This window comes from Pontibacter roseus DSM 17521, assembly GCF_000373265.1.
Lineage (GTDB): Bacteria > Bacteroidota > Bacteroidia > Cytophagales > Hymenobacteraceae > Pontibacter > Pontibacter roseus.
The window spans coordinates 402,844-460,514 of sequence record NZ_KB890761.1 but is presented as its reverse complement, the minus strand read 5'-3'; the positions used below and the strand labels follow the sequence as shown (position 1 = coordinate 460,514).

The following is a 57,671-nucleotide window of genomic DNA, read 5'->3' as shown; positions in this document are numbered from 1 at the left end:
ATCTTCTCCTGCCCGAACATATCCCAAGGATGCACAAAGATAGCTGCGCCCAATTCCTCTGCCGCCTGAAAAATGGGAAACAGTTCCGGGGCATCCAGGTTGCAGTCGTTGATGTGCGAGCCAATCTGTACACCTGCCATACCCAGTTCCTTCATGCAGCGCTCCAGTTCCTTGATGGCTAGCGTCGCGTCCTGCATGGGCAGCGTACCCAGCCCCACGAAACGGTCCGGGTAATCGGCTACTATACCTGCTATGTGATCGTTGAGCATCTTGGACAAGTCGTAGGTATGCTCGGGCTTGGCCCAGTAGTTGAACATGACCGGCACCGTGCTCAGCACCTGCACGCCCACCTGGTGTTGGCTGCACTCGTGCATGCGCACTTTAGGGTCCCAGCAGTTGTCCTGTACTTCGCGGAAGAACTTGTCATCCATGAGCATGCGGGCGCAGCAGGGCTTGTGGTGCTCCAGCCGGATGAAGCCGCCATACCCGTAGCGCTCCCGCAAATCAGGCCAGGTAGCCGGCAGGATGTGCGTGTGGATGTCAATCTTGAAGAGATTGTCAGTAGTGAGTATAGTGGATGTGGGCTTTGGGTCTTGCATGCTGGTAAACGGGCAAAAAGGCTGCTATACGGTGTACGGCTGAGTCGGGCAATCCAACAATATAAGCATTTTATAGGTTTTACGCGCCTTTCAGCGGGAAAGCCTAGCCTGAATCTCCGCTTTTTCCTGCCTGTCCCTTTTCAGGATGCTGTAGTAAATCAGGTCGATGAACCGACCGTTCTTCATTTCCCGCTCGCGCAGGCGCCCTTCGCAGGTGAAGCCCAGCTTCTGCAGCACTTTCTCCGAGGCTCCGTTGCCTCCCTCCACAATGGCCTCTATGCAGTTGAGGCGCATCTGGCTGAAGGCATAGTCTAGCACGGCTTGGGCCGCCTCCGGGGTATAGCCCTTGCCCCAGTGCTCGGGCAGCAGCCAGAAACCAATTTCGGCCTTCTGGTGCTCCTCCTCCAGGCTGCTCAGACCGCAGGCACCCATAAGCTCCCCCTCTCCTTTCAGAGAAAAAGCCCACCAGGCGCCGGTACCGTTTTGGACTAGGTCATCGCTGAACTTCATCTGCTCCTGCACGGCCTCCGGCGTGTCGTAGTGCACGGCGTAGTACTCCGTCACGTGTCTGTCGGATAGCCCCTGCAGGATGAACGCCGCATCCTCTGGCCGGACAAGCCGCAGTTCCAGCCGCTCCGTAATCAGATTGGGGTGTTGCATAAAAGCCTGAACAGATTACTTGGCTGCCTCTGCCGGCTTTACCGGTGGTTGCAGTACGTCGCCGCAGTTCTTGCAGGTACGCAGGTCTTCGTTGTCCCAGAAGTTGCCCATGATGACGGGCAGTTGCTTCACAATATCGGTCACCTCGGTGAAGTCCTCGTGCAGCTTGTTGCCGCAGTTCTCGCAGAACCACATGAAGCCGTCCTTCTCGCCTTCTTTGCGGTAGCGCTCTATCACCAGGCCTACCGTGTTGGCCGGGCGCTGTGGGGAGTGCGGCACCTTGGGCGGCAGCAGGAATATCTCGCCTTCCTTGATGGGAATATCCACCGGGTTGCCGTCCTCTATGATTTTCAGTACGATGTCGCCTTCTATCTGATAAAAGAACTCCTCACCCTCGTCATAATGGTAGTCTTTGCGGGCATTGGGACCGCCCACCACCATCACAATAAAGTCGTCGTTGCCTTTGTATACCTGCTGGTTGCCCACCGGCGGCTTGAGCAGGTGGCGGTGCTCGTCTATCCACTGCTTAAAATTGAAAGCGCGTTGTATGGCCATAGTTTTATCGGATTAGGTTGCTAAAATGAAGATACGGAAAAGGAATGAAAAATGGCAAACCGGGTGAATCAGGCCCTGGGGCGGCTGTGCCAATTTGAAGCCTTTTGCGTACATTTAATTTATGAACTTAGACCTGAACGATAAAAGAGCCATCGTGTGCGGCAGCACGCAAGGTATAGGCAAAGCCATCGCTGTAGAATTGGCGCAGTTGGGCGCCAGCGTGACATTGGTGGCGCGAAACGTGGCAAGCCTGAAAGAGGTAGCCGATGAACTGGACAACAGCAAAGGCCAGCAGCACGACTACCTCGTGGCCGATTTCAGCAAGCCTGAAGAACTGGTGGAGCAACTACAGGTATATCTGCAGCAACACGAACACGTGCACATTCTCGTCAACAACACCGGCGGCCCGGCTGGCGGACCAATCGTGAATGCCAAACCAGAAGAGTTTCTCAGCGCTTTCAACATGCACCTGATTAACAACCACAATCTGGCACAAGCAGTGATTCCATTGATGAAAAAGGCAGGTTACGGCCGTATTATCAACATCATCAGCACTTCTGTTAAACAGCCTTTGCAGGGTTTGGGTGTGTCGAACACCATCCGCGGTGCCGTAGCCAGTTGGGCCAAGACAATGGCCAACGAGTTAGGTTCGTTTGGCATTACGGTGAACAATGTGTTGCCTGGCGCCACCCGCACCGGCCGTCTGGAGTCCATCATCGAAAACAAAGCGAAAAAAACCGACAGCGCCGTAGACAAGGTAGAAGAAGAAATGATGTCCGAAATCCCGGCCCGCCGCTTCGCCGAGCCCGAAGAGGTCGCCGCAGCCGCAGCATTTCTGGCTACGCCAGCGGCGGCGTATATTAATGGCATCAATGTGCCAGTTGATGGGGGTAGAACGGGGAGTTTGTAAAGTTGATTGCTAATTGTTAATTATTGTTCTCTCACATTACTATTCTCTCGTGCAGCACATACATAACTACATCGACGGCCAGTTGGTAATGCCTGTGGCGGGGCAGTACATCGACAACTACAACCCAGCTCTGGGCCAAGTATACTCGCTTATACCTGACTCCGATGAACAGGACGTGGAGCAGGCGGTGCAGGCAGCTTTGAAGGCTTTCCCAGCCTGGTCTAAGACGCCTGCAGAGAAGCGGGGGCAGATTTTGATGCGTATCGCTGACCTGATTGACCAGAACATGGACAAGCTGGCTGAGGCCGAATCGATAGACAATGGCAAACCGCTGAAGCTGGCGAAGTCGGTGGATATACCTCGGGCGAGTAGCAACATGCGCTTTTATGGTACGGCTATTCAGCATTTCGCTTCGGAAGCGCATTACATGGAGGGCACCGATGCCATTAACTATACCGTGCGCCATCCGCATGGCGTGGTTGGCTGCATTTCGCCCTGGAACCTGCCGCTATACTTGTTCACCTGGAAGATTGCTCCTGCTCTGGCCGCTGGCAATTGTGTGGTGGCGAAGCCCTCGGAAGTGACGCCGATGACGGCTTACATGTTGTCCGAAATCTGCATCGAAGCGGGCTTGCCGGCGGGTGTGCTCAACATCGTGCACGGCTACGGCCACAAAGTAGGCGCGGCTATGACGGCCCATCCAAAAGTACCCGTTATCTCTTTCACAGGCGGCACTGCTACCGGGCGCACCATCGCAGCTACGGCTGCTCCAATGTTCAAGAAGCTGTCGCTGGAGCTGGGCGGAAAAAACCCGAACATCATCTTCGCGGATTGCGACTTCAACAACGCGCTCCATACCTCCATTCATTCTTCTTTCGCCAACCAGGGACAAATTTGCCTGTGTGGCTCCCGCATCTTCATTGAGCGTCCGCTTTACGAGAAATTTCGCGATGCTTTTGTGGAGAAAGTGAAGGCCATGCAAGTAGGCGACCCGATGGAAGAGGGCTCGAAAATGGGGGCTGTGGTATCGGCGCAACACATGCAAAAGGTGCTCTCCTACATCGAACTAGCCAAGGAAGAAGGCGGCACCATCCTCACGGGCGGACACCAGATTCAGATAGAAGGTCGTTGCGAAAAGGGTTGGTTCATTGCCCCGACCATCATTGAAGGACTGCCTTACAACTGCCGCACCAACACGGAGGAAATCTTTGGCCCGGTTGTCACGCTCACCCCTTTCGACACCGAAGAAGAAGTCATCCAATACGCTAACTGCACCGATTACGGCCTCTCTGCCACCATTTGGACGCAGAATCTGCAGCGCGCCCACCGCGTCGCGCACCAGGTACATGCGGGCATCATCTGGGTCAACACCTGGCTCCTGCGCGACCTGCGCACACCTTTCGGTGGTATGAAAAACTCTGGTGTGGGACGTGAAGGTGGTTTTGAGGCACTCAGATTCTTCACCGAGCCGCAGAATGTTTGTGTGAAGTTGTAGGTATACCTACCACTATTGTCATATCGAGCATGGCGAGAAATCTGGAGGCTTCCATGGTCCATGCAGTCTTCCAGATTTCTCTCAACTACGCTTGCTCTCTTCGGCTTGCGGCTCAAGAATATTTAAAATGACAGGTCTTGTAGGCACCTGCCTCTTTTCATGCCTTTCAAACCTCCCTTACCTCCACCTGATTTTCTCCGTACTTTTGCAGGATGGACTTTAAAAGAAGAAGACTGGCTGTTACGTTACGGAACCAGATTAACTATCCTTTACAGTTTAACCCATTTGTATTCAGCAAGATTTTCCTGCTGTGGGTAGCTATTGGTATCATGGGGGGCGTGATAGCAGGACTTTACTGGATGGTGCTGGAGGGCTTTCTGCATTTTCTTGCGCCGGTGCAGGGACTCTGGGTTATCCCTCTGATGGCTTCAGCTGGCCTCTTGGCGGGTCTCATTATCCACTACCTCGGCGACCCCGGCGAGATGGACCTCATTGTGAACAACATCCGTTTCAAAGGCGGGCATCTGGAGCCTAAGAACAACCCCGCCATGATTCTGTCGTCGTGGTTGTGTATTGCGAGTGGAGGCAGCGCCGGCCCTGAGGCACCGCTGGTACAGGTAGTGGGCTCTACCGGCACCTGGATTGCCAAAAAACTCAAAATCCGGGGCGAAGACCTGCGCTCGCTCACTATTGCAGGTATGGCCTCCGCTTTTACCGCGCTTTTCGGCGCTCCGCTTGGCGGCACCTTGTTTGCCCTCGAAATCCTGCACCACAAGCATGTGGTGGAGTATTACCAGGCACTTATACCTGCGTTTGTAGCCAGTTGCTCCAGCTACGTCATATTTATATTGATTACCCATATTGGCATCGGCCCCACCTGGAACTTCCCGGTCTACTCCACTCCTGAACTGAATGACTTTTTCTACGCCATGCTGTACGCATTGGCAGGTACGGCAGCAGGTTGGCTGTTTATATTCACGGTGCGCCAATGCAGGAATATGTTCAAAAGATTCAGCGTGCCGATTTATGTGAAGATGGCTGTGGGTGGTCTGTTGATTGGCACCATCGCCTACTATGTGCCCCTCTCCCGCTACTTCAGCCACGATGAGTTGAACATACTGCTGGAAGAGCAATTCTCGCTTCAATTCCTGCTCGTTTTGCTGGGTGCCAAGATTCTGGCTATCGCTTTTACGGTTACTTCCGGCTGGCGCGGGGGCTTCATTATTCCGCTGTTTTTTGTGGGTGCTACGGTGGGCATGATTGTGAATGCGGCTTTCCCTGGTCAGAACCTACCTCTGATTATGGTAAGCTGCATGGCGGCTATCAATGCCTGTGTTACCCGCACGCCCATCAGCACCATCATCCTGCTGTCTACCCTGACTGGTTTCCATCATTTCATCCCTATTATGTTTGCCAGCCTGACCGGTTTTTTCCTGGCGCCTAAAACACCGCTCATCAATGCGCAACTGGGCCTGAAAGAATAGAACTTATACCTGTTAAGCTGTGCCATTATCACTTTCAAGCGTAAAACTAGCTACACGATGGCCTAAAACCGCTTGAGCATGTCTATCCCTTGTGCCACACTTCCCTATATACTCACTGCCTTGGAAACGAAGCAGGAGGATTTGCGTGCGCAAGGGATAGACCCGCATTCGCTGGTAGCCATCTACAATGACTTTCTGACCCGGAAAGTTGAGCTAAATGCCATCTCCAAAATAACAGCCGACACCTTGCTGCAGGCCCCTGGTGCACATGCCATCAGGTATAGAATAAAAGACCCGCTCCACCTGCTCCGCAAAGTCATCCGCAAAAAAGCCGAGTATCCGGAACGGGTTATTGACCACCACAGCTACCTGGACTGGATAAATGACCTGGCAGGTATACGGGTGCTATACCTGTACAAAGAATCGTGGCGCAGCCTGGGGCAGTACATACAGGAGGTATGGCCACTGAAACGCCCGCCGGTCGCTTACATCCATGAGGGCGATACAGGCATGCTTGTGGAAGAACTGGAGAAGGAAGGATGTATTCTCCGGCGGCATCCTCTGGGCTACAGGGCAGTCCACTATGTCATCAGTACACAGCCGCATCGCCAGCGTTATTTTGTGGAGATACAATTGCGCACACTTTTCGAGGAGGGTTGGAGCGAAATTGACCACTCCATCCGCTACCCTGACCACGCCTGCAACGGTTTCGCCAGGGATTTGCTGACCGTGCTGAACCGGCTCACCGCCGATGCAGATGACGTGGCTACTTTCATCAAGTCATTTTTCGATAAGGCACAGGCAAAGGCTTTCAATAAGTCAGCCGCTGCCTGGAAAAGCGAAGAGCGGCAGGAACTGGGGGGCCAGATAGAGCGTCTCCCAGTGACGCCCGAAGAGAAACAGCAACTGCTCCAGCACATCCGGCAAATGCTGGGAGATGGCAACGCTGCGGAGTAAGGTTCTGCTACTGCTTTTTGTCCGGCACCAGGTTGTGCGCCACCAATTGCCACTGCCCGTCCAGCACTTTCCATACCTTCAGGTAATGCCCAGTCTCACCTTTCCCGTTGTCCTTGCGGGTATAGCTGCCGTAGGTATAGGCCATGTCTTGTGCCGGGGAAATGTCGTGCCCGAGGGTGGTATAGGTTATAGAGGCAGCCGGCTCAACACTGGCTTCTGTATATCTGTAGGGATATTTTCCGGCACGGTAAACTAGTGTTTCTTCATGATAAGGCTGCACCTTTTGTACGTCCTTTTGCAGCAGGTCCTGTAGGTCGCCTTTCCCTTGCTTTCCAGAAGATTCCGCCGCCAGGTATGCTTCCTCTTTCAGCAGGTCCGGCGAGAACGAGTTGCCCATGTCTACGGCCACCTGCCATGTTCCGTCCTGCTGCTTCTTCCACACCGATAGGTAAAAGCCTGCGCCGGTGACCTTTCCATCGTCGGGATTAGCCAGCAATTGGTAAGGTCCGGTGGTGTAGCCCCAATCAAGGGAGCTGGAAATGTCGGCGTAGACTGGATACCACGTTAGCAGGGCTTTGCTAGCAGGAGCTGCTGCGTGCAGCTTCCTGCCATTGACGGGACCTGGGGCAAACACAAGCCCATCGGGAGCCATGTTCTCCACGAAAGCCTGGTGTAGGCCTTTCGCCTTAGAGGCAGCCGAGAAATGGCGTTCCGCCTCCGCCAGGCTCTCTAGTGCCTTGTCGCGCGGTGTGTTGGTGCCTTGAAAGGCGCAGAGCAAAAGTGACAGGAATAGCATACAGTACTTTTTCATAGGCTGAGGCAAAGGCATTGCAAATGTACTATACTTCCTCATGGTCACTGTAGCCATTCCCTCATTTTTGGTAAGTCTTCGCTCATTACTGCTGCCAAACGAAGAGGCCCGCCTAATATTGGCGGGCCTCTTCGTTCTCAATCAGGTATAGCTTACAGCGTGTCCTTCTTTTCCGTCGGGTTAATCAGGTTGCGCTCCAGGAAGTCGGTCATCATGGTGAAGCGGTGCAGGCTGGTTATACCTCCGCCCACGCCGTGGTTGCGGTTCGGGTAGTAGAAGCTCTCGAACTGCTTGTTGGCGCTGATGAGGGCGTCCTGCATGGCCACTGCGTTCTGGAAGTGCACGTTGTCGTCGCCGGTGCCGTGAATCAACAGCAGGTCGCCTTGCAGCTTGTCAGCGAAGAACAGCGGAGAGTTGTCGTCGTAGCCGGAGGCGTTCTCCTGTGGCGTTTTCAAATAACGTTCAGTATAGATGGAGTCGTAGTAGCGCCAGTTAGTCACCGGGGCCACCGAGATTCCGGCTGCAAACACGCCATTGCCTTTGGTCAGGCCCAGCAGCGTCATATAGCCCCCGAAGCTGTGCCCCCAGATGCCGATGCGGTCCTTGTCCACATACGGTTGGTTGCCCAGCCATTTCGCGGCCTCTATCTGGTCCTCAATCTCATACTTGCCGAGGTTGGCGTAAGTCGTCTTCTTGAACTCAGCGCCACGGGCACCGGTGCCGCGGTTGTCCACGCTCACCACAATCATGCCTTTGTTGGCTAGCACCTGATACCACATGTAGTTGGCGCCACCCCAGCTGTTGTTCACCGTCTGAGAGCCTGGGCCACCGTATACGAACATCAGTACCGGGTATTTCTTCTTCGGGTCGAAGTCGGTTGGCTTTATCATCCAGCCGTTCAACTGCGTGCCGTCTGCGGTCTTCATGTTGAAGAACTCCTGCTTAGCGATGTCGTACTGGGCCAGCGTGCTGCGCAGCTTCTGGTTATCTTCCAGCACCTTCACCAGTTTGCCGTCTTTGGCGGTATGCAGGCTCACGGTCAGAGGGGTGTTGGCGGCAGTGTGGTAAGCGAGGTAGTATTTGTAGTCCTTGCTCATGTTCACGCTGTAGGTACCGGCCTCGGTGGTCAGGCGCTTCTTGTTCTTGCCTTTGCTGCTGATGCTGTAGAGGTGGCGCTCCAGCGGCGACACTTCCGTGGACATGTAGTACAGCACGTCGGCTTTCTCATCGAAGCCGATGAAGTTGCTCACTTCCCAGTTGCCCTTCGTAATCTGGCGCACCAGCTTGCCCTTCATGCTGTACAGGTATAGGTGGTTGAACCCGTCTTTCTCCGAAGAGTGGATGAAGTTCTTGCCGTCCTTCAGGTAGGTCAGGTCATCAGTTACGTCAATGTAGGCTTTGTCCGTTTCCTTCAGCACCACGTCGGCTTTGCCGGTGGTGGCGTTGGCGTGCAGAATCTCCAGCGTGTTCTGCAGGCGGTTCATCTTCTGGATGGAAAGCAGGTTGCTGTCGTTTGTCCACTTGATGCGCGGAATGTAGATGTCAGTCTCGTTGCCGGTGTCCATCTTCACGGTCTGGCCGTTGCCCAGGTTGTACACCGACACGGCCACGGTAGAGTTGGCCTCACCGGCCTTCGGGTATTTGAACTTGTAGTCCTGCGGGTATAGCTCACCCCACATCTGCATGTTGAACTCCGGCACCTTGGTCTCGTCAAAGGTATAGAAGGCGATTTTGGAGCCGTCTGGTGACCAATGGAAGCCCTGCGCGAAGCTGAATTCCTCTTCGTATACCCAATCGGCGTAGCCGTTGATGATGGAGTTGAACTTGCCGGTGTTGGTGATTTGTGTCTCCTTCATGTTGCTCAGGTCCACGAAGAACATGTTACCCTCACGGGCAAAAGCCACGCGCTTGGCATCTGGCGAGAAGGTCGCGTACAGCTGCTTGCCGCCGTTGCTCAGCTTGGTCAGTTTCTTGGAGGCGATGTCATACACATAGAAATCAGCCTTAGAGGAGCGGCGGTAAATCTGCTCCCGCTCTGTAGCGAAAAGCACCTTCTTCTCATCGGAACTGAAGGTATAGCCATCAAATTTAATAGGAGCGCTTCCGCCCTCGGGCTTCAGGTCCTCTCCTTCTATGATGGTGTTCACAGGCTGGCCCGTGGTCACGTCATAGCGCACGATGTCAGTCACGCCATTCTTCTCGTCGGCTACCTGGGAGCTGTAGTAGCGGCCGTCGTTCATCCAGTTCACGCCGTACACCGACTTGGCCGAGAAGGTGCCCTTGCGGTAGATGTCCTCCAGGGTGACCTCTTTCTTCTGCTGTGCCTGCGCCACGAACGCGAAGCAAAGCAAGAAAGCAGCCAGAAGGTTTGTTTTAAGGTTGATATGCATGTGTAAGGGGTTGTTTTAGTTCAGATTGCTAATTTATCAGAATTCTGTGGTATTGCCATACCTTGTCGCCAAAACCGTACCGGACGCGCAGCCAGTGGTCAAAGGCAAGGTATAGCTCATAAAAAAGCGGCAGCCCTTTCCAGAACCGCCGCCTTCCTTATCACAGGTATAGTCTTTTATTAAAAGTTGTAGCCTACCGTCAGCATCACCGTGTTCTGCTTGTCCTCTACGTCCACCAGGGGCACCACGGCCGCCGGGTCGCTGAAGGTATAGGGGGCGTACAGGCTGTTTGCCGTTGAGCTGGCGAAGGCGATGTCCGCGTAGTACTTGTTCAGGCGCAGGCCCGTGCCCAGCGTGAAGGTATGGATGCTGCCGTCGAAATCCGCATTCTTGTAGGGGTCACCGGTAATGGCATAACCCGCTCGGAAGCGGAACACCTCATACCGCGCTTCCGCTCCCAGCCTGAAGTTGAGCGCCGACTGGTAGGTGTCGGAAATCCGGTCGTTCACGTCGTTGAAATAACTGCCATTCCCGCCAAAGTCGTCGCTCTCCCCAAAGCTGGCGTTCGCATAGTTCACGTACTCAATATCAGCCGTAATGAAGCCATACTTCTGCAGGAAGAAGGCCACGCCGCCATTTGCCCGGAAGGGCGTGGTGAGCTTGTAGGAAAACTCGCCCGGTAGCTCCTGTTCGCCGTAGTTCTCACCCGGTAGGAAGGTAGAGTAAAGCGAGCGCTCAAAGGTCTCGTTGAAGTTGTAGAATGTAGGCGTCTGGATAGAGGCACCGAAACGGACTATATCCGAAGGTTTGACGATGATGCCCACCTTCAGGTTCAGGCCCGTGCCCCTGGTCCTGAACTCATCACGCAGCTCCAAGCTGGTAAAGTCGGTATCCGGGTTCTCTTCCGACTCACGGAAGAAGCGCTCCTGCCGGAAATCGGAGGTGATGACGCCCAATGAGGCACCCAGGTATACCTTATCCTTGTAGCTGGTACCGCCGGCTATGTCAATCTGGTTCTGCGAACCTCTTCGGATAATCTCTTCCGATTGATTGATGTTGCCTACCCGGTCAGTTGGCAAGAAAACATCTTTGCCGTTTGCATCCTGCACTACATCAAATAGGTAAGTACCAAAGGCCAAGCCTTCCAGTGACGTGAAGCCATCGTCAAATTCACGGTCCAAATCAGCCTTTGTTCTGCCCCTCAGGTTGGCCTGCTCCGTGAAATACTCCACGATAGTCGGGTCCTGGCCACCGGCCGTGTTGCGGTAGGAGGTCCTGTTGTTGAAGTTGTTGAGGCGGGTGAAGCTCAGGCCGAAAGTGGCTCCCGTCCAATCCCCTTGCGGCTCCCCCTGTCGCTCCGAGAATACGAAGGCTGCATGCGGTATACCCAGGCTGTTGCGCTCATCTGTAGTAGTCGTGCCAAACACGCTTCCTTTGGAGGTGGAGAAGGTCATGCCGGGACTAATGCTGAACTCTGACCGCCTGAACATGCCCAGACCAGCGGGGTTAGAGGCCATGGTCGAGACATCGGCTCCAAGCGCCGTCTGTGCGCCGCCTATACCTTGTATACGGGCAGATCCTGTGAGGCCGTAACGGGTGTAGCGCAGGGCGTCTACCTCGTTTTGAGCAAAAGCGGTTCCGCCCCAGCCCAGCATAAGCGCCAGGCTGGCGGAAACAATCTTATTCATTTTCATGCAAATAGCTGTTTTTAATTATTGCCCCTTCCCGGACGGCCGCCTCCACTATTAGAATTAGTGCGGGCCGGAGGGCTGTATGTACCGGAGCTTCTGGTTGGTTCGTAACTTCTTGTTGGCTCGTAGCTTCTCACCGGCTGGCTGCTCTCACGACGCTCGTAGCTGGGTGTAGTGCTGCGCTGCTGGCGCTGCACCGGCTGCGAGCGCTGGATTGGCTGGCGCTGCACGGGCTGCTGCATTCGTTCCTGGCGTTGCACAGGCTGTGTTCTTTCCTGTCGCTGCGCTGGAGACATACGCTGTGCAGGCTGCTGATTAGCCGGCTGCTGTCTCGATGGCCTTACCTGCCCGCTCTGCGGGTCGTAGCCGCGTGGGGTGGTGGCTGGCCTCGCCGGAAGCACCTCTTTGGTGCCTTCAGGGCTCACGACCTGGCCTCGGTTGGACCCTCTCACATTGGAGTTGGCTCGGTCTGGGCGGGCATACTCAGTAGCTGGTTGCACGGCTCTTTGCTCATCCGTCACAGACTGTGTTCTTCCCGGACGACCGCTTACTCGGTCAGTACCTGTGGCCGGAACAACGCTACGGTCACCGCGAGGGCCGTACTGCACTTTCCTTGGATTCACCACGATAGGGCGATCATAGTAGACCCTGCCCGAGCCGCCGTAGTAGCCGTGATTGTAGCCATGGTGATACCCACTGTAGTAGTTGTTATAGGGCCACCACCTGCTGCCAAAGTAAGGGTCATAAGGTCTTCCCCAACCGCCCATGCCGTAGCCATAGCCAAGGCCAATGCTCACCATCAGGCCGCTCCTGCGGTAGAATGGGTCGTAGAACGGGTCATAAAATGGGTCGTAGAACGGGTCGTAGCGGTAAGCAGACATGTAAGGATTGTAGCGCGTTACATAGTTGGAGGTCCAGTAGGGGTCTACGTACGCGTAGTTCGGCGTATTCCAGGTGGCTTGCGGCTGGTAGGTACGGCCATCGTAGTATTCATCGGCCTGATAGTTCTCTGTGATGTTGCTGCTGGAGGACTGCGAGCTAACAGCACCCTCCTCGGTGGAGGCATAGGATTCACTGCCTTGGTTAGTCGCCTGCGCTTCTGGCTGCAGGTACTCGGTTCTGTCTGATGAGCTGTAATACATGTCATCGTACTCTGTAGACTGCATGGCAATCGGGCTGCTGCAGCCAACTGCGAATAATGCAAATACAGGGGCTATTGCGCGGTATATTTTCAAATTTTTCATGGCCTTCTATGAGTAAAATGCTTCTATATCAAAGATATAAACACAATAGCGCAAAACCTTATCAATAGTATAATATATTAACGTAATTTTGGGCTGGAATGATATTAATTCTTTTCTATCTAAAGAGCAATTTCCGTTCCAAAAACATTTACAATTACCGATATACTATAACTATTTTTTAAAAATGAGCAAAGGGCTACCAAAAAGAAGCGAAGACTACTCCTTATGGTATAACGAACTGGTGAAAAAAGCAGGTTTGGCCGAGAACTCAGCCGTCCGCGGCTGCATGGTCATCAAACCGTACGGCTTTGCCATCTGGGAAAAAATGCAACGCGTATTGGACGACATGTTCAAGGCCACCGGGCACGAGAACGCTTACTTCCCCCTGTTCATACCCAAGAGCTTGTTTGAGGCCGAGGAGCAGAACGCCGAAGGCTTTGCCAAGGAATGCGCCGTGGTGACGCACTACCGCCTGCAGGCTGACCCTGACAAGCCGGGCAAACTGCGCGTAGACCCTGCCGCCAAGCTGGAAGAGGAGCTGGTGGTGCGCCCTACATCCGAAGCCGTTATCTGGAACACCTACAAAAACTGGATACAAAGCTACCGCGACCTGCCTTTGCTCATCAACCAATGGGCGAACGTGGTGCGCTGGGAGATGCGCACGCGCCTGTTCCTGCGCACGGCCGAGTTCCTGTGGCAGGAAGGCCACACCGCCCACGCTACTTCCGACGAGGCCGTTGCCGAAGCAGAGCAGATGCTGGAGGTATACGCCACCTTCGCTGAACAATACATTGCCCTGCCCGTAATTCGCGGGGTGAAGACACCGAGCGAGCGCTTCGCCGGCGCCCTGGACACCTACTGCATCGAAGGACTGATGCAGGATGGCAAGGCGCTGCAGGCAGGCACTTCGCACTTCCTGGGCCAGAACTTCGCCAAAGCATTTGATGTGAAATTCGCCACCAAAGAAGGCGGGCTGGAGCACGTATGGGGCACGTCCTGGGGTGTGAGCACCCGCCTGATGGGCGCCTTGGTAATGGCCCACTCCGATGACGAAGGACTGGTGCTGCCTCCGAAGCTGGCTCCTATCCAGGTAGTCATCGTGCCGATATACAAGGGCGAAGAGCAACTGGCCCAAATCAGTGAGAAGGTATTGCAGCTCAAGAAGGAGCTGGAGGCCAAAGGCATCAGCGTGAAGTTCGACAACCGCGATACGGAGCGCCCAGGCTTCAAGTTTGCTGAGTGGGAGCTGAAAGGCGTGCCGGTGCGCATCGCCATTGGTGCCCGTGATTTAGAAAACGGCACAGCCGAAGTAGCCCGCCGCGACACCAAGGAGAAGAGCACGCAGCAATTTGACAGCCTGGCGACCTACATTCCGGCATTGCTGGAGGAAATCCAGGAGAACATCTACAACAGAGCCTATACCTTCCGGGAGGAGAACACCACTAAAGTAGACAGCTATGAGGAGTTCAAGCAGGTGCTGGAGACCAAGGGCGGCTTCGTGCTGGCCCACTGGGACGGCACCCCGGAGACGGAGGAGCGCATCAAGGAGGAGACAAAGGCGACTATCCGCTGCATCGCCCTCAACTCACCGGAAGAGGACGGCGTGGACATGCTGACTGGAAAGCCATCGAAACAACGGGTATACTTCGCGAAGGCTTACTAGAGCCACGCTAGCACAAGAGCCAGCCTGATTCACTGTAAGGGCCATTCCTGACAAGGGAATGGCCCTTTTGGTTTTCGGGCAGTATAATTCGTATAAATCAAAATATCTCGGTCAAAATCAATCATAAAATCGCTATATTTACTCATACAAGCACACAGGCGCTTATGCTACTAGATTGGGTTACGGTTATTTTGTTAATCGGCATTGGGCTGGTATTGATTATCGTGGAGCTGATATTCGTTCCGGGCGTCACCATTGTAGGCATACTGGGTTTCATACTGGTGGCGGTGGGCATCTGGATAGGGTATGCCGCACTGGGCACCGAAACAGGCCACCTCATACTGGCTGCCTCGGTGATTGGAAGCGGGCTCGCCTTCTATTACAGCTTCCGCTCCGACGCCTGGACGAGGTTCGCGCTGAAGAATACCATCAAAAGTCGGGTGAACGAAGAACACCCGCACCTGCTGGAGGTAGGGGAAGAAGGCAAGACGGTCTCAGCGCTGCGCCCACAAGGAACGGCAATGTTCAAGGAGCGCCGCCATGAGGTGCAGACAGCCGGCACATTCCTGCCGCCCAACACACCTGTACGCATCATCAAAATAGTAGCGAATAAAATCATAGTAGAAGAAATCACCTAACACAAACCCATGGAGAACTTTTCAGTTTTGTTTTTGATTGCAGGCGGCATTATCCTGCTGTTCATATTCCTGTACTTTGTCCCTATCAGCCTCTGGATTACGGCCCTTTTCTCTGGAGTAAAGGTAGGACTGCTGGAGCTAGTGTTCATGCGCATACGCAAAGTACCCCCGAGCCTCATCGTCAACTCCATGATTAATGCCACCAAAGCAGGTATAGACGTGACCACCACCGAACTGGAGACGCACTACCTGGCAGGCGGCAACGTGCCCAACGTGATTCGTGCGCTCATCTCAGCTGACAAAGCCAATATCCCTCTCTCCTTCAAGCAGGCCACAGCCATTGACCTGGCAGGACGCGATGTGTTCGAGGCGGTGACGACTTCGGTGAACCCGAAGGTGATTAACACCCCCAACGTGGCTGCCGTGGCGCAGGATGGCATCCAGCTCATCGCCAAAGCCCGTGTAACGGTGCGCGCCAACATCATGCAACTGGTGGGTGGCGCCGGCGAAGAGACCATTCTGGCCCGTGTAGGCGAAGGCATTGTAACGTCTATTGGCTCTTCTGTATCGCATAAAAGCGTATTGGAGAACCCGGACATGATTTCGAAACTGGTGCTACAGAAAGGCCTGGATGCAGGTACGGCCTACGAGATTCTGTCCATCGATATTGCCGACATTGATGTGGGAGAGAACATCGGTGCCAAGCTGCAGATAGACCAGGCCAGCGCCGACCTGAAAGTGGCCGAGGCGAAAGCCGAGGAGCGCCGCGCCATGGCCGTTGCCGTAGAACAGGAAATGAAAGCGAAGGCGCAAGAGGCTCGTGCCTCTGTAATCGCGGCCGAGGTAGAGATTCCGCAGGCCATCGCAGCGGCATTCCGCAGCGGCAACCTCGGCATCATGGATTACTACAAGATGCAGAACATCCAGTCCGACACAGACATGCGCAACTCTATTGCCAGCCCTGGCCAGGGCGGCCCAAACAAGCCAAAGGAGTAGAACTAAACCTAACTAAAAAAGCAAGGGCCACCGTTACCGGTGGCCCTTGCTTTTTTTATGGAAGCTCTGCCCTGAACTTCACTAGGATATGGGAACCCCAGTCGTCGTTGCCTCGCTGTTGGGTATAGTAGCCTTCTCTTGATTCTTTGTCGAGGTGAAACTTAGTGCTGCCACCTGCCACTATGTTGTGGGCAATCAATCTATCGGCTTTATCTTCATTCTGGTCAAAGAACTTAAAGAATGGGCTGAATGTCGAAGGCTCATCTCCACCGAGCAGAATGCGGTCTACTGCAAAGGTCAGAGGCAGGTCCTCCCTTGTGACCCCACGCCGCACGTCGCTCTTGTATAGTACCTGCTCTGCGTTGTTAGCATAAGTCGACACCTGCAGGTATACATCCGGATTGCCCTCAGATGGAGCACCAGTATCGCCTCCTTCCAGGGCATAGTTTTCGATATAACTGAGCAGCTGCACCTCGTAGGCATATAACTGAGCCACTTTCACTACTTTTTCTACCGTACTAGCTTGTCCATCCGTGTAGGTTGTAAGCCTTACAGTATAGCTACCCGGCTTTGTGTACCGAAAGGAGTCGGGCATTCGGTGTGTGGATGTCGTGCCATTCCCAAAATCCCATTTATAAGCATCAGCCTGACTTACATCTTGAATGGTCACATACTCTTCCGTGGTATAGAACTCATCCGGAACTGTGAACTCTGGCGCAGGTATAGCAAAGGGGTCGTCTTTTTTGCACGATGCGAAGAAGAGCAATGCCGCCATGGCAGCGAGTAGTTGTTTTTTCATTTTCACAGAAGCGGTTGAAGATTTCAGATTTTAGGCAGCGTCACAAGGTATAGCCTGGAAACATTAGATTTTAGGTATATAGCCAAAACTATACCAAAAACAAAAAGCCCGTGACGTGCGTCACGGGCTTTTCCAGGATTTGCCAGGTATGGCTAATCTTAGCTTTCTTTCAAGGTGATGGTGCGTGTCACAGAGTTGTAAGGCCCTGGCACTACGGCACCGGCGTTGTTCACCAGTTCCAGTTTGATGGTGGTCTCACCCATTGGCAGGCCTTCTATGATGTGCGGCATCCACTTGTCCAGCATGAACTCCGTCCCGTTGATAGTAGCGCGCACTTTGTTGCCATTGGCTGACAGGTCGGTGTTCACCAGGTAGAAGTCCAGCATGATGCGGCGTGCATCTTCGCCTACGTACTCGCCTTTCGGACGGCTGTAGAACATGTGTGGCGCTTTCAAATCGAACTCCATACGCTGCTGTGGCTTACCCACGGTAACCATACGCAGGTCGTAGGCACCCTTGTGCTTCAGGCTTTCGTGGTAAGAGCGGGAAAGGAAGGAAAGCACCACGTGGTCACCTTCTTCCATCTCTTTGTTGAATGTGGTTTCGTAATGCGCCGTGTAAGGCTCGTTGTCCACGATGTTGTGGATGTGCTGCCCCTCTTTAGAGTTGGCCAGGTGCTCCGAGTTGGAGTGTGGCGTCATGCGGGTCAGCTGGAAGTTGGACAACTCATATACGAACTCAACCGGGCCAGGCTGCACCACGCCATTGGCAGGTGGCGTACGCAGGACCAACTGCGATTCAGGGTATTTCTGAGAATCATCAAAGGCATATACGCGCAGGCCGCCGTTGCTCATAACAGCACCAGTAGGCGTAGGGCCAGTCTGTGTAGTGGTGGCAGGTATGCGGGTGTCATCATCTTGTGTTTGGCGGGCCGTATCACAGGCAGTAAAGCCCAACAGTAGCGCTGTAGCAAAGAGTAAAGATGTTTTTTTCATGTATGGATTGTTTGGATTTGCGTTGTAAGCAATGTACTGAATTTCTTTGTATATTGCGAACTACGTGACAAGTTACAAAAAGTATACAGAAAAGACTATATGAGCGAGATTTTGTTTGATGAAGTGCCTTCATTGGACTTAGCTGATTTTACATCAGGAGATGAGGGGCGAAGGGCGCGTTTTGTGCAGCAGTTGGGAGAGGCGTACCAGAACATCGGCTTCATCGCCTTGAAAAACCACGGGCTGAGCGACGACCTGACTGAAAGGCTATACGCAGCCGTGAAAAAATTCTTCGCCTTGCCTGACGAGGTGAAGCAGCAATACGAGAACCCGGAACTGGCGGGTCAGCGCGGTTATGTAGGCAAAGGCAAGGAGAAGGCGAAAGGCTTTAACACCGGTGACCTGAAGGAGTTCTACCATGTAGGCCAGGAACTGAGCGATATACCTGACAACGACCCCATCAAAGAAGAGTACCCGGCCAACATATGGCCAGCGGAGGTGCCTGAGATGCAGGAGACGACACTGGAGGCCTACCGCAAGCTGGAAGCTGCCGGCAAACAGGTGCTGCGTGCCATTGCACTCCACCTGGAGCTGCCAGAGAACTACTTCGATGAGAAAGTGAAATACGGCAACAGCATCCTGCGTCCTATCCACTACTTCCCCATCGAAGACCCGGACAGCGTGCCGGCTGATGCCGTGCGCGCCGCTGAACACGGCGACATCAACCTCATCACGCTGCTGATGGGAGCCAGCGCCGACGGCCTGCAGGTGCTTCGCCGCGACGGCCAGTGGATTCCGATTACGGCACTTCCAGAGCAGGTGGTGGTGAACGTGGGAGACATGCTGGCACGCCTGACTAACAACAAGTTGAAGTCTACCATCCACCGCGTGGTGAACCCGCCGCGTGAGCTGATGCATACCTCCCGCTACTCTATCCCCTTCTTCATGCACCCGCGTTCCGAGATGGACCTGACCTGCCTGGAGAGCTGTATAGACGCACAGAATCCGAAAGCCTACCCAGACGCAACTGCCGGCGAATACCTGACGGAGCGCCTGATTGAACTTGGCCTCAAGAAAGCGTAAGTATAAATATTTTGAAATATTTAAAAGAGAGATAGTTATAGGCTGTCTCTCTTTTTTTATTTTTACCCGCTATGAGCCTGCGCTACTACATCTTCCTGAAAGACGTTTTGCTTCTTGCGCTTACCGCGTTCGGGGGGCCTCAGGCACACATCGCGCACATGTTCAAGCTGCTCGTTGAAAAGCGTCGCTACCTCACCGAACAGGAACTGATAGAGCTGAACGCCCTTTGCCAGATTCTACCAGGCCCCACCTCCACCCAAACCATCACGGCTATCGGCTTCCGCATTGGAGGGCCTAACCTGGCTTACCTCACACTGCTGGTGTGGCTGCTGCCTGCTTCCAGCTTTATGGCGGCGGCGGCCCTTGGTATATCCTATCTCCAGGAGAACAACGTTTCGCTGCAGTTCCTGCGGTTCATCCAGCCTATGGCGGTAGGTTTTGTGGCCTATGCGGCTTATGCCATCAGTTCCAAGGTGGTGCATACCAAACTGGCTGTGGGCATCATGGTGGTTGCCGGTATCCTGGCCTACTTCTTCCATTCACCTTGGGTATACCCGCTCCTGCTGCTGGCGGGTGGCGCTATCACTGCCCTACGCTTCAGGCAGCACCCACAGGAGAAAGACAAGAAGCTGAATATACAATGGGCCAATTTCGTGCTGTTTGTGGGGGTTCTTATTGTAGCAGCGGTGGTGGGTGCCACCACTTCGTCCCTCCCTGTCAGGCTGTTCGAGAACTTCTACCGGAACGGCAGTCTGGTGTTTGGCGGCGGACAGGTGCTCATCCCGCTCATGTTCACGGAGTTTGTAGACTTCAAGCGCTACCTGACGGCCGAGGAGTTCCTTTCGGGCTTCGCCATTGTGCAGGCGCTGCCTGGGCCGGTTTTTTCATTTTGCTCTTACATCGGGAGCCTGGCGATGCGCGAGCATGGGGTATGGGGGCAGCTGCTTGGCTCTTTTGTGGCCACCGTTGGTATATTCCTACCTGGCACGTTCCTCATATTCTTCGTCATCCGCTTTTGGGATGATTTGAAAAAGTACCGGGTGGTGCGGGCCTCGCTGGAAGGTATAAGCGCGGTCAGTTCAGGTATGGTAGTGGCGGCCGCCATCATGCTCTACCATCCCATCGACAATACGCCACTGAACTTCGGGATTGTGGTGGCTACTTTCTGCCTGCTGCTCTTCACACGCATACCAGCCCCCATCATCATCCTCTCCGGCTTTCTGCTAGGCTTTGTGTTCTAAACCATAGGTATAGCCAAAAGAAAGCTGCCTATGCGCTTCGGCACGGGCAGCTTTCTGGATAGCTTTTTAAATACTTGGGAATAGGGCAATGATAGGCTACTGAACCATACCGCGTGTGCGTCAATGCTCCCCGCCCGTTATTAACAGCTTCATTTAGGCCTTGGATGAAGTTTGCTGTAGGTGCATTTGCCAATCCCAAGCGCTTTGCATCGCCTCCTCCAGGGTGCTGGTGGTCTTGAAACCCAATACTTCTGTGGCTTTGGTCACGTCGGCGTATATCTTGGGCACGTCGCCCGGGCGGCGGGGACCTATTTTATAGTTCAGCTTCTCGCCGGTGGCACGCTCAAAGGCCTGTACGGCTTCCAGTACGGTGTTACCTGTGCCCGTGCCCACGTTGAAGAACTCGATGTTGTCGGCCTTGCCTGATATCAGTCTATCCACGGCCACAACGTGTGCCTTGGCCAAATCTACCACATGCACGTAGTCACGGATGCAGGTGCCGTCGGGTGTGTCGTAGTCGTCTCCGAATATGGTGAGTTCCTGGCGGATACCGGCGGCCGTCTGCGTGATGAACGGCACCAGGTTATTCGGAACGCCCAGGGGCAATTCCCCAATCTTGGCAGAAGGATGAGCACCAATCGGGTTGAAGTAGCGCAAGGCAATGCTACGCATGTCGCTTCCGCTCACGGCTAAGTCAGTCAGAATCTCCTCACAAATTTTCTTCGTGTTGCCATAAGGGGAGTTGGCTTTCTGCACCGGCGTCAGCTCCGTCACGGGCAGTTGGTCAGGTATGCCGTATACCGTGCAGGACGAGGAGAACACGAGTTTGTTTACCTGGAACTTCTCCATCACCTGCAGCAGCGTTGTCAGGGAGCCGATGTTGTTGTGGTAGTATTTGATAGGCTCAGCTACCGACTCCCCCACCGCCTTGTAGGCTGCGAAGTGAATGACGCCGGCTATACCTTGTTCCTTTTCAAATACATCGGTCAAAGCGGCTGCGTCGTTGCAGTCCGTGCGGTAGCAGGTCACCTCATGGCCCAAGATGGACGCAATGCCCTCCAGCGCCCGCTCCTCTGAGTTGGAGAAGTTGTCGACGATGATAGGCTCATAGCCTGCCTCAGTCAATTCCACCACTGTGTGCGAACCGATGTATCCGGCTCCGCCTGTTACTAGTATCTTCTTCATTTGATTTGCCTTCAATCTTGTTGATTCTTTTTCATGACATGATGCCCCGGCATCATGAGCTGTTATATTTTTGGGTCGGCTATACCTGCCCGAAGCTATACCTTTGCTTAATGCCGTTTCAGCACCCCCTACCCTCTACAAAATTATAATTAAATTGTGGAATCCAGGTATAGCGAGGTGTTACAAAGCGGCTTTCACGATTCTGTTTTTGTTGAACAAATCCTGCACCACCTCAGCCTGCTGAAAACCCGCCTCTAGCAACAGTTGCCGCACCTCCTGCCCGTACTGCTCGTTAATTTCGAAGTAAAGCCTGCCCCCTTTTTTCAATAGTCCTGCCCCAAGTCCCGCTATTCGGCGGTAGTATTTCAGCGGGTCGGTATTGGGCACGAAGAGCGCCAGGTGCGGTTCATAGGCCAGCACGTTGGGCCGCATCTGGGCCTTCTCCTGCTCCAGCACATACGGCGGGTTGCTCGTGATGATATCTAACGAGTGCGGCACTATACTTGGTATAGGTTCAAACACATCCTGCTGCAGCCACTCTACCGGCAGGCTATACCTGGCGGCATTGGCACGGGCCACTTCCAGCGCCCCTTCCGACAGCTCCAGTCCATATACCTTGTCTGGCTGCAGGTTGGCGGCCAGGGCCAAAGGTATGCAGCCGCTTCCGGTACAGATGTCCAGCACCCGTAGGCACTGCCTCCCCTGGTGCTCACGCACCACCAGGTCCACCAGTTCCTCGGTCTCCGGGCGCGGAATGAGCACCCGCTCATCCACCTCCAGTTCCAATCCATAGAAATGGGCCACGCCCAGCACATATTGTACCGGCTCCTGCCGCTCCAACCGCTCCACCATGCGCCTTACCTGCTGCTCCTGTGCTGCGCTCACCTCCTCCTGCCTCCCCAGGCTCAGCTGCACCCGCGACTTCTGAAGCACATGCTCCAGCACTAACTGCGCGATGCTGCCAGCTTCCGGTTCCGGATAAGCGCTTTGTATGGTGGAGCGGATGTACTGACTGAGCTCTTGGATGGTGGCCACAGGTATAAATGTTTTGTGAAATTGGGTACCTTTGCAAAAGTAAAGTTTTATTGCGTATTAGCTACCGTTGAATGACTGCTTCCCCACCGGAAAGGTTGATGCGCTAATTCCTAAACTCTCAAACTTGAGCGACGAACTCTACATGCGGCGCGCCCTGGAGCTGGCTAAGCTGGGCAGCGGCTATACCAGCCCCAACCCAATGGTGGGCTGCGTGGTGGTGCACGGGAACCGCATCATCGGCGAAGGTTGGCACAGGGCCTACGGAGGGCCGCACGCGGAGGTGAATGCCATTGCCAGCGTGGAGGACAAAAGCCTGCTACCCAAAAGCCGGGTATACGTGACACTTGAGCCCTGCTCCCACTTCGGCAAAACGCCCCCCTGCGCCGATTTGCTCATCAGCAGCGGCGTACGCGATGTGGTTGTCTGCAACACCGACCCAAACCCCTTGGTCGCAGGCCGCGGCATCAAAAAGCTATCTGAGGCTGGGGCTCAGGTCAAGGTGGGGGTGCTAGAGAACGAGGGGCTGGAGCTGAATAAGCGCTTCTTCACCTTTCATGCCCAGAAGCGCCCTTACCTCCTGCTCAAATGGGCCGAGTCGGCAGACGGTTTCATTGGGGGGCCTGCCTTTGAGCAGGTGCAGATAAGCGGGCCATTGTCCAGAAGGTTGGTGCACAAATGGCGCTCCGAGGAGCAGGCTATACTAGTTGGTAGCCACACAGCAGCCCATGACAACCCGCGCCTCGATACCCGCTTCTGGACCGGCCGGAGCCCGCTGCGCGTCGTGATAGACCGGAAGCTGCAACTGCCCGGCCACCTGCATCTCTTCGACAAGAGCCAGCCAACGGTAGTCTATACCTACCAAAAAAAGGAGCAGACGCACGAGAACCTGCAGTATGTGCGGCTGCGTGAAAACGAATCTCTTCTTCCGCAAATCATGCAGGACCTGCACCAGCGCCAGGTGCTGTCGCTGCTGGTGGAAGGCGGCACTTATCTGCTCAAGAGCCTGTTGAAGGAAAGCCTCTGGGACGAGGCGCTGCTCTTCAAGAGCAGCACCAAAGTGTTAGGGAAAGGCACGGAGGCTCCCCTGATGGCGCAAGGACGACTGCTGGAGGTGAACCAGCTGGGCACCGATTGGCTTTTCTACTACCAAAACGAAAATATAACCATATAACAAAGAGCGCTGCCGTTCTGAAACTTGAACTCTCCTAAAACCAGAATTCTCATACGGCTGCACTCAACACGATTTATTTACAAGAAACACAATGGCTGAATCACTTATAGTAGACCAAAACCTCAGCAAGGAGGAGAAATACAAAGCACTTATACCACAAATAGAAGCACTGGTGACTGGCGAGACCGACTTGATTGCGAACCTGTCGAACATGATGGCGGCCTTACGCCAGGGCATGGGCTTCTTCTGGGTGGGTGTGTACTTCAACAAGGAGGGGCAGTTGGTACTGGGGCCGTTCCAGGGGCCGGTGGCTTGCACGCGCATCCCATACCACAAAGGCGTGTGCGGCGCCTGCTATTCCCGCCAGGAAACCATCTTGGTACCGGATGTGGAGGCTTTCCCGGGCCACATCGCCTGCAGCAGCGACTCCAAATCTGAGATTGTGATACCCGTGATGAAAGAAGGCGAGGTGAAACTGGTGCTGGACGTGGACAGCGACAAGCTCAACGACTTCGACGAAGTGGACCAGCAGTACCTGGAGCAACTGATGAAGCTGGTGGAGAGCTGGTACTAAGACCTTCCTTCGCTACTCACATTTAAACTTTTATCTGTCTCTGTCATTCCGACGATAGGAGGAATCTGTTAAGCTACTATCGCAGGGGCGAGCGCAGCGGGAACCGGCGGTGAGATATGTGAGCCAACTACATGGGTGACGCACCAATAGTCGTGTCCACGCTTCGCTGAACATCGGCTAGCAAGGTATGAGATTCCTCCTGTCGTCGGAGTAACAAAAAAAAAGTGGTATGATAAAGAAGGCAGCCCGCTATACCTGCCTCACAACTTCATCCTTACTCCAAGCGCCAGGTTGAAAATCTTGCCTGGCCCCAGGTACTTTGGGTTTTGAATGTAGGAAACGAGGTACTCCACATTGGTGCCCACTTCGTAGTAGGCCCCAAAACGGCTCAGTTTCTCCACTCTGGTGAAATTAACCTGGCCACCCAGGAAGTAGTACAGGTGAAGCGCTGTGGAGAAACCGTAGTAGCTCTTGGGGTACTTGTCGTGCGGCTCAAAAGCGAAGTAGTCGCTGCCCAAGGTATAGCCCAGCTGCAGGCCCGTGCGGAGCGGCTGCCAATCCAGCGACCTGACAGGTATAGGCTTCAAGGGAACGTAGGTGGCCTTCAGGGCGGCGGTGAAAATCCTGTCGCCTCCAATCTTCTCGGGCAAGTAGCCTAAGAACAGGTCCGTCTCGAGTTTCTCCTGGAAGAAAGACCTGCCAGCTCCTACCGACAAAAATCCTAGGTGCCCCGCGAACTGCACCTTCGCATGGTAAGTTGAGCGAATCTTCTCCTGGCTGTATACCTGAAAAGGAACCAACAGCAGTAGGCAGAGTATCAGAAATATAGCTTTCGTTCGCATGTTAATAGGCTATCCTCCTGATGTTGTATCCGTCGCGCCATACCTTGATATAGGAGAACTCCCGCTTCTTCACGGTGGTGGTGGCGTGGTAGAGGATGGTGTTGTCGTAAGTCTTCTCGGTGCGCCAGTTGTGGATGTGGCCGTGCAGGCTGAGCTGCACCCGCCCGCTCTCTTTCAGCGTCTGGTGGAAAGGCTGCTCCAGTTGCCTGTCAAAGTCGCCGTCATAGGGCGGGATGTGTGACACCACAATCGCCTGTTGCCAGGCCTCACCCGGCTGCCGTACCAGCTGGCTGCCTAACCATCCAATGTCAGGCACTTTCCCATTGAAGCTGTACTCGCGGCCGTTCGTGTCCACCATCACGAACTTGGTGTGCCCATACACAAAGGAGTAGTTGAAGTCGCCGTACATGCGCTGGTATACCTTGCGGCCGTTGGCCAGCATGTCGTGGTTGCCAATCACGGTCAGGTAAGGCCACTTGAGCCGCCGCATGATGTCGTGCACCCACCGAAACTCCTGCGTCATCCCGAAGTCAGAGATATCGCCTTGGTGAATCACAAAGTCGATGTCGGCAAAGGTATTTGCTTTCTCCACGAAGGCCTCCGCATCGTCATAGAAGCGCTGCGTGTCGCCCATCACCAACAGGCGCAGCGTGTCGCCGGGCTGTTGGCTCCTGAGCCTTTCCAGGTTGTGCGCTGTCAGGTGCTGCTCATCGCCGTTGAGCCTGATTTGGTTGGGGTGGTACTCAAACATCTCCTCGCAAGACGACAGGGTAATCGCAAGCAGGAGAAACAGGAAGTAAACGTTTTTCATTATAACGAAGGTAATACATTCAGACATCACTTTGAAGCGGGCTGACTGCAAATGCAAGACGGCGTGCTCCAGGTATGAGCTCAAAAAAAGCCGAACCAGAGATAGTCTCCGGTTCGGCCTTTTACTATTTGTACAGGTATACCTATACCTTAAAAAATTTTATCCGAATAGTGTGGGAGGAGCTGTTTTGAGCTGGGCAATAACGGTCTGGCCGCCTTTTGTTTTTTGTCCCAACTCTACTTTCACTTCCGCATCCAACGGCAGGAACACGTCCACGCGGGAGCCGAACTTGATGAAGCCGAACTCCTCGCCCTGGCTCACTTCATCGCCTTCGTTCACATACCAGACAATACGACGCGCCATCGCACCGGCAATCTGGCGGAACAGCACCTCCGGCCCTGCCGTGGACTCCACCACCACCGTGGTGCGCTCGTTCTGGGTGCTCGACTTCGGGTGCCAGGCCACAAAGTAATTGCCCGGGTGATACTTGAAATAATTCACGATGCCGGATACCGGGTTGCGCGTCACGTGCACGTTAATCGGCGACATGAAAATGGAAATCTGCTTGCGCTTATCCTTGAAATACTCCGGCTCCTCAATCTCCTCAATCACCACCACTTTGCCGTCGGCAGGCGCCACAATCAGGTCCTCGTGCAGGAGCAGGTTGCGGTAAGGGCTGCGAAAGAACTGCAAAATGAGCAGGAAGAGCACTGCTGAAACACCGGAGAAAATCTTGTTGAAGGTATTGTTATCTGCATTGAAGTGGTAGAGCAACAGGTTGAGCACCACCAAAATCAGCAATGTGAAAAATAAAATCCTTCTTCCTTCCTTGTGAATTTTCATCCGTGTTAAATATAAGCTGCAGGCGTCTGTATAACTTATAATAGCCCATCCAGTTTCGTGGACGGGCTATTATCCTGCATTAAAATTATGCAAACTTTAGTTTAAAGCAAAAAAAGCTTAGAAACCACCGCGGAACTTGTATGTCATTGCCACTTTGTCTATAGCCACGATGTAGGCGGCTATACGCATTGGCACGTTGTACTTCTGCGAGGCGGCGTATACGCGCTCAAACGACTCGTTCATGATGCGCTCGGCACGTTCATTCACACGGTCCAGCGTCCATTTGAAGCCCATGCGGTTCTGCACCCACTCAAAGTAGGACACCGTCACGCCGCCGGAGTTAGCCAGGATGTCCGGCACCACCATGATGCCCTTCTCGTTGATGATGTTGTCGGCTTTGTAGGAAGTAGGTCCGTTAGCACCTTCCACTATCAGGCGGGCCTGTATCTGGTCCACGTTCTTAATGGTGATTACGTCTTCCACAGCGGCAGGCACCAGCACGTCCACTTTGGAAACCAGCAGCTCGTCGTTGCTGATTTTCTCGGCGTTCTTGTAGCCCTCCAATCGTCCTTTGTTGTTGTTTTTATATTCAATGGCCTCTTCAATGTCGATGCCCTTGTCGTTCCAGTAAGCTCCGCTCACGTCGCTCACACCCAAAATCTTTACGCCGCGCTCCGCCATCAGTTTGGCGGCCCAAGCGCCCACGTTGCCGAAGCCCTGTATCACTGCCGTGGATTTGGCCGGGTCCATGCCCAACTTATCCATAGCGGCCATCGCCGATACCATCACACCACGGCCGGTTGCCTCTACACGACCCAGTGAACCACCCAGCACAAGCGGCTTGCCTGTTACCACGGCATGTATGGTAGAGCCCTTCATTCTGGAGTATTCATCCATCAGCCAGGCCATCTCGCGCGGACCGGTGCCCATGTCAGGCGCAGGTATGTCCTGGTCCGGGCCGAAGGTATCCACCAGCGCCTGGGTATAGGCTCTGGTCAGACGCTCCATCTCACCGGCAGACATCGAGAAAGGGTCACAGATGACACCGCCTTTGGCACCACCGTACGGAATGTCCACCACGGCGCACTTCCAGGTCATCCAGGCGGCCAGCGCCTTCACCTCGTCCAGGAACACATCCGGAGCGAAGCGGATACCGCCTTTAGAAGGGCCCAGGATAGTGGAGTGAATCACCCGGTATCCTTCAAACACGCGCACTTTGCCGTCGTCCATGGTCACGGGCACGTTCACAATCACTTGTCGTGTCGGCGTTTTGAGGACGTTGTAAACCTCCTCATCCAAACCCAAAATCTCTGCCGCGATGTTGAAACGCGACATCATCGACTCAAATGGGTTCTCCCTGTCCTTTATCGGTGCTGGCTCTTTGTATAACATCATTTTAACCTTTTGAATTAATCTGTGATTAACAATTTAGGCGGTAAAGTTATGTAATTTAAACATACAACTTCCTAGGAAGCAGTCACGAATAGTTAGAAAATCTTGAGGAATGCTACAATGAAGGGAATGGCCATGATGAGGCTGTCGAAGCGGTCCAGGATGCCCCCGTGACCGGGCAGCAGCGTGCCTGAGTCCTTCACGCCGAGGCTGCGCTTGAGCAGTGACTCCACCAAATCGCCCAGCACCCCGAAAATGGACACGAGGATGGCTACTCCTATCCACTGGTACTGCTCCAGGTCCTGAAAGAACAGCCCCAGGCCCCAGCCTACCACAATGGCCAGCAGCGTGCCGCCTACCCAGCCTTCCCAGGTCTTGCCCGGCGACACGCGCTCCAGCAGCTTGTTCCGCCCAAAGTTCTTTCCCGCAATGTAGGCGCCGGTGTCGGCAGACCATATCAGGAGCATCAGCCCGAGGATGGGTTCCCACTGGTAGTCGCCCTGCAGGTAGCCCATCAGTTGCAGCAGCCCGAACGGCACGGCGATGTACAGCACGCCCAGCAGCGTGAAAGCCACGTTGGTGAAGGGCTGCGGCTCTTTGCGGTACAGCTCCAGCACGAATGTGAAGATGATGGCCGGCGCCGCCAGGTATAGCAGCTCGATTGGCATCAGGTCCTTCTGTATCAGGAATATGGAGATGAAAATGCCTGCGGCTAGTACAAGCCCCCAGACTTTGTTCGGTTTTATACCTTGTGCGCCCGATAGCTTGTAAAACTCCAGCGTGCCCAGCAGCGTGAGCGCCAGGAAGAGCAGGAAGAACGTCCACTCACTGAAAAGTATGCTGCCCACAAAGAGGCCGGCCCCCAATACCCCGACAATCATGCGTTGCTGTAAATTACTAAGGGCGCTTATGTTCTTGCTCATCTGGTGGTGCGTACATGGCCGGCCTGTGGTACCGGAAAGCTCTTCTAGGTTAGTGGTTTTGTCGTTCTTCAGCGGCCTGGGCTATACTGGCTTCTCGTGTGGGCGTCTGCATGAACTGCTTGTAAAGGTAATAGATTACGGCAGCACTCAGCACCAGCGACAGCACAATTGTGTAGATGGGCATCGGCTCCGTCGACTCCACGTTGTAGTCAATGGCCTTGCTCTGCTGCAGGTATAGCAGGAACACCGTGAAGCCATTGTTGAAGAAGTGCGCCACAATGGGCACCCAGATGTTGCCAGACCACAGGTATAGGTACCCGAACAAGGCGCCCAACAAAGCGCGGGGCACGAAGCCAAAGAACTGCACGTGGATGGCCGCAAAGATGATGGCCGCCACCCACACGGCCACGTGCGCGCTGCCGGACCAGCGGTGCACCTGACGCTGCAGGATGCCCCGAAACACCAGTTCCTCCCCTATGGCAGGTATAACCGCAATCACTACCAGGCCCATCAGCAGGCGTGGCACTGTCCCGAAGTTAGCTATCAGCTTGGTCAGCTCCGCCAGTTCGTCTTCCTTGGCGCGCGCCCACTGCTCAAAGCCTTGCATGAAATCGGGGAGGCTCAGCTTGGCGTTCCAGTTGATGATGAGCGAGTTGGCCGGCATGATGAAAATAACCAGCAGCCCCGCTAAAAGCAGCAGCGCCGGCACAGGCAGTTTCTTCCAGTTCAGGAAATCAGGTGTGGTATAGCCCATCAACCGAATCATCAGCAGCGGTCCCACCACGAACGAGAAGAACTGCACCAGTCCCTGGAAAAGCAGCAGGGCGTCGGCGCCCTCGGGGTGTTCCGTTGGGTCGGCTAGCAGGCTGGTCAGGTCAGCAATCCCAATTCCGAACACCGCGTTCACCAGCACCAGGTATAGGAAGCTGGCCACAAAGTAGCCGCCCAGCATGAAAGCCAGCAGCAGCAACAGGATAAAAAACGGGTGTTGGCCTTTGGAGATGAAACCTTTCATAGAGAAGATTAGGTTTAATTGACGTAAATTTACGTGAAAATTTAACTTTTGCTTTGGTAAAGATAGCGAACATAGAACTGGGAGAGTTTCCGCTGCTGCTGGCCCCAATGGAGGACGTGAGCGACCCGCCGTTCCGGAAAGTGTGCAAAGCCAACGGAGCCGACCTCATGTATACCGAGTTCATTTCCTCTGAGGGTCTGATACGTGATGCCGCCAAAAGTGTGCAAAAACTCGACATCTTTGACTACGAGCGGCCCATCGGCATCCAGATATTCGGCTCCGACATCGACTCGATGCGCGAAGCCGCCATCGTGTCGGCACAGGCCGGCCCTGACCTGATAGACATCAACTACGGCTGCCCTGTCAAGAACGTGGCCTGCAAGGGTGCCGGCGCCGCCTTGCTGCGCGACGTGCCCAAGATGGTGAAGATGACTGAAGAGATTGTGAAGGCTGTCGACCTGCCCGTGACCGTGAAGACGCGCCTGGGCTGGGACGAGAACACCAAGTATATTGTGGAGACCGCCGAACGTCTGCAGGACATCGGTATCAAGGCGCTGAGCATACACGGTCGCACCCGCGTACAGATGTACAAAGGCGAAGCCGACTGGAGCCTGATTGCGGAGGTAAAGAACAACCCGCGCATGCACATCCCTATTTTCGGCAACGGCGACATCGACACGCCGCAGAAGGCGCTGGAGTACCGCAACAGGTATGGCGTGGACGGCATTATGATTGGCCGCGCCTCCATCGGGCACCCCTGGATTTTCAACGAGGTGAAGCACTACATGGCCACCGGTGAGTTGCTCGCACCGCCTACTCTGGAGGAGCGCGTGGAGGTATGCCGGCAGCACTTCACGCACTCGCTGGAATGGAAGGGTGAGAAGCTGGGCATCTTTGAGATGCGCCGCCACTACACCAACTACTTCCGGGGTCTGTCGCATTTCAAGCCGCTGCGCATGAAACTGGTGCAGTCCGAAGACATCAACGAGATTTACGACACGCTTGAGGAGATAGCCCAAAACATGAGCTATGTCGGAGTTTAGGAGTTAGAGATTTAAAAAGATTGGGAGTTGGAGAGTCAGCTATACATGCTTGATGTTCCAACTCCTTTTATATTTGCAGATGGCTTTCAAGCTTTCAGTACTTTGACTCTACGACATGACTGCTTCGCTTACCATTTAACTTCTAACCTTTCTAGCTTATCAAAACAATAACTACTCCCGCACAGGAGAAGACAGGAACGCCGGCATTGGCTTGGTTCCTGCTCATCATACTGGCCCTCATCTGGGGCACGTCCTTCATCCTGATAAAGAAAGGACTCGTGGTCTTCAGTTCCAACGAGCTGGGAGCCATCCGCATCGCCATCGCCTTTCTGACACTCGCCCCTTTTGCCATCAAGCACATAAGAGAAGTGGAGCCGCACCGCTGGAAGTACCTGCTGGGAAGCGGCCTGCTGGGCAACCTGCTGCCGGCTTTCCTGTTCGCCTACGCCGAGACGCGTCTAGCCAGCGGACTGGCCGGTGTGCTCAACTCGCTCACGGCGCTGTTCACGCTGCTGGTTGGGGCCATGTTCTTTCAGCAGGCCATCACCTGGATGCGCATGCTCGGCATCCTGATAGGTATAGTGGGCACTGCCGTGCTCATCTTCTCCGGCGGCGACACCAACATGGACAACACCTTCTATGGCATCTACATCGTCATCGCGACAATTTGCTATGGCGGCAGCGTGAACATCATCAAGCACCGCCTGCAGGGCATGAAGCCACTGGTGATGTCGAGCATGGCCCTGCTCACCGTAGGGCCATTGGCCATCGTGTATATGTTCATGACCGACGTGGTGCCGAAGCTGCAGCATGCGCCCGGCGCATGGGAGGCCTTTATGTACATCGCGATTCTGGCTGTCTTCAGCACAGCGGTGGGTCTGGTGCTCTTCAACAAACTCATCCATATGTCCACCACGCTCTTTGCCAGTTCCTCTACTTACCTTATACCTATCGTGGCGCTGATGTGGGGCGTGCTCGATGGAGAGGCCATCCACCTGTGGCACTACATCGGCATGGTCATCATACTGGCCGGAGTGTTCATTGTGAACAGAGCCAAATAGGAAACCCAACACTTTATTCGCACAAAAAGCCCCTGCCCTAAGCAGGGGCTTTTTTATTATAAATCATACTGCTTACTCTACATAGCAACATATAAATAGTACAATATTAAGACTGGCATCTATCATGTTTAAACACCAATCGTGAGACAGCAGTATTCAGTGCAATTTTTTTATGCAGCTCAACCCTTAAAAATTCGCGCTACGCAGGTTTTTAGCCTGTTACGAAAATATATTTTCGCGTAGGGGGTGTAACAATAGCATAAATTTGTGAATTCTGCATTAGCTTTAAGGAGCTCAACCGAAGCGAGCGAACAGATTAATCCCAAACCACATCTTCATTAATTGCAATGAAACAACTCTACTACTACCTAGCAGGGCAAGGCGTCCTGTGCAAAAACGTTTCTCCCTTGCTGCTACCTGCAGCAGGAAACCCATCTGGTTCGCAATGGCAAACCAATAGGACCGGCGTCTCCACTGGTTCATCTAACTCTTCTTCTCTATCATAATCCTATAGTCGTATGAAGAGAAGATTTCTGACCATGTCAGCGGCTATCCTATGCATGGCCGCGGCACCTGTGCTTGCACAAAACCCCAACGCCAGTGCCAGGGGGCAGGAAAGGGCCACCGACAGAGCCGCTTTGCAAAGGCTGTACAACGAGATGGCCCCCAAAGCCAAGGCAAATAAAGAGCGCGCCCTGCAGCTCGCCCAGCAGAAGAACTGGGTAGTGAAACAGGTGCAGCAGGACGGAACCGTCATCTCGCTGGAAGGCGTGGATGACAATGGCTTTCCCATTCACTACATCACCGAAAACAACACCCGCGCAGCAGCCTCTGTGAAAACAGACCAGGTATGGCCGGGCGGCAGCACAGGCTTCAACCTGAGCGGCGGCAGCGATGCCATGCGAGGCAAATTGGGTGTATGGGATGGTGGCGCCGTAAGGCTCTCCCACCAGGAACTGGTAGGCAGGGTGAAGCAGCGCGACGTCTCTCCTACCATCAGTGACCACGCTGTACACGTATCCGGTACCATGGTGGCCTCCGGTGTGAACCCATTGGCCAAGGGTATGTCATTCGGCGCGAAGGACCTGCAGGCTTGGGACTTCAGCAACGATGCCCCTGAGATGACCGCTGCCGCCCCTGAGCTCCTGATTTCGAACCACTCCTACGGCACCATCGCCGGCTGGTATAACAACACAAGCCGTGCAGGCACAGCCACCAACCCCTTCTGGGAGTTCCGCGCCAACCCGAACGTGAGCGCTACCGAAGACTACAACTTCGGCTACTATAACTCGGCTGCCCAGCAGTGGGACCAGATTGCCTATAGTGCGCCTTACTACCTGATGGTGAAATCATCGGGCAACAACCGCAACCAGAACGGCCCGGCAGTTGGCCAGCCTTACTGGAAGATGAGCACAGGCGGCTCCTGGGTGCTCGAAAACCGACCGGCTGGCCTCAACAGCAACGGCGGCTACGACATCATCTCTACTTACGGCAACGCCAAAAACATCCTGACAGTGGGTGCGGTGGAGCCCATCGCCAACGGTTATAAAACGCCGGCTGATGTCAAGATTTCCGCTTTCAGCTCCTGGGGTCCAACCGATGATGGCCGTATCAAGCCGGACATCGTAGGCAATGGCGTAGCTTTGCTGTCCTCTATCGGAACGGCGGATGATGCCTATTCTTCTTACAACGGCACGTCCATGTCAGCGCCTAACGTGTCGGGTTCCCTGAACCTGCTGCAGGAACATTATCACAACATTTTCGGCGAGTTCATACGCGCAGCTACGCTCAAGGGCCTGGCTATCCATACGGCTGATGAGGCAGGCTCTACGCCTGGTCCGGATTATGTGTATGGCTGGGGATTGCTGAACACCGAAAAAGCCGCCAGGGCCATTTCGAACTCCGCCAATAACCTGATTAACGAGCGTACGCTGGCGCAGGGCGAGACCTATACCTTCAATGTGACGGCTTCGGGCGCAGGCCCGCTGGTGGTGACCATCGCCTGGACAGACGTAGAGGGACAGGTGATTCCTGTGGGCCCTTCCGCCCTGAACAACCGCACGCCGCGCCTGGTGAACGACCTGGACGTGCGCGTATCCAAAGGCATGACGACGTTCCTGCCTTGGGTGCTGGACCCTGCCAACCCTGCACTGGCCGCCAGCTTCGGCGACAACTTCCGCGACAACGTGGAGCAGGTGTACATCGCCAACGCCATACCTGGTGAGAACTACACCATCACCATCCGCCACAAGGGCACCCTTGCAAAAGGCCCGCAGGCTTACTCGCTGCTGGTGAGTGGCATTGGTGGCTCGGCTTATTGTGCTTCCAATGCGCTTTCTGACGCTGATTCCAAAATCACCAACTTCTCACTGGGTGCCCTGAACAACACCCCGGCCACCGGCTGCAGCGCCTTCGGAGACTACACCAACCTGACTGCTAACCTGGAGATTGGACAGACGGTGCCGTTGAGCCTTAGCCTGGGAACCTGTGGTGCTGATAACGCCAAAATCGCGAAGGTTTTCATTGACTGGAACAACGATGCTGACTTTGACGACGCCGGCGAACTGGTGGCGACTACAGATGTGATGAACAGCACAGGCACCTATACTTCCACGGTAGCAGTGCCAACGCATGTGGCGGAAGGCAACATCGGCCGTATGCGCGTGGTACTGGTAGAAACTTCCAACCCGGACGAGATAAGCGCCTGCGGCACTTATGGCAAGGGCGAGACGCACGACTACAGAGTGAAGTTCCTGGCATCGAGCAAAGATGTGGGCATCACAGCCGTAATGTTCCCAACGCAGGGCTTCTGCGCCAACCCGAACCAGAATGTGCAGGTGGTTATCCGCAACTACGGCACGGCCACGCAGAGCAACATCCCAGTGACAGTGAACGTCCGCAATGGCAATGGTCAAATGACGACGCTTTCCGGCACGTATGCCGCTGCGCTAAGCTCCAACAGCGATGCCAGCTTCTACCTGCCCGGCACGTTCAGCGCAGACGCCAACACCACCTATACCTTCACTGCCGCCACGGCGCTGGCAGGTGACCTGAACACGGGCAATAACCAACTCGTGAAAGAGCTTTCTACGAGTGATGTATCGGCTGCCCCTGTGGCGACGGCCACGGTATGTGGCGATGGTCCTACGGTATTGCAGGCTACCGCCAATGGTACTGTTTTCTGGTATGATGCAATAACAGGCGGGAACCTGGTGGCTGTCGGAAACGATGCCCTCGTGGCCAGTGGCAGCACAAACAAGACCTATTATGCCGCAGCGAACGAATTCGCAGGCACCATACCTTCTGCCAGTTATACCTCTGGCGGTGCGATGTCTAACTTCAGCAACGGCAGAATGTTCTTCGATGCTGAGGTGCCGTTCATCCTGGAAAAGGCCACCATCAACGTGGGCACCGGTGGCACCATGACCGTAGACCTGCTGGACAAGGACTTGAGTGGCAATGTCATCGCCAGCACGGTCATCACAGTGGTTCCTGGCGTGAATGAGTACATCCTGAACCTGCCAGTGCCTGCCGCGGGTAAGAACTATACCCTATTGGTATCGGCTTTCGGTGGTGGCGCGACAGCCTATCGTAACAACACGACCAACTCTGCCGCATACCCACTGACCATACCGAATGTGGTGTCCATCACAGGCAACAATGGTGGCACACCATCGGCTTTCTACTACTTCCTGTACAACCTGAAGGTGAAGGCACTGGGATGCGCCAGCCCAAGAGTGGCCGTTACCACGACCACTGCACCGGCGACTGTGGCCAAAATCACACCGGCTGGCCCAACAGAGTTCTGTGTGGGCGGCTCTGTGTTGCTGAACGCCAACACCGGAACCAACCTAAGCTATACCTGGCACAAAGACGGAGAAGTGATTGGGAACGCGACGGCTGCCTCTTATGCAGCCACCGTATCCGGCAGCTATACCGTGACCGTGACTGCCGCCAACGGATGTCCTCAGACATCAGAGGCCGTGGCGGTTAAAGTGAATCCGCTTCCGCCAACGGCGGTGACCATCAGCAAGAACTTTGCCCTCGGCACCTGCCCTGGCGATGCTTTCTCGCTGGAGCTTCGTGCTGAAACAGCTGAGCAAAATGCCGGCTTCTCGTATCAGTGGGTGAAGGACGGTGCACCAATAGCAAATGCGACTGCGGCTACATACCCAGCCACTGTAAGCGGCAGCTATACCGTGACTGTGACGACTCCGTGTGGCACCATCACCGCTACGCCTGTTGCAGTGAACAATGAACTGGCTCAGGTGACAGCTCCGGGTGCTGAGATTTGCGGCACCAGCGGTAGTGCTTCTTTGGCTGCCCAGACCAATGTTGGAAAGCTCTACTGGTTCGACGCAGCCACTGATGGCAAACTGCTGCACATTGGAGATTCCTTCACGACTCCTACCCTAACGCAGAGCACCAACTACTTTGTAACGGCCAGCAATGAGACAATCGGCAACCTGGGTTCTAAGAACCACAGCGTGAGCGGCGGCTATTCTACAACGGGAGGCAGAATGTTCTTTGATGCACAGGTACCATTTGTGCTGGAAAAAGCGACTATCAACGTTGGCTCAGCTGGCACTATGAGAATCTTCATACTGGATAAAGACCTCAGCAATAGCATTATAACCACAACTACAATAGACGTAACACCGGGCGTGAAAGAGTATGACCTGAACCTGCTCATACCAGCCGCAGGTAAGAATTACGGTATACAGGCTGCCTTTGCAGATGGCGCGACAGCATTCCGTAATAATTTTGCTAACTCATCGCCGTACCCTTACACATTGCCAGGTATAGCGAGCATCACAGGTAACAACCAGAGTGCTCCAACCAGCTTCTACTACTACCTGTATGACTGGCAGGTGAGCGCCGCCAGCTGCAACACGGCACCTCGCGTGGCTGTACCTGTAACGGTGACGCCTGTGACTGTTGCCGGAACGCTGAATACCAGCGCTGCTTCTGTATGCTATGGCAGCAACAGCGGCACCATTAGCCTCAGCGGCCAGACAGGCAACGTAGTGAGATGGGAAGTCTCCGAAGATGGCACGATCTGGTCAACTGTTGACGGCGCAGCTACTGCCCTGCAGTTCCTGAACCTGACACAAACCACCCGCTACCGCGCTCTGGTACAGAACGGTGGCTGCAGCGAGGTATACACCGAAGCGGTTACCGTTACGGTGAACGAACTGCCTAAAGCGGCCATCTCAGTTTCCCAGGTAAACAGACTCGGATTCGTAACCTTGACGGCCTCACCGGCTGGCAAAGGGTATAGGTACCTCTGGAGCAACGGGGAAACGAAAGCCGCTATCTCCGTACGCCCTGGTGACCACCTCTATACCGTCACCGTGACAGACGCGAATGGCTGCTTTGCCACATCTGCGTCAGCGGCGGCTATACCTATGTCTAACCAAAATTCTACCAGCACCTTGCTCAGCGCTCAGTCGGCAGAAGGAGGCATCAGCCTGAAGGCATACCCTAACCCGAACACGGGCAGGTTCACCATCAGCTTTGCTACTGAAGAAGCGGGCAAAGTGAGTGTCCGCCTTGTGAACGCAGTGGGGCAGGTATTGCTGGAAGACACGCAGGAGAACTTCTCCGGTAATTATGAGCGTCAGGTGAGTCTGGAGCATGCGCCGAAAGGAGTATACATCCTGCAGGTTTCAATCCATGACCAGACCATCACCCGCAAAGTGGTAATCCAACACTAAGCCCTTCCGTTGGCTCTGAAAACAGCCCCTGCGCCAATGGCGCAGGGGCTGTTTTATTTCAGGATTCCTGCTGCTCCCCCTTTCCGCTATTTTCTATTATCTTATAATTTTATTTACTTAAGGGTCCACAAACCCCGAGCCCCAACCACATGAGGTTATACCGAGCCCTACTGAGTCTTGTGCTTTTTCTCTTGCTGTCCTGCCAGGCCATGGCACAGGAAGGCAACACCGAACTCGCCATAGAAGAACTGAAGCTGCAAGCCGTGAACGACACGGCGTTCACCCTGCACACCACCAACATCTCCGGTAATCTGGTTACCTACAACGGTCCGCTGCCTGTGCGCATCAATGGCAACCTGCAGGAGGTCAGCTTCACAGAAGGGGAGGCCCGCTTCTCGCTTCCCGCTAAAGTCAACCTGGTACAGGTAAGCGCCAACATCGGTGCCCACACCATCGCCCGGATTTACCGCCTTGACGCTGAGGCCGAGCACGGCGTCAGCAATTTCCCCATGTGGCTTACCATCCTGCCTCCGCTCATTGCCATCGTGCTGGCCCTGGTCTTCCGGGAGGTGCTGCTGGCGCTGTTCGCTGGCATCTGGGTGGGTGGTTTCGTTGTCTACGGACTGTCTTTCAAGGCGATTTTCACGGGCCTACTCGCCGTCGCCGACACTTACTTGATTACCGCCCTCACCGACTCTGACCATGTTTCGGTCATCATTTTCTCGATGCTGATAGGGGGAATGGTGGCCATCATTTCCAAAAACGGAGGTATGGCAGGGGTCGTGAATTTGCTCTCCAGGTATGCCAAATCAGCCAAGAGCACACAAGTGGTGACTTGGGTATTGGGTATAGCCATTTTCTTTGACGACTATGCAAATACTTTGATTGTGGGGAACACCATGCGCCCCGTGACGGACAAGCATCGCATCTCACGCGAAAAACTGGCTTACCTTGTGGACAGCACCGCTGCACCCGTGGCCGCTATTGCCTTTGTGACCACTTGGATAGGGGCGCAGCTGGGCTATATCAAGGACGCCGCTACTACGCTAGGGATACAGGAAGGCGCCTACTCGCTCTTTTTCCACTCTCTGGAGTACGCCTACTACCCTGTCCTGACACTGGTGTTCATGCTGCTGCTGATCCTGATGAACCGCGACTTCGGCCCGATGCACCGGGCGGAGGAGCGCGCCCGAATTACCGGAGCCGTGAGCGCCCACCGCGAGGACAGCCGCAGCGACGCCAGGCAGCAGATGGAGATGGCCGAGTTTGACGCCGTTGACCCTGCCCGGACCCGGGCCTTCAANGCGCTGCTACCGGTCTTGGTCGTGATTTTCGGGACAGTCGTCGGGCTGTTGTACACCGGCTATAATCCTGTAACCTGGGAGGATGCCACCATTGGCTTCCTGACGAAACTCTCCATGACCATCGGCGATTCCAACTCATACGTGGCGCTGGTGTGGGCTTCCTTATCTGGTGCGGTAGTGGCTATCCTGCTGACCACGAGCCAGCGCATCATGAGCCTGAATGAGACGATGGAGGCGCTGTTGATTGGCTTCAAGACGATGCTGCCGGCCATGCTCATCCTGATACTGGCTTGGTCGCTGGCGACGGTGACAAAGGAGCTCTACACGGCTGAATACCTGACCTCACTTTTCTCGGGCAATGTGTCGCCTGCCTTCCTGCCGGTGATTACGTTCTTCCTGGCGGCCACCATCGCTTTCTCGACCGGCTCCAGTTGGGGCACCATGGCCATCCTATACCCCCTGATGCTGCCGGCCACTTGGTATGTGTGCCAGATGAACGGCATGGGATTGGAGGAAACCATGCCGATTATGTACAATGTCATTGCGGTGGTGTTGGCCGGCGCTGTGTTCGGCGACCATAGCTCGCCCATCTCGGATACTACCATCCTCAGCTCGCTCGCCTCCGGCTGCAACCATATTGACCACGTCAAGACACAGCTCCCTTATGCGGTCACTGTCGCGCTGGTGGCCAACCTGGTATGCACCACCCTCTCCAGTTGGGGGGTGCATTGGTTCCTGGTATACCTGATTGGCATTGCGGTGCTGTGGGGAATCATCAGGCTGCTGGGCAAGAAGGTGAGCCATGAGCCTGCACTGGCCGAAGTCATGGCGAGATAAAAGCAAGAAAGGCTGCCCTCAGGGCAGCCTTTCTTATGCACAAGTCGCTTCCATTAAAAGTCGAGGCGGTAAAAATCATGCACCACGGTGCGGGCTCCGTAGCTTTCTTTGTAGCTCACCAGCCCCTCATTCAGGTATAGCCCTTGTTGCTCCGTGGACACCCCGAAACTGAAGTATTTCTTGTGAGGGTATACCTGCGTAATCAGGTGGTCGGTCAGGTAGTCGAGGGCAGCTATTTCGCGGCCGCGTGCATTAGCGGCTATGTACTGGCAATGGGCCACGGTGGCTGACTCATAAACTACCATACCTGCCACTATTACCTTCCCCTCTCGAACTGTGTATAAACGTATGTTATCAGGAAAAGCAGCGGCTAAGTACTTTAACTCATCTGAGGTATGGGCCGGCTTAAGGCTATACTTCTCCCCCAGCACCTCCTCCACCAATTGCATGTATACCTCATAGTCATTGCTCTCATTCACTGTTATGCCATGTTGTGCAGCTTGTTTTAGCTTGCGTTTGCGCAGTGTAGTAAAAGGCAAGCTATTGTCGAGCATGATAACAGAATTCAAGGCACGTTGGTATAATGTTGCGTTGTTGCGAAACAAGGCGTACAAATCCTCCTCAGCTGGAAGTTGGTGATAGATGTAAGGTATAGCTTTATAGTAAAGTGTTTTGAAGCCGTGCTCTTGGCTATACCTGGTCAGGGCATGAAACAGCTCCAGCATGAGCGGCGCTTTCATCGCCTTCCCGCTCACCAAGCCGCCATAACTCAATCCTGCGTGTGAATGCAACTCGGCTCCCACGGCATTGGCAGGCAGCACCGCCACCAGCTTATTTTTCCGGTAGAACAGGAGTGAATAATCCTCAAAGCGGTCGGCATGGTACTCCATGTAGTCGCGCAACAGCAGGAAGGTGCCGTTCTTGGAGGCACGCACAAAGGCATCCCATTCTGACTTGTCCCGCTCGCTATACCTGACTATCGTTATCATCTGTAATTAGGTTCGGCGTGCGTATACAAACAATCTGCACCCCTACGTCTTAAACTCCTAAGCTCTCTAACTCTGATTATCTGTTCAGCACAATCCGGAAGGTTGTTCCCTTGCCCACCTCCGATGCCTTGACGTATAGCCTGCCGCGGTGATAGTTGTCGATGATGCGCTTCGCCAGGGCCAACCCGAGGCCCCAGCCACGCTTCTTGGTGGTATAGCCCGGCAGGAAAACCGTATCCATCTTGCTCTTGGCTATACCTTTGCCGGTGTCTGCAATGTCCAGGGCTATCTGGCTCTTGCCGAGCAGCGACAGGTTCAGGTTGATGCTGCCCCTGCCCTCCATCGCGTCCACGGCGTTCTTGCAGATGTTCTCAATCACCCAGTCAAACAGCGGCACGTTCACCTTGGCTGTGATATCAGGCGCGAAGCTGGACGAAACGCAAATCTCCACTTTGCTGGAAATCCTGTTCTGCAGGTAATTGATGGCGTTTTCCGTCACCTGCAGGATGTTTTCGTCGCGCAGCAGCGGCACGGAACCGATGTTGGAGAAGCGCTCCGTAATGATTTCCAGCCGCCGGATGTCTTTCCAAAGCTCTGCCGTGATGGGCTCGTTCTCGAACTTGGGGCTCGACTTCATGTACTCGTACCAGGCCATGAGCGAGGAGAGCGGCGTGCCCAGTTGGTGTGCTGTCTCCTTGGCGAGGCCCACCCATACCCTGTTCTGCTCCGCCTTGCGGGAATAGCTGAAGGCGAAGTAGGCCATCAACGCAAAACAGGCGATGACCATCAGCTGCACGTAAGGGTAGTAGCGCAGCTGCGAGAGCAAAGCGGAGTCTTTGTAGAACACATAGTTCTCAGAACCTTCGGCCCAGGGCACCACGATGGGCGCATGCTGGCTCTTCATCTTCTCAATTTCGCGCTGCAGCAGCTCGTTTTTGCGCTCGTCTGCAATGTTCTCTGGGAAGCTGATGTTCTTATAGTCGAGTATGTTCTCTTTCTCGTCCGTCAGGATAACGGGCACGGTGGTGTTGGAGGAAAGAATCTCCTCCTCAATGAAAACGATGTTGTCGTCGCTGGGCGCGTTAATCATGTAGCGCAGGCCTTTGGCGTATAGCTGCACCAGCTCCTGTTCCCTTTCCGATAACTTACTGACTAGAATGTTTGTATACGTGATGGTAGCCGCCCCAATGATGAGCGCCACGATGACTACAATAAACTTTATTCGGTTCTTCTGCGAATAGATGGGTATCATGAAGGCTACACGAAAATTGTCGGAAATTAGTATAAATAAATTAATAAGGTCAAGGAAGTTTCATTTTAATCATCAAACCTGTAATTTTGCACTTTAGTATTCCGAACGTAAATTATGCTTCAGAACTTTAAAGCAATCAGCCTGTCCTACAAGAAAGCGCCGCTGGATATCAGGGAACTGATTGCCTTAGATGAGAATTCGTGCAGGCTATTTCTTCAGACGCTGAAAAGCTTTATTCAGGCTTCCGATATTCTGGTGCTCTCTACCTGCAACCGCACCGAAGTCTACTACAACGCCGATGTCGATTACAGCACCGAGATAGTGAAGCTACTCGGTATCACCAAAGGCATCCAAAATATAACCCAATACCTTGATTTCTTCACCATCCTGAACGAGCACGACGATGCCGTGCAGCACCTGTTTGAGGTGAGCATGGGGCTGGAGTCGCAGGTGGTGGGCGATATGCAGATTACGAACCAGGTGAAGCAGGCCTACCAATGGGCAGCCGATAACGAAACCGCCGGTCCTTTTCTGCACCGCCTGATGCACACCATCTTCTTCACCAACAAGCGCGTGGTGCAGGAGACGGCTTTCCGCGACGGCGCCGCTTCCACATCCTACGCCGCCATCGAGCTGATTGAGGAGCTGACCGCCGATGTGATTGCGGAGCCGAAGATACTGGTGGTTGGCCTGGGTGAGATTGGCGCCGATGTGTGCCGCCACCTGAAGGACAAAGGCTACCAGCATGTGAAAATCACCAACCGCACCCTGACCAAGGCGCAGCACCTGGCTGAGGAGTGTGGCCTGGAGGTGCTCCCTTTCGAGGACATGGTGCAGGGGCTCAAGGAAGCGGATGTGGTTATCTCCTCCGTTGCCCGCGAGACGCCTTTCTTCACCAAGGAGATGGTGCAGCGCCTCAACGTACTGACATTCAAATTCTTCATTGACCTGTCGGTGCCGCGGAGTGTTGAGGCTGAGGTAGAGGCCGTTCCGGGCGTGCTGGTGTACAACATCGATACCATTCAGAACAAAGCGTCAGAGGCGCTACAGCAGCGCATCAATTCCGTGCCGAAGGTGAGGGAAATCATACTGGAGTCAATTGAGCAGTTCAACGACTGGTCGAAGGAGATGATGGTGTCCCCTACCATCAACAAGCTGAAGAATGCGCTGGAGACTATCCGTCAGGAGGAAATGGCCCGCTACATGAAAAAGCTTGGCCCCAAGGAGGCGCAACTAATCGACAACATCACCAAATCCATGATGCAGAAGGTCATCAAGTTGCCGGTGTTGCAATTAAAGGCGGCCTGCAAGCGCGGTGAAGCCGAGACGCTAATAGACCTGCTCAACGACCTGTTCGACCTGGAGAAGCAATCGACTGAGCATATCCAATAGTACCTATACCTATAAAACAGGAGAGGCTGGTTGAAATCAACCAGCCTCTCCTGTTTTATAGGTATAGGTACTTGCCTCAGGTATAGCTTTGCTTTGGCCTAGTTCGTATCCTCCTTCAGGAGTCTCCTTCCGGTCAGAAACAAGCAGGCAAGCACAACGACAAATAAAATGGATTTACCTACCAGGTAACCTACTCCATATTCTGAAAGCTTCGAGAATTCAAGTGAGAATACAGAATAGCCTGTCAGAACAGCCAAGACCAGCAGCACGATGAACAGAAAAGTCCTCATAGAAAAAAAGCTTGCAACGCAGGGGCAAAGCCCCTGCGTCTGTGTTACTTGGTAACGATGGTTGTAGTAGGCGAATAAATGCCCCAGGTGATGGCGTTCAACAGGCCATCCACGAAGGTATGCGTAATGGTAACGCTGTAGTTCTGTGCCCCTCCTGCCATCTCTGACGGGTTAGAAACGCTTACCGGAGCCAAGCCATAAATCAGGTAATGGTTCATCTTTTTCACCTGGACGTTGGATTGCGGTCCGCTGCCTACAGTGTGCGTATAGGTGTAGCATGAGGTAAAAGACAGGGACATAGCTACCCCTGCTGCGAGCGAAAATAACTTTCTTTTCATCTTAAATAAATATATAAAGGTTGGAACATCAAATATATACTTATTAAGATATTAACGAAAACAACAATTAGTATTTATTTTCCTCTGCAAAATACTACTGACAAGGCAGTCTCCTTTAAAGAGCCCGTTCGGTGCCTTTATAATTTTTAATCGGAAAATACTGCCCAGCAGAAAACCCCTTGCCGGGCCTCACTCGGCACAGAAACATCCAGACCAATATAAGTTTTGGGCAAAAAGAGCAGAGTTTTTAAACCAACTGTTGCTTTATATGAGTATTAATATATATATTTGCACAAGTCATTCGATTTAATGGAAACAGTTCTGCCTTTCCTACCGATGGCTGCCGCCCCTATACCTTCAACTCCGCTTTGTGACAAGCTAAGAGAACAGACCACTTGCCAGTACTTATCTATAAACCATAGCACTAGTCGATGAAAAGAATCTCTACTCTAATTAGCTTTATCACCATTATCCTTTTAAGCTCCTGCAGCAACCATCCGCAACCGAATGCCCTCACAGGCGCATCTGGCAACAAAATGGCGAAACCTGCAGACGCTGATTACCAACTGGTGGCCAACAGGCCGTCCATGAAAAGCGCCGACGCGGATGCGAACTGGGTGGCCACATCCAACCCCAACGCAGCCGTGACCCCACGCATGGCCCGCATGAGCGCTGTGGCGCTTTCTGCCGCCACTACTGTAGAGGGACATGACATCCTGAAGAAAGAAGTAGAAAAAGCAATGCGAACCAGCCAGGCCAAGGCTAAGAGAGAGAAGCCAAAAACCGGGAAGGCCCCTGCTCAGAGGAAAGCTGGATTGAGTCTATAAGGGGTATTTCAACGCCGGTGCAAGAGGCGGACTGAGAGTTGTTTTATTGGAGCGGAATCTTAGTGAAGGTATGCTTCTTTTAAGTGAATAGAAAAAGCCAAAGGTCCCCGACAGCTTTATGAGAAGGTGTCGGAGACCTTTGGCTTTTTGATGGGTGCAGCCCCAATGACTGCGGTGAGCGTCAGGCTGGCGCCTAAATATCGATGCAGCATTCTTCCAGGCAATCTATCACGTCAATCAGTTTAGGGATGGAAAGCGAATAGTAAATCTTGGTTCCAACCTTAAAAGAAGACAATACACCTTTGTCTTTGAGTGTAATAAGGTGTTGAGAAGCAATCGCCTGTGGCAAATCAAGATATTTATAAATCTCAGTAACCGTCATTTTCTCCTCCTTGCCGAGCAAGTCCACTATCGCCAGTCTTTTTGGGTGAGCCAATACCTTCAGCATGGCAGCAGCCTTATCTATTTTCTTAGATTCAATTCTAGATAACAAACTTTTCATAATTAATAATTATACCTAACAGTTTCTACATACATTTAAACAATTCAATTCATATTAAGATATATACGACAATAGCGACATTTAGCTGATTACCAACGAAGGATTTTCAGTAATTTTCGCTCATGGACACATATCACGTACTTGGCCTCATGTCAGGCACCTCTTTAGACGGCCTGGATTTGGCATTTTGTAGATTTACGTATAAAAACGAAAATTGGATATATGAAATACTTAATGCTACTACATTAGTATATTCTAATACATGGATTGACTCTCTCCGGGAAGCCGAGACCTGCAGCGGTCAGCAGTTAGTAGCACTTGACCATGCCTACGGCCGCTACCTGGGTGAGCAGGTCCGTCGCTTCGTAACCGACACAGGTATACAGCCTGACTTCATCTCCTCCCACGGCCATACCATCTTCCACCAACCCGACAAACACATCTCCCTGCAGATAGGCAACGGCGCCTATCTGGCCGCCCATGCACAGCTTCCTGCGGTCTGCGATTTCCGCACCCTCGACATCGCGCTAGGCGGGCAAGGCGCCCCTCTCGTGCCTATAGGCGATGAATTGCTGTTCAGCGAGTACGACTTCTGTATTAACCTGGGAGGTATAGCCAATGTTTCGTACCAGAAGAACGGCCAACGTTTGGCTTTTGATATATGTGCCTGCAATATGTTATTGAATCACCTGGCCAATAGTCTGGGCAAAAGTTATGACGCCGATGGGTTGCTGGCCCGAAGCGGTAGTCTGCAGCAGGACCTGCTCGAGCAGCTCAACGCGCCGGCTTACTTCACAGAGGCTCCGCCGAAGTCGCTTGGCAAGGAGTGGGTACTGGAAAACAGCCTGCGCACCATCGACAGCCACAACTCCTCCGCCGAAGACAAGCTCCGCACCGTCTGCCAGCACATCGCTTTTCAGCTGAAGCAGGCGCTGCGACCGCTGCACCCCGGTCGGCACCGCGTGCTACTGACCGGAGGCGGGGCCTTCAACCTATACCTGGTGGAGCTGCTGGAGCAATTGCTGGGCCCAGAGTACAGCGTGGAAGTACCAGAGCCGGAGGTCGTTTCCTTCAAGGAGGCCTTGATTTTTGCTTTCCTAGGCGTGCTACGCTGGCGCGGGGAACACAACTGCCTGCGCAGTGTCACAGGGGCAAGCCACGACAACGTAGGGGGCGCCATCTACCTAGGTTAGCGGCAAGCCCGCTTATTTTGTACCTTTGCGCCATAATCCTTAACAAGACCTAACGAAACATATGCATGAAAGAGCTGCTGGCTAAGTTTGAGAACAAGCAACCTGAGATAGTTTTTGAATGGAAGGACCCAGAGACTGAGGCGGAAGGCTGGGTGGTAATCAACTCCCTCCGAGGCGGTGCGGCCGGTGGGGGCACGCGCATGCGCAAGGGCTTGGATAAAAGAGAAGTAGAGTCGCTGGCCAAAACGATGGAGGTGAAGTTCACCGTATCGGGTCCGGCCATAGGCGGCGCCAAGTCAGGCATCAACTTCGACCCGGCAGACCCGCGCAAGCGGGGCGTGCTGGAGCGCTGGTACAAAGCGGTGATTCCCCTGCTCAAGAGCTACTACGGCACCGGAGGCGACCTGAACGTGGACGAAATCCATGAGGTGATTCCCATCACAGAGGACTACGGCCTGTGGCATCCGCAGGAAGGCGTGGTGAACGGTCACTTCAACGCCACCGAGCCACAGAAGATAAACAAGATTGGGCAGCTGCGCCAGGGGGTTATCAAAGTGATTGAGGACCCTGCCTACACGCCAGCCGCCGCCCGCAAATACACCATTGCCGACATGATTACTGGGTATGGCGTCGCGGAGGCCGTGCGCCATTACTATACCTTGTGGGGCGGCGACTTTGCGAGCAAGCGCGCCATTATACAAGGCTGGGGCAATGTAGGGGCCGCTGCGGCTTTCTACCTGGCCTCCAGAGGTGTTAAGATAATCGGCATCATAGACAGGGCCGGTGGCCTGATTAATCCCAGTGGATTCTCCTTTGAGGAGATACGGGAACTGTTCCTCGGCCGCCAGGGCAACGCGCTATACGCTGACAACCTGCTTTCGTTCGAAGAGATGAACAACCGCATCTGGTCGTTGGGTGCGGAGATATTCATTCCGGCTGCGGCTTCGCGACTTGTCACCAGAGGGCAGTTGGAGCAGATGATCAGCAGCGGTCTGGAGGTAATATCCTCCGGCGCCAACGTTCCGTTCCAGGACCCGGAAATCTTCTTCGGCCCTACCGGCGAGTTTGCTGACCGGAGCGTCTCCGTTATACCTGACTTCATCGCCAACTGCGGCATGGCCCGTGTTTTTGCTTACCTCATGGAGAACGAGGTGGAAATCACGGATGAGGCCATCTTCTCTGACATTTCCAACACCATCTACAACGCGCTGGAGAAGACACAGGTGAAAAACCAGTCAAAGACAGAGATTGCCAAGGCGTCGTTCGAAATCGCACTCAGCCAGTTACTATAGTTCTTGCCCAATGGATTACAGAGAGTATCTTTCTTATGAGTTCTTAGGCAACACGGTGTCTGCATACCTGTGGTTTGTAGGCATCCTGCTGTTTGGCTACATCATCAAAACGCTCCTCTCTAAGCTTATCACCAGTATTATCTTCCGGCTGGTGAAGCGGTTTTCGGACGAAGAGAGTCAAGTGAGCCTAAGGCGACACCTCATAGAGCCGCTGGAGATGGTGGTGTTCCTGGTATTCCTGTTTTTTGCGGTCAACGTGCTCCAGTATCCCACGCCACCGGACGCCAAAGGTGACCCGCTCCTAAAGGTTATCCTGATGCGCGTGTTCCATGTTTTCGTCATTGTAGCCATTACCTGGGTCATCATCCGCTTCATCGACTTCATAGCGCTGGTGTTTCAGAAACGGGTCTCCCACCCCTCCTCCAAGCTCAACGACCAACTGGTCCCTTTCTTCAAGGATTTCATCAAGGTGCTGGTGGCTATCTTCTCTTTTCTGGTGGTACTGGGCTCCGTGTTCGGAGTGAATGTGGCAGGTATGGTGGCCGGCTTGGGTGTGGGTGGTCTAGCCATCGCGTTCGCTGCCAAGGAAAGCCTGGAGAACCTGCTGGCCTCCTTCACCATCTTTCTGGACCATCCCTTTGTGGTAGGCGACTTGGTGGAAGTGGGCGGCATCACGGGCGTAATTGAGAAGATAGGCTTCCGCAGTACCCGCATCCGTACGCTGGAGAAAACCTTTGTGACGGTGCCAAATAAGAGCATGATTGACAAGCCGCTCAACAACCTGACGCTTCGCACCTTCCGGCGGGTGAAGTTCGACCTCAGGCTGACCTATGATACCACCTCGGAGCAAATCAAAGCCATCACGACCGAGCTGCAGCAGTACATCGATGCGCATCCGCAGACGAATCAAGACGGCCGCGTGCGTTTTCAGGACTTTGGCACCAGTTCGAAAGATGTGATGGTGCTGTATTTCGTGGAACTGCTCGATTGGAACGAATACATCAATGTAAAGGAAGAGATTGCCTACAAGATTGTGGAAATCGTTGAGAGACATGGCGTACAGTTCGCCATCCCTGCCCAGACGCTGCACTTTCACAAAGCAAACACAAAGCACATGCGCAAGCTGCCCGAGCCGGCACATTTCCCGGCCACTGATATGCAGTAAGCACAAATAAAAAAGCCGGAGAAACTCCGGCTTTTTTTTCACCCTTATATTTTCAATCTGCGTTCTTCCTGACGATATATAACCTTTCAGGGAGTCAGCCAGATTATCATCTCTTAACCTTAAACATCAACAAAATCTTGATTTTGTAATTTTGATTTCTTTAACGGCCCACGCGCCATCTGGTTGTATCCTAAACAGTATTTTTTTTATAAACACACCTATAAGCAAGGTAAACTACACCTTAACAGAGCATGTAAGTAAAATATAACCTTTACAATATTGACATCAGACCTTTGATGGCACAGGCTGCTTCACTTCCTTAAGACAAGTATGCAAGTGGGTCCGGGGCTTAGTCGAAGTCGAAGTACTCGTTTTCTTGTAGCTCTACTTTCTTTTCCTCCTTCTTAGCAGGTTTCTTGCCGCGGAACAGGTCGCGCAGCTCTTTGCCTTCCTGTTTCAGGTCGGTTTTTATCTTCTCGCGCACCCGCTCGTTATCATAAGCTATCTTGAAGCTGTTCTCCTTTCCCTTCACGCTCAGGAAAAGCATGCTGCTGCCCGCGTCGGTGTCCTCTGCCACCACGCCATACACAGAGTCCTTGTCTGGGCGTCGGCCCTTCAGCAGAGGCAGCTTGATTTTGTAGTCCATGTCCTGGTCAAAGGTATGGGTGCCGGATATAGACACGGAAGGTATAGAAGAGAGGTTGGAGCGGATGTCCATCTCCGGAATGTAAATGGTGCGCTGCTGTATCCAGAAGCTGTTACTCAGCTCCGCAAACTGCATGTTGGCTAACTCTGACCGCTTCACGAACGCCGACATCTTCTGCATCGGCGCGAAGCTAATCAGCTGGCCATCGCGCACGGTTGCGGCAATCTCAGCCTGTAGCAGGTCGGTCTTGGTGTTCAGGTGGCTGTCAAAGTATACCTCCGACACGATGTTGGCCGTAAGCCTGCCGCGCAGGTGGCGGTCCATGATAAACGCCTGCCCGAAGTTCTCGAACACATAGAACAGGCTGTCAACACTCATGTTGCTGAGCTTTGTCGCAGTATTGACCACGATGTGGTTGCGGTTGCGGGCATCCAGGATACCGCGCACGGCAAAGTTGCCGCCAATAGCGTTGAATGAGATGTTAGGGCTGGATACGACCTGGTTGCGCAGCTTCACTTCCCCTTTGATGTTCTCGCCCCTGAACCGCCTGAAATTCGCCTTGCGGATGGAGGCGCTCAAGTCAAAAGCTATGTCAGGAGACACGTTGAACTTATACCCTGTGGCAGCACTGGCCTGACGGGAGGCCGCAGGCGTGTTCAGCTCCTCGCTGAGAAGCTGGTCAAAGTTGAGGTAGTTGCTGTTGAAATCGGCCTCCACCAGCAGGCGCTGTTTGTCCAGCAGCAGCCACGCCATTACATTGCGGAACATGCCGTTCAACACAAAGTCTGAGTCTCCTAGTCTGCCCTTGAAATCCGACACCGCCACATCGTTCTTCTTGAAGATGAAGTTGCCATACAGGCCCGAGAATGGCATCGGCATCTCCTGCAGTCCTAACGACACGTTGTGCAGCGTAATGTCGCCTGTAGTGCTCAAAGTGCTGTTTCCGGGCTTGGCTTTGAACTCATTCAGGTTTCCTGCGAAGGCGATGCGCACATCAGCCAGGCCACTCCCACTGTGCACCTGCTCCAGCTTCAGCAGTCCCACTACGTAGCCTACGTCCAGCATACCTTTGGCATCAAATGCCAGGTAGGGGTCGTTGAAGTTGCGGTAAACGAGGTTGCCGGAAAATGGGCGCTTGTTCAGTATACCTTTCAGATTCTTCAGTTCCAGCACAGAAGTGCTTGCATCGCGCTTTGCGCCATTGGTGAAGCTACCCTCCAGGTTCAGCCCCTCCACCTTTTGCTTCACATCAGGATGGTAGAAGGAGGCGTTACGGCACCCGAAGCTGAAAGTAACGTGTGGTATGGCTTTCGCCCCTGCCTTGCCTTTGATGGCGCCGCTGAAGAAGATGTCTCCTTCACTACGATATTGGCTGTACTCCTTCGTTATGTGCTGTGGCAGCAGTGACAGCAGCGATTGTATATCGGTATTTTTGCCTTCCAGTTTCAGGTCCAGTTCCGTGGTGCCGCCGTAGGCAATGGCCCCGCCCACTTCGTAGGCGGCACCCTCTACCTGCACCACCGACGGTTGCAGCGCGATGGTCTTGGCCTCCCGGTTGATGGTCAGCGCCGTGTTCAGGTCCACTGCCTTGCCCTTGAAATACTCCCCTTTGCCTATGCGGAGCGTCTGCACAGTAGCTTTGCCAGTCGATTCCAGCGCAATGGTTTCTGAAGAGATAACCAGTGTGGCCTCCAGCCGCTGCGCCTGCGCCTGATAGTCTTGATCCAGCAGCAGGTCGGAGTAGCGTATGGCCACGTTACTGAGGTTGATTCTTTCTAGGTTGAAGGAGAAATCCTCAGAGCCAGCCGTAGTAGAGTCAGATTTGAGTATGTCGTAGTTGTGCTGTCCGTTTTGAAGCACCCTCACGTGCAGCGAGCCGTTTTCCATGTGGAGCTGCTTCACGCTATACCTGCCCCTTAAGATGTCAAAGAGGCTGAAGGTGAAGTATAGCTTCTCCGCCTGGGCCAGCGACTCCTCACTTCCCTCTACGCCCTCTATCACCTTCACCTGGTCCAGCGCCACAGCCACCTGCGGAAACTTCTCAAACAGGGAAAGCGATATTTTCGCCACCTCCACCTTCGTCTTGATGTGCTTGTTCGCCTCTGTCACGAAAAGGCCCACAATCTTATCCTGATACGTGTACACTAACCCCACAGAAATGCTTATCACCGCCACCATTGCCAAGGTGAGGTAAAATAGCACTTTTTTCACAATCCGTTTGCGCTCCAAGTGAAAGTTCAGATTTTAAGCATCTTACAAAAGCTAAAGGTACTGCAGTTAATAGAGGCGAACAATAGCCGCTGAGGCCTGAAAAAAAATTTAGGCAATTTTTTTTCAAATGTTTTGCAGTTAAAAAAAAACGCCCCATATTTGCATCATCAAACGGGGACAAAAGGTCAACGAGACGATAAAAGGGGTGTTAGCTCAGCTGGTTCAGAGCACCTGCCTTACAAGCAGGGGGTCACTGGTTCGAATCCAGTACGCCCCACAAAAGGACAACGGAAAGTTGTCCTTTTTTTATGTCCATACTTTTCAGAATCAGCCTGTTTGCCCCCCTCGGCAGCTGAACATCATACCTTCCTATCTAAGCTAACGCACACCAAGCCTTACCTGGTATACCTGCATTGGCAAAGTGCCTATACCTATAGCGGAACAGAAACACGTTATACCTAGCTGCTTGAGAGAGCAGCATCTCAGGTGAGAAGTAATCATATAGAGTGGTTTATCTAGTCAGGAACTGCTGGTGCAGCGCTAATACTTGAGGAATGATGAGTTGCCTGTCGTCATTGTACACAACGTGGTTAGCTCGGGCTATCTTCTCCTCTTCGGAGAGTTGCTTGCTGATGATGGCTTTGATGTCTGCTTCGGTGCGGTGCGGGTCACGTTTCAGCAGCCGCTTTAGGCGCACGTCAAGGGGAGCAGAGACTACGATGACCTCATCCATCTGCCGCCATGATTCCGATTCAAACATAAGCGCCGCCTCTTTGATGACGTACGGAGCTGACGCATTGGCTGAAGCCCAGTCCTCAAAGTCTGTCCCGACGTGCGGGTGCACCAGGGCATTCAGCCGCGCCAGGCGCTCCGGGTTGTTGAAGACAATGGCAGCAAGGTAAGTCCGGTCGAGCTGGCCTGTCTCGGTATAGGAGGCCTCTCCAAATGCATCCTGAAGTTCCTGCCTCAAAAGGAGATTGTGGTGCATCACCCATTTCGCGCGGGTGTCGGCATCATAGGTAGGTATACCCAGCACCTGAAACATGCGGCATACGATAGATTTGCCCACGCCTATACCTCCAGTTACTCCTACCTTTAACATCTGCTCCCTCTATTCTAAAATGGCTTTTATGCGCTCCGGCCACAGCGACACGCTGCGGGCTCCGGCAGGTTTTTGTACCAACTCGGGCGTCACAGTGGAATCCTGCTTGTTGTACTTCGCAAAATCCACCACTGCTCTGAAGGCGTTCGCATTGATGATGGCACCTGAGTCTTCCAAGGCAAGATAGCGGATGAGCAGCACCTGTGGCCGCAGCGCCACCTCTCTTTGAAGCGGTACGTTGACTAATTCTGGCGTCACCAGCATTTCGCGCTGCTGCAAAGGCTTTATCCTTACCGACACGGTCGCCTCGCTGATATCGGCCTGCACCAAGGGCTTGTTGTCAAACTCAATGGGCACATTCACCTTGGCATTCTCTGTGAGATTGGTGGCAGGAAGGCGCAGTAGGAAGGGGCTCGGCAGGCTGTCTACCATAGAGGAAGGCCCTCTGAACGTGATGGTGTCCGGCGAAATGCGCACCGGCCTTAGCAGGGCATGGCGGTCATCGGTCACCTTCTGACTAGGGTCGAGTTGGAGCGGGATGCGCCTATTTACCTGGTTGTTGAAGTTGAAGAAAAGCGTATCCGTCACCACGAAGTTCAACTGCAGGCCGTCCATAGCGTTCACCAAGGCTGGCCGCAAGGCAGACCCCAATAGGTAGTTGTTGCGCGGTAGGTTCCGGATATAGATTTCCGCAGGCTGCACCTCCACTTTGAGTGACTTTCGCAGCAGCTTCCAGCCTTTGCCAGTGACATTCACCGTGACCTCCTCAGGCAGGGGCTTGATGGGCACCAGGCGTTGATCATTGTACACAAACCGGATGGGATAAGTGGTCTGCGTGGAGTAGCTTTTATTGAGTGCGTTGAGGAGCCAGAAAGTAGAGGCCGCCACAAAACAGAGCACCACTATTCTCCAGTAGTGCTCTGTTTGAGGCTTAAACGGCCTTACAAACCATAGAATGATATTTCGGGCTTTCTCAAACGACAAGTTCTCTTATCCTTATTGCACTTTAGAGGTGGCTTCCAGCGAGATAGCGGATTTATCGAACACCAGGCGTATGCCTTTGTCTACCTCTATCTCTACGGTGTCTTCATTTACTGCTGTTAAACGGCCATGCAGCCCTCCTATTGTAACAACTTGCATGCCTTTTGTCAGCTCTTCACGAAACTTTTTCTGGTCCTTCGCCTTTTTCTGCTGTGGCCGAATCATGAAGAAATAGAAAACCAGGATAATGGCACCAAACATGAGCAGCTGAGGCAGCATGCCTCCGTCTGGTGCGGCTTGTAAGAATATCGTTTGCATAAATCAGGTTAAACTCCGGTCAAGGAGGGTTTACTAGTTGAGTTTTACCGGGCCATCGGCACCAGCAGTAGGCATGCTAGAGCCTTGCACGTTACCTTTCATGGCAACTCGCACGATGTTCGGCTCTGTGTTGGCTCGGATTGTCACAGTAGGTGACTGCTGTCCGACCTTGCCGTTGCTATCGAATCTCACTTTCACTTCGCCTTTCTCACCTGGGGCTACCGGGTCTTTCGTCCAGTCAGGGGCAGTACAGCCGCATGAAGCAGAGGCGCTTTCAATCACAAGCGGTGTCTTGCCTGTGTTGGTGAACGTGAAGGTATGCTCCACAATCTCACCCTGCTTGATGGTGCCGAAGTCATACTCTGACTCATTGAACGACATCACAGCCGCAGTCTCAGAGGTTGATGTCTGGCCGGTCGGCACTACGTTCGGGTTGTCAATCTGCTGTGGCTGCTCTGCTGCTGCAGTTTCTGTGCTGGCAGTGGCTTCCGACTCTGTTGTGTTGTTCTGGTCGCAGCTGGTCACTACCATGGCAGCACCCAGCGCAAAGGCTAATAAGAAGTTCTTTTTCATATCAGGTTAACAGCTTAAGTCTTTATTATAGTTTCGAAATGATATGCTGTGCAAATTCCATCGTGCTGGCACGACCGCCTAAGTCACCGGTGCACTCCTCTTTGTTGGCAAGAGTGGCTTCCAGTGCTTTTTCGATGCGGTTGGCTTCATCCTTCAAGTCGATGTGGTGCAGCATCATGATAGCCGAACGCAACAGTGCCGTTGGGTTTGCCTTGCCCTGGCCTGCTATGTCTGGAGCAGAGCCATGCACGGCCTCAAATATGGCCATGTCGTTGCCGATGTTGGCACCGGAAACCACACCTAATCCGCCTACCAGGCCAGCGCACAAATCAGATAGGATGTCACCAAACAGGTTGGTAGTCACCAGCACATCAAACTGCTCTGGCTTCACCACCAGCTGCATGCACATGTTGTCGATGATTTTGTCGTCGGCCTGTATCTCCGGATAGTCTTTAGAAATCTTGGCGAACTCGTCCAGGAACAGTGCTCCAGCGCTTTTCAGGATGTTGGCCTTGTGCACGGCTGTCACCTTTTTGCAGCCATGCTTGCGGGCATACTCAAACGCAGCACGTATGATTTTCTGGCATCCTACGCGGGTCAGGCGGGCCACTGAGTCAGATATCTGCAGGCGCTCGTCAAACATCTCCAGGCCTGAGTACAGCCCTTCCGTGTTCTCGCGGAATAGCACCAGGTTCACGTTATCAAACCGAGTGGTCACGCCAGGAGTGGTTTTGGCTGGCCTTACGTTGGAGTACAGGTCAAACATCTGCCTGAGCTGCACATTGATGCTCTTGAAGCCTTTGCCTACCGGTGTGGTGATGGGCCCCTTCAGAGCGACTCTGTTCTTTTCAAGAGAAGCGATAAGCGTGGCAGGAATCAATTCCCCAATCGCATCGAAGGTAGTCTGTCCGGCGTTCTCTTCGTCCCAGCTGATGGGCACGTTAGCGGCGCTAAAGATGGCCTTTACTGCTTCCGTTATCTCTGGCCCTATCCCGTCTCCAGGAATCAGTGTTATCTCTCTCATGTATTAAAGTTCTTTCCTACTATTGATTTCGTTGATAAGTGAATCCACGTCACCCAGCAGTTTTTCGGCTTTCTCTTTAGCATCCTGTATCACGCGTTGTCCTTCTGACTTGGCTGTGGATGGCACCAGCGCACGGTCCTCCACCAGCTGCTCCAGGAGGTCAGAAAGGGTGTCGCGGTACTTCTCCAGTCGGTAGCTCAGCCAGCTGCGCGTCTCTCTGCCCTTTTCCGGAGCAAACAAAATGCCAGCTGCGGCTCCAACGGCAGCGCCTGACACAAAGGCTAGTAAGTTGCTTGTCTTCTTACCCATAGGTCTATCTATATTCTAATATATAAGATACGTAATTCTTCTTTTTTTGATGTATTGGCGCTTTACTCTCCGGCCGGAGCCGATTACTTGTTGTCAATCAGCCCTCGGCCAGATTTGCGTATGTCACCTTTCGCGGCCAGTTCCTGTGCCATTTTGTCCAGTACCCCGTTCACAAACTGCTTGCTCTTTGGAGTGCTGTACAACTTTGAAATCTCGATGTATTCGTTGATGGTCACTTTGACGGGTATGCTCCGGAAGATGTGCATTTCGCAAAGCGCCATCTTCAGGATGATTTTATCAAGCAGGGCGACGCGTTCGACATCCCAGTTCTTCACGCTGGCAGAAATCAGCGCCTCGTACTTGTCGTCTTCCTGAATGGTCTGGTGGTAGAGCTCTTCAAAGAAGGCTTTGTCGTCTTCCCAATTGGCCGACAGGTCCAGCAGAACTGGCTCTTCTTCGGTCTCTTCACCAAATACTTTGATGGTCTTGTTGACCAGGCTTTTGACAATGGATTTATTTTCTACCCAGTTCAAATCCTGCTCTTCAAACAAAGATTGTAAGTTTTTTTCTTTAAAAATAATGTTTTTGAAAATATGTTTCACCACTTCCAGGTCCTCTTCGAGGGTGGGTTCGGGTAGTGCCAGGTAGTTTAGGAAGGTCTCGTCCTGCTTCAGGATGTTCTTATAAACGAGGCGGATTTCGCTGATGTCGGAGCCCCAGCTGATGTTGCGGCGGATGATGTGCTGCTGGTAGGATTTGTTGCTCAGGATGCGCTGTACCACGCGGTTGTTGAGGAAGCGCTTCACGTCAGGGCCCTTGGCGGCGGTAAACCGTTTTTCTTTCTTCTCCTCCTCCTCTTCCACCAAGCTGTTGATGACCTCCAGGATTTGCAGGGTACCCAAGTAGTGGTCGTATATGCGCTCCACCGCGCTCATCATCTGGTTGCCGTAGTGTTTGTAGTCTTTCCTGAGTTGGTTTTGGTAAGATACAACGGCTCTGTTCACCGAGTCTATGATGTCTTTGTCTGTCTCATCCGTCTCGAACTGGCCTGTCTCGTACCACTCTTTGAACAGCAGTTGGGCTATCTGCTTTTTCCCCTCAAGCAATTTTCTGTCCTGCACCTCCATAGAGTTCAGGTCCGGTGCAAAATCCTCCCCTATCTGGTCGAGCGCCAGCAGATAATCAGAACCTTCGGCCTGCATGTAGGCATAGATGGTTTGCATCGCCTTGATTCGTAGTGTCCTGCGGTTGAGCATAATTGTATTTTAAAGAACGTATTGGTTATTGTGTTATTACTGGTTTT

49 protein-coding genes and 1 tRNA gene (1 of these 50 running past the window's edge) are annotated in these 57,671 nt (G+C 53.6%); 21 read left to right on the top strand and 29 right to left on the bottom strand.

All coding sequences use genetic code 11. The annotated features are described in order from the left end of the window. The 3 genes from B051_RS0102070 to B051_RS0102060 all read right to left on the bottom strand — a co-directional run. On the bottom strand, positions 1 to 599 hold the 5' portion of the coding sequence (locus B051_RS0102070) for an amidohydrolase family protein (protein ID WP_018476516.1). It extends 490 nt beyond the left edge of the window; 599 of the gene's 1,089 nt are visible here — the first part of the coding sequence; it begins with the start codon at positions 597 to 599; its stop codon lies off the left edge, out of view. 90 nt (positions 600 to 689) lie between these two features. Then, positions 690 to 1,259 carry a GNAT family N-acetyltransferase gene (locus tag B051_RS0102065; RefSeq protein ID WP_018476515.1) on the bottom strand — a complete coding sequence of 190 codons (570 nt, stop codon included), beginning with the start codon at positions 1,257 to 1,259 and terminating at the stop codon, positions 690 to 692. 15 nt (positions 1,260 to 1,274) lie between these two features. Next, positions 1,275 to 1,814 carry a 3-hydroxyanthranilate 3,4-dioxygenase gene (locus B051_RS0102060; RefSeq protein ID WP_018476514.1) on the bottom strand — a complete coding sequence of 180 codons (540 nt, stop codon included), beginning with the start codon at positions 1,812 to 1,814 and terminating at the stop codon, positions 1,275 to 1,277. A gap of 121 nt (positions 1,815 to 1,935) precedes the next feature. On the opposite strand from B051_RS0102060, the gene B051_RS0102055 reads away from it, so the two are divergent. The 4 genes from B051_RS0102055 (at position 1,936) to B051_RS0102040 (ending at position 6,660) form a co-directional block, all read left to right on the top strand. Next, positions 1,936 to 2,724: an SDR family oxidoreductase gene (locus B051_RS0102055; RefSeq protein WP_018476513.1), complete on the top strand. Its 789-nt coding sequence runs from the start codon at positions 1,936 to 1,938 to the stop codon at positions 2,722 to 2,724. Positions 2,725 to 2,773: 49 nt separating this feature from the next. Then, complete coding sequence (locus B051_RS0102050; RefSeq protein ID WP_026236133.1) at positions 2,774 to 4,219, top strand: aldehyde dehydrogenase; 1,446 nt, start codon at positions 2,774 to 2,776, stop codon at positions 4,217 to 4,219. 212 nt (positions 4,220 to 4,431) lie between these two features. Further along, entirely contained in the window at positions 4,432 to 5,703 is a 1,272-nt protein-coding gene (locus B051_RS0102045) for a chloride channel protein (RefSeq protein WP_018476511.1), read from the top strand. 78 nt (positions 5,704 to 5,781) lie between these two features. Beyond that, the gene (locus B051_RS0102040) at positions 5,782 to 6,660 is read left to right on the top strand and encodes a RelA/SpoT domain-containing protein (protein WP_018476510.1); all 879 of its coding nucleotides are present in this window, start codon (positions 5,782 to 5,784) and stop codon (positions 6,658 to 6,660) included. A gap of 7 nt (positions 6,661 to 6,667) precedes the next feature. On the opposite strand, the gene B051_RS0102035 is transcribed toward B051_RS0102040, so the two are convergent. The 4 genes from B051_RS0102035 to B051_RS0102020 all read right to left on the bottom strand — a co-directional run bounded on the left by B051_RS0102035 (position 6,668) and on the right by B051_RS0102020 (position 12,718). Further along, positions 6,668 to 7,471 carry a hypothetical protein gene (locus B051_RS0102035; RefSeq protein ID WP_157578466.1) on the bottom strand — a complete coding sequence of 268 codons (804 nt, stop codon included), beginning with the start codon at positions 7,469 to 7,471 and terminating at the stop codon, positions 6,668 to 6,670. A gap of 152 nt (positions 7,472 to 7,623) precedes the next feature. Then, positions 7,624 to 9,861 carry a S9 family peptidase gene (locus B051_RS0102030; RefSeq protein WP_018476508.1) on the bottom strand — a complete coding sequence of 746 codons (2,238 nt, stop codon included), beginning with the start codon at positions 9,859 to 9,861 and terminating at the stop codon, positions 7,624 to 7,626. A 179-nt stretch (positions 9,862 to 10,040) separates the two neighbouring features. Beyond that, complete coding sequence (locus B051_RS0102025; RefSeq protein ID WP_018476507.1) at positions 10,041 to 11,555, bottom strand: OmpP1/FadL family transporter; 1,515 nt, start codon at positions 11,553 to 11,555, stop codon at positions 10,041 to 10,043. Between the two features lie 14 nt (positions 11,556 to 11,569). Then, the gene (locus tag B051_RS0102020) at positions 11,570 to 12,718 is read right to left on the bottom strand and encodes a hypothetical protein (protein ID WP_245539557.1); all 1,149 of its coding nucleotides are present in this window, start codon (positions 12,716 to 12,718) and stop codon (positions 11,570 to 11,572) included. 262 nt (positions 12,719 to 12,980) lie between these two features. Here B051_RS0102020 and proS point away from each other — a divergent pair, with 262 nt between their 5' ends. The 3 genes from proS (at position 12,981) to floA (ending at position 16,093) form a co-directional block, all read left to right on the top strand. Then, a complete protein-coding gene (proS, locus tag B051_RS0102015) occupies positions 12,981 to 14,459 on the top strand; it encodes a proline--tRNA ligase (protein ID WP_018476505.1) in 1,479 nt (492 codons plus the stop codon). A 164-nt stretch (positions 14,460 to 14,623) separates the two neighbouring features. Continuing rightward, positions 14,624 to 15,097, top strand: a complete 474-nt coding sequence (locus B051_RS0102010; RefSeq protein WP_018476504.1) for an NfeD family protein — start codon at positions 14,624 to 14,626, stop codon at positions 15,095 to 15,097. 9 nt (positions 15,098 to 15,106) lie between these two features. Next, on the top strand, positions 15,107 to 16,093 hold the full coding sequence (gene floA / locus B051_RS0102005; protein WP_018476503.1) for a flotillin-like protein FloA: 987 nt from the start codon (positions 15,107 to 15,109) through the stop codon (positions 16,091 to 16,093). Between the two features lie 55 nt (positions 16,094 to 16,148). Here floA and B051_RS0102000 read toward each other — a convergent pair whose 3' ends face one another. Both B051_RS0102000 and B051_RS0101995 read right to left on the bottom strand, forming a co-directional pair. Beyond that, complete coding sequence (locus B051_RS0102000; protein ID WP_018476502.1) at positions 16,149 to 16,892, bottom strand: PKD domain-containing protein; 744 nt, start codon at positions 16,890 to 16,892, stop codon at positions 16,149 to 16,151. 158 nt (positions 16,893 to 17,050) lie between these two features. Then, positions 17,051 to 17,887, bottom strand: coding sequence for a hypothetical protein (locus B051_RS0101995; RefSeq protein ID WP_018476501.1), 837 nt, complete (start codon positions 17,885 to 17,887; stop codon positions 17,051 to 17,053). 99 nt (positions 17,888 to 17,986) lie between these two features. On the opposite strand from B051_RS0101995, the gene B051_RS0101990 reads away from it, so the two are divergent. Both B051_RS0101990 and chrA read left to right on the top strand, forming a co-directional pair. Beyond that, entirely contained in the window at positions 17,987 to 18,970 is a 984-nt protein-coding gene (locus B051_RS0101990) for an isopenicillin N synthase family dioxygenase (protein WP_018476500.1), read from the top strand. Positions 18,971 to 19,041: 71 nt separating this feature from the next. Next, positions 19,042 to 20,211 (top strand): chromate efflux transporter, encoded by a 1,170-nt coding sequence (chrA, locus tag B051_RS0101985; RefSeq protein ID WP_018476499.1) that lies wholly within the window; start codon positions 19,042 to 19,044, stop codon positions 20,209 to 20,211. Positions 20,212 to 20,364: 153 nt separating this feature from the next. Here the strand turns inward: chrA and galE are convergent, their stop codons facing one another. Both galE and prmC read right to left on the bottom strand, forming a co-directional pair. Beyond that, a complete protein-coding gene (galE, locus tag B051_RS0101980) occupies positions 20,365 to 21,396 on the bottom strand; it encodes a UDP-glucose 4-epimerase GalE (protein WP_018476498.1) in 1,032 nt (343 codons plus the stop codon). A gap of 180 nt (positions 21,397 to 21,576) precedes the next feature. Further along, complete coding sequence (gene prmC / locus B051_RS0101975) at positions 21,577 to 22,431, bottom strand: peptide chain release factor N(5)-glutamine methyltransferase (RefSeq protein ID WP_018476497.1); 855 nt, start codon at positions 22,429 to 22,431, stop codon at positions 21,577 to 21,579. A gap of 124 nt (positions 22,432 to 22,555) precedes the next feature. On the opposite strand from prmC, the gene ribD reads away from it, so the two are divergent. Together ribD and B051_RS0101965 are read left to right on the top strand one after the other, a co-directional pair. Beyond that, positions 22,556 to 23,602, top strand: a complete 1,047-nt coding sequence (ribD, locus tag B051_RS0101970; protein ID WP_018476496.1) for a bifunctional diaminohydroxyphosphoribosylaminopyrimidine deaminase/5-amino-6-(5-phosphoribosylamino)uracil reductase RibD — start codon at positions 22,556 to 22,558, stop codon at positions 23,600 to 23,602. A 91-nt stretch (positions 23,603 to 23,693) separates the two neighbouring features. Beyond that, positions 23,694 to 24,176 carry a GAF domain-containing protein gene (locus tag B051_RS0101965; protein ID WP_018476495.1) on the top strand — a complete coding sequence of 161 codons (483 nt, stop codon included), beginning with the start codon at positions 23,694 to 23,696 and terminating at the stop codon, positions 24,174 to 24,176. Positions 24,177 to 24,436: 260 nt separating this feature from the next. Here B051_RS0101965 and B051_RS0101960 read toward each other — a convergent pair whose 3' ends face one another. From B051_RS0101960 to B051_RS0101935, 6 genes are all read right to left on the bottom strand, one after another. After that, complete coding sequence (locus tag B051_RS0101960) at positions 24,437 to 25,018, bottom strand: hypothetical protein (protein WP_018476494.1); 582 nt, start codon at positions 25,016 to 25,018, stop codon at positions 24,437 to 24,439. Position 25,019: 1 nt separating this feature from the next. Then, positions 25,020 to 25,829 carry a metallophosphoesterase family protein gene (locus B051_RS0101955; RefSeq protein ID WP_018476493.1) on the bottom strand — a complete coding sequence of 270 codons (810 nt, stop codon included), beginning with the start codon at positions 25,827 to 25,829 and terminating at the stop codon, positions 25,020 to 25,022. A gap of 159 nt (positions 25,830 to 25,988) precedes the next feature. After that, positions 25,989 to 26,672, bottom strand: coding sequence for a phosphatidylserine decarboxylase family protein (locus B051_RS0101950; RefSeq protein ID WP_018476492.1), 684 nt, complete (start codon positions 26,670 to 26,672; stop codon positions 25,989 to 25,991). 117 nt (positions 26,673 to 26,789) lie between these two features. Next, positions 26,790 to 28,064: a Glu/Leu/Phe/Val family dehydrogenase gene (locus tag B051_RS0101945; RefSeq protein WP_018476491.1), complete on the bottom strand. Its 1,275-nt coding sequence runs from the start codon at positions 28,062 to 28,064 to the stop codon at positions 26,790 to 26,792. 95 nt (positions 28,065 to 28,159) lie between these two features. Further along, positions 28,160 to 28,987, bottom strand: a complete 828-nt coding sequence (locus tag B051_RS0101940) for a phosphatidate cytidylyltransferase (RefSeq protein WP_026236132.1) — start codon at positions 28,985 to 28,987, stop codon at positions 28,160 to 28,162. Positions 28,988 to 29,036: 49 nt separating this feature from the next. Further along, complete coding sequence (locus B051_RS0101935) at positions 29,037 to 30,002, bottom strand: CPBP family intramembrane glutamic endopeptidase (RefSeq protein ID WP_018476489.1); 966 nt, start codon at positions 30,000 to 30,002, stop codon at positions 29,037 to 29,039. Between the two features lie 53 nt (positions 30,003 to 30,055). On the opposite strand from B051_RS0101935, the gene dusB reads away from it, so the two are divergent. The 4 genes from dusB to B051_RS0101915 all read left to right on the top strand — a co-directional run bounded on the left by dusB (position 30,056) and on the right by B051_RS0101915 (position 39,964). Next, positions 30,056 to 31,045, top strand: coding sequence for a tRNA dihydrouridine synthase DusB (gene dusB / locus B051_RS0101930; RefSeq protein ID WP_018476488.1), 990 nt, complete (start codon positions 30,056 to 30,058; stop codon positions 31,043 to 31,045). Between the two features lie 206 nt (positions 31,046 to 31,251). Further along, positions 31,252 to 32,106: a DMT family transporter gene (locus tag B051_RS0101925; protein ID WP_018476487.1), complete on the top strand. Its 855-nt coding sequence runs from the start codon at positions 31,252 to 31,254 to the stop codon at positions 32,104 to 32,106. 518 nt (positions 32,107 to 32,624) lie between these two features. After that, positions 32,625 to 37,823, top strand: a complete 5,199-nt coding sequence (locus tag B051_RS20730; protein ID WP_083919408.1) for an Ig-like domain-containing protein — start codon at positions 32,625 to 32,627, stop codon at positions 37,821 to 37,823. A 149-nt stretch (positions 37,824 to 37,972) separates the two neighbouring features. Further along, on the top strand, positions 37,973 to 39,964 hold the full coding sequence (locus B051_RS0101915; RefSeq protein WP_071594840.1) for a Na+/H+ antiporter NhaC family protein: 1,992 nt from the start codon (positions 37,973 to 37,975) through the stop codon (positions 39,962 to 39,964). A gap of 53 nt (positions 39,965 to 40,017) precedes the next feature. Here the strand turns inward: B051_RS0101915 and B051_RS0101910 are convergent, their stop codons facing one another. Then, complete coding sequence (locus tag B051_RS0101910; RefSeq protein ID WP_018476484.1) at positions 40,018 to 40,953, bottom strand: GNAT family N-acetyltransferase; 936 nt, start codon at positions 40,951 to 40,953, stop codon at positions 40,018 to 40,020. Positions 40,954 to 41,029: 76 nt separating this feature from the next. Beyond that, positions 41,030 to 42,205, bottom strand: coding sequence for an ATP-binding protein (locus B051_RS0101905; RefSeq protein WP_018476483.1), 1,176 nt, complete (start codon positions 42,203 to 42,205; stop codon positions 41,030 to 41,032). Positions 42,206 to 42,319: 114 nt separating this feature from the next. Here B051_RS0101905 and hemA point away from each other — a divergent pair, with 114 nt between their 5' ends. Beyond that, on the top strand, positions 42,320 to 43,597 hold the full coding sequence (hemA, locus tag B051_RS0101900; protein WP_018476482.1) for a glutamyl-tRNA reductase: 1,278 nt from the start codon (positions 42,320 to 42,322) through the stop codon (positions 43,595 to 43,597). Between the two features lie 334 nt (positions 43,598 to 43,931). Here hemA and B051_RS0101890 read toward each other — a convergent pair whose 3' ends face one another. Beyond that, positions 43,932 to 44,186, bottom strand: a complete 255-nt coding sequence (locus B051_RS0101890) for a Bor family protein (RefSeq protein WP_018476480.1) — start codon at positions 44,184 to 44,186, stop codon at positions 43,932 to 43,934. 470 nt (positions 44,187 to 44,656) lie between these two features. On the opposite strand from B051_RS0101890, the gene B051_RS0101885 reads away from it, so the two are divergent. After that, positions 44,657 to 45,052, top strand: coding sequence for a hypothetical protein (locus tag B051_RS0101885; protein WP_018476479.1), 396 nt, complete (start codon positions 44,657 to 44,659; stop codon positions 45,050 to 45,052). 193 nt (positions 45,053 to 45,245) lie between these two features. Here the strand turns inward: B051_RS0101885 and B051_RS0101880 are convergent, their stop codons facing one another. Further along, positions 45,246 to 45,554 carry an ArsR/SmtB family transcription factor gene (locus B051_RS0101880; RefSeq protein ID WP_018476478.1) on the bottom strand — a complete coding sequence of 103 codons (309 nt, stop codon included), beginning with the start codon at positions 45,552 to 45,554 and terminating at the stop codon, positions 45,246 to 45,248. A gap of 122 nt (positions 45,555 to 45,676) precedes the next feature. Between B051_RS0101880 and B051_RS0101875 the strand changes: the two genes are divergently transcribed. The 3 genes from B051_RS0101875 (at position 45,677) to B051_RS20725 (ending at position 49,204) form a co-directional block, all read left to right on the top strand. Beyond that, positions 45,677 to 46,747 (top strand): anhydro-N-acetylmuramic acid kinase, encoded by a 1,071-nt coding sequence (locus B051_RS0101875; RefSeq protein ID WP_018476477.1) that lies wholly within the window; start codon positions 45,677 to 45,679, stop codon positions 46,745 to 46,747. Positions 46,748 to 46,812: 65 nt separating this feature from the next. Further along, positions 46,813 to 48,039 (top strand): Glu/Leu/Phe/Val dehydrogenase dimerization domain-containing protein, encoded by a 1,227-nt coding sequence (locus B051_RS0101870; RefSeq protein WP_018476476.1) that lies wholly within the window; start codon positions 46,813 to 46,815, stop codon positions 48,037 to 48,039. A 10-nt stretch (positions 48,040 to 48,049) separates the two neighbouring features. Continuing rightward, positions 48,050 to 49,204: a mechanosensitive ion channel family protein gene (locus tag B051_RS20725; RefSeq protein ID WP_018476475.1), complete on the top strand. Its 1,155-nt coding sequence runs from the start codon at positions 48,050 to 48,052 to the stop codon at positions 49,202 to 49,204. 349 nt (positions 49,205 to 49,553) lie between these two features. On the opposite strand, the gene B051_RS0101860 is transcribed toward B051_RS20725, so the two are convergent. After that, on the bottom strand, positions 49,554 to 52,061 hold the full coding sequence (locus tag B051_RS0101860) for an AsmA-like C-terminal region-containing protein (RefSeq protein WP_033316676.1): 2,508 nt from the start codon (positions 52,059 to 52,061) through the stop codon (positions 49,554 to 49,556). A 202-nt stretch (positions 52,062 to 52,263) separates the two neighbouring features. Here B051_RS0101860 and B051_RS0101855 point away from each other — a divergent pair. Beyond that, positions 52,264 to 52,338, top strand: a tRNA-Val gene (locus B051_RS0101855). A gap of 234 nt (positions 52,339 to 52,572) precedes the next feature. On the opposite strand, the gene coaE is transcribed toward B051_RS0101855, so the two are convergent. The 7 genes from coaE to nusB form a co-directional block, all read right to left on the bottom strand. Next, positions 52,573 to 53,163, bottom strand: a complete 591-nt coding sequence (coaE, locus tag B051_RS0101850; protein ID WP_018476473.1) for a dephospho-CoA kinase — start codon at positions 53,161 to 53,163, stop codon at positions 52,573 to 52,575. A 9-nt stretch (positions 53,164 to 53,172) separates the two neighbouring features. Beyond that, a complete protein-coding gene (locus tag B051_RS0101845) occupies positions 53,173 to 54,147 on the bottom strand; it encodes a YbbR-like domain-containing protein (RefSeq protein WP_033316637.1) in 975 nt (324 codons plus the stop codon). Between the two features lie 12 nt (positions 54,148 to 54,159). Continuing rightward, entirely contained in the window at positions 54,160 to 54,462 is a 303-nt protein-coding gene (gene yajC, locus B051_RS0101840) for a preprotein translocase subunit YajC (protein WP_018476471.1), read from the bottom strand. A gap of 33 nt (positions 54,463 to 54,495) precedes the next feature. Continuing rightward, on the bottom strand, positions 54,496 to 55,035 hold the full coding sequence (locus tag B051_RS0101835) for a DUF1573 domain-containing protein (protein ID WP_018476470.1): 540 nt from the start codon (positions 55,033 to 55,035) through the stop codon (positions 54,496 to 54,498). Positions 55,036 to 55,060: 25 nt separating this feature from the next. Beyond that, positions 55,061 to 56,059 carry an isocitrate/isopropylmalate dehydrogenase family protein gene (locus tag B051_RS0101830; RefSeq protein ID WP_018476469.1) on the bottom strand — a complete coding sequence of 333 codons (999 nt, stop codon included), beginning with the start codon at positions 56,057 to 56,059 and terminating at the stop codon, positions 55,061 to 55,063. 3 nt (positions 56,060 to 56,062) lie between these two features. After that, complete coding sequence (locus B051_RS0101825; protein ID WP_018476468.1) at positions 56,063 to 56,368, bottom strand: YtxH domain-containing protein; 306 nt, start codon at positions 56,366 to 56,368, stop codon at positions 56,063 to 56,065. Positions 56,369 to 56,451: 83 nt separating this feature from the next. Then, positions 56,452 to 57,591, bottom strand: a complete 1,140-nt coding sequence (gene nusB / locus B051_RS0101820) for a transcription antitermination factor NusB (protein WP_245539556.1) — start codon at positions 57,589 to 57,591, stop codon at positions 56,452 to 56,454. Between the last annotated feature and the right edge of the window lie 80 nt (positions 57,592 to 57,671).

Coding starts and splice junctions, on each gene's coding strand:
- B051_RS0102065 (WP_018476515.1), bottom strand. CDS start 1,259: ATGCAACACCCCAATCTGATTACGGAGCGGCTGGAACTGCGGCTTGTC.
- B051_RS0102060 (WP_018476514.1), bottom strand. CDS start 1,814: ATGGCCATACAACGCGCTTTCAATTTTAAGCAGTGGATAGACGAGCAC.
- B051_RS0102055 (WP_018476513.1), top strand. CDS start 1,936: ATGAACTTAGACCTGAACGATAAAAGAGCCATCGTGTGCGGCAGCACG.
- B051_RS0102045 (WP_018476511.1), top strand. CDS start 4,432: ATGGACTTTAAAAGAAGAAGACTGGCTGTTACGTTACGGAACCAGATT.
- B051_RS0102040 (WP_018476510.1), top strand. CDS start 5,782: ATGTCTATCCCTTGTGCCACACTTCCCTATATACTCACTGCCTTGGAA.
- B051_RS0102035 (WP_157578466.1), bottom strand. CDS start 7,471: ATGAAAAAGTACTGTATGCTATTCCTGTCACTTTTGCTCTGCGCCTTT.
- B051_RS0102030 (WP_018476508.1), bottom strand. CDS start 9,861: ATGCATATCAACCTTAAAACAAACCTTCTGGCTGCTTTCTTGCTTTGC.
- B051_RS0102025 (WP_018476507.1), bottom strand. CDS start 11,555: ATGAAAATGAATAAGATTGTTTCCGCCAGCCTGGCGCTTATGCTGGGC.
- B051_RS0102020 (WP_245539557.1), bottom strand. CDS start 12,718: ATGCAGTCTACAGAGTACGATGACATGTATTACAGCTCATCAGACAGA.
- proS (WP_018476505.1), top strand. CDS start 12,981: ATGAGCAAAGGGCTACCAAAAAGAAGCGAAGACTACTCCTTATGGTAT.
- B051_RS0102010 (WP_018476504.1), top strand. CDS start 14,624: ATGCTACTAGATTGGGTTACGGTTATTTTGTTAATCGGCATTGGGCTG.
- floA (WP_018476503.1), top strand. CDS start 15,107: ATGGAGAACTTTTCAGTTTTGTTTTTGATTGCAGGCGGCATTATCCTG.
- B051_RS0102000 (WP_018476502.1), bottom strand. CDS start 16,892: ATGAAAAAACAACTACTCGCTGCCATGGCGGCATTGCTCTTCTTCGCA.
- B051_RS0101995 (WP_018476501.1), bottom strand. CDS start 17,887: ATGAAAAAAACATCTTTACTCTTTGCTACAGCGCTACTGTTGGGCTTT.
- B051_RS0101990 (WP_018476500.1), top strand. CDS start 17,987: ATGAGCGAGATTTTGTTTGATGAAGTGCCTTCATTGGACTTAGCTGAT.
- chrA (WP_018476499.1), top strand. CDS start 19,042: ATGAGCCTGCGCTACTACATCTTCCTGAAAGACGTTTTGCTTCTTGCG.
- galE (WP_018476498.1), bottom strand. CDS start 21,396: ATGAAGAAGATACTAGTAACAGGCGGAGCCGGATACATCGGTTCGCAC.
- B051_RS0101965 (WP_018476495.1), top strand. CDS start 23,694: ATGGCTGAATCACTTATAGTAGACCAAAACCTCAGCAAGGAGGAGAAA.
- B051_RS0101960 (WP_018476494.1), bottom strand. CDS start 25,018: ATGCGAACGAAAGCTATATTTCTGATACTCTGCCTACTGCTGTTGGTT.
- B051_RS0101955 (WP_018476493.1), bottom strand. CDS start 25,829: ATGAAAAACGTTTACTTCCTGTTTCTCCTGCTTGCGATTACCCTGTCG.
- B051_RS0101950 (WP_018476492.1), bottom strand. CDS start 26,672: ATGAAAATTCACAAGGAAGGAAGAAGGATTTTATTTTTCACATTGCTG.
- B051_RS0101945 (WP_018476491.1), bottom strand. CDS start 28,064: ATGTTATACAAAGAGCCAGCACCGATAAAGGACAGGGAGAACCCATTT.
- B051_RS0101940 (WP_026236132.1), bottom strand. CDS start 28,987: ATGAGCAAGAACATAAGCGCCCTTAGTAATTTACAGCAACGCATGATT.
- B051_RS0101935 (WP_018476489.1), bottom strand. CDS start 30,002: ATGAAAGGTTTCATCTCCAAAGGCCAACACCCGTTTTTTATCCTGTTG.
- B051_RS20730 (WP_083919408.1), top strand. CDS start 32,625: ATGAAGAGAAGATTTCTGACCATGTCAGCGGCTATCCTATGCATGGCC.
- B051_RS0101910 (WP_018476484.1), bottom strand. CDS start 40,953: ATGATAACGATAGTCAGGTATAGCGAGCGGGACAAGTCAGAATGGGAT.
- B051_RS0101905 (WP_018476483.1), bottom strand. CDS start 42,205: ATGATACCCATCTATTCGCAGAAGAACCGAATAAAGTTTATTGTAGTC.
- hemA (WP_018476482.1), top strand. CDS start 42,320: ATGCTTCAGAACTTTAAAGCAATCAGCCTGTCCTACAAGAAAGCGCCG.
- B051_RS0101890 (WP_018476480.1), bottom strand. CDS start 44,186: ATGTCCCTGTCTTTTACCTCATGCTACACCTATACGCACACTGTAGGC.
- B051_RS0101885 (WP_018476479.1), top strand. CDS start 44,657: ATGAAAAGAATCTCTACTCTAATTAGCTTTATCACCATTATCCTTTTA.
- B051_RS0101880 (WP_018476478.1), bottom strand. CDS start 45,554: ATGAAAAGTTTGTTATCTAGAATTGAATCTAAGAAAATAGATAAGGCT.
- B051_RS0101875 (WP_018476477.1), top strand. CDS start 45,677: ATGGACACATATCACGTACTTGGCCTCATGTCAGGCACCTCTTTAGAC.
- B051_RS0101870 (WP_018476476.1), top strand. CDS start 46,813: ATGAAAGAGCTGCTGGCTAAGTTTGAGAACAAGCAACCTGAGATAGTT.
- B051_RS20725 (WP_018476475.1), top strand. CDS start 48,050: ATGGATTACAGAGAGTATCTTTCTTATGAGTTCTTAGGCAACACGGTG.
- coaE (WP_018476473.1), bottom strand. CDS start 53,163: ATGTTAAAGGTAGGAGTAACTGGAGGTATAGGCGTGGGCAAATCTATC.
- yajC (WP_018476471.1), bottom strand. CDS start 54,462: ATGCAAACGATATTCTTACAAGCCGCACCAGACGGAGGCATGCTGCCT.
- B051_RS0101835 (WP_018476470.1), bottom strand. CDS start 55,035: ATGAAAAAGAACTTCTTATTAGCCTTTGCGCTGGGTGCTGCCATGGTA.
- B051_RS0101830 (WP_018476469.1), bottom strand. CDS start 56,059: ATGAGAGAGATAACACTGATTCCTGGAGACGGGATAGGGCCAGAGATA.
- B051_RS0101825 (WP_018476468.1), bottom strand. CDS start 56,368: ATGGGTAAGAAGACAAGCAACTTACTAGCCTTTGTGTCAGGCGCTGCC.
- nusB (WP_245539556.1), bottom strand. CDS start 57,591: ATGCAAACCATCTATGCCTACATGCAGGCCGAAGGTTCTGATTATCTG.